Below are 57,541 nucleotides of genomic sequence, written 5' to 3'. Positions count from 1 at the left end.
GATCAAGAAGAAAAGAAGCACCAGGCAGTCTGCCTGGCACTTCCCATTATCACACAATATACCGTTCGGCTTCAATGAGCGCGGCAGCCGCTTCGCGTTTTTTCGCGATCACGTTGATCGGCGTATGGCGCGTCAGCCGGCGGAGCGCGGCGAGCATCATCCGCAGCGTGTCGCCTTGTTCCACGGCGACGAGCGTCTCTTTCGCATGGGCTTCAATTTCATTGAACGCCTCTTGGCAGAAAATTTGCGTGTACAGCACTTTTTGCTTGTTTTTCTCCTCACCGCTCGCTTGAATCGCTTTTTCCGTGCGCAAGAGCGCCGATTCCATCGCGTAAATGTTCGAGACGATGTCGGCGATGTTGACGAGCACTTCTTGCTCTTCTTCAATGCGCTGGCCGTATTTTTGCGCCGCTAAGCCGGCGACCATCAAGGCGATTTTTTTCGCGTTGCGCACCAAGTATTTCTCTTGTTCCAGCGCGCCCGTCCCTGGCTCTTCTGCGGTCATCATCATGAGTTCTTCCTGAAGCTGCTGCGCTTTTTGGAAAAGCGGCAGCTCGCCTTTTAACGCTTTTTTCAAGTACATGCCCGGCACGAGCAGGCGGTTGATTTCGTTCGTTCCCTCAAAAATGCGGTTGATGCGCGAATCGCGGTAGGCGCGCTCGATTTCGTATTCTTGCATAAAGCCGTAGCCGCCATGGATTTGCACGCCTTCATCGACGATGTAATCGAGCACTTCCGTCGCAAAAAACTTGTTCAGTGAGCACTCGATCGCATATTCGGCGATCGACTTCGCCACTTCCTTGCCATCTTTCGCTTTTTCTGCATCAAGCAGGCCCATTCGTTCATCGAACAAGCCGACCGTGCGGTACACCGAGCTTTCGGCGGCATACAGACGCGACGCCATCGTCGCCAATTTTTCCTGCGTCAGCGTAAACTGCGAAATCGGACGTTTGAATTGTTGGCGCTGATTGGCGTATTTGACCGTGATCTCAAACGCCCGTTTCGCGCCCCCAACCGCCCCCAACCCGAGCTTGTAGCGGCCGATGTTCAAAATATTGAAGGCGATGACATGGCCTTTGCCGATTTCACCGAGCACGTTTTCTTTCGGCACCGGCACGTCTTGCAAAATGAGCGTCCGCGTCGATGAGCTTTTGATCCCCATTTTCTTCTCTTCCGGACCGGTTGAAACGCCCGGGAAATCGCGCTCAACGATAAAGGCTGTGAAATGCTGGCCGTCGACTTTCGCATAGACGACAAACACATCGGCGAATCCGGAGTTCGTGATCCATTGTTTTTCGCCGTTTAAAATGTAATGCGTGCCTTCCGCATTGAGCTTCGCTGTCGTTTTCGCGCCGAGGGCGTCCGAACCCGAGCCCGGCTCCGTCAAGGCATAAGCGGCGATTTTTTCGCCGGTCGCCAAATACGGCAAGTATTTTTGTTTTTGTTCTTCCGTGCCAAACAACACGATTGGCAGCGAACCAATCCCGACGTGCGCCCCGTGCGAAATCGCAAAGCCGCCGGCCGGCGCCATTTTTTCAGCAATGATGGCCGAGCTGACCTTATCTAAGCCCAAGCCGCCGTACTCTTCCGGAATGTCCGCGCTCAACAAGCCGAGTTCGCCCGCTTTGCGGAGCAGCTTCACCGAGCGGTCAAACTCGTGATTTTCCAAATGTTCAAGCTGCGGAAGCACCTCGTTGTTGACATACTCTTCCGTCGTTTTGGCGATCATGTGATGTTCGTCGGTGAAATCTTCGGGCGTAAACACGCGCTCCGCCGGAATGTCTTCGATTAGAAAGCTGCCGCCTTTGATCGCTTCTTCGATTGTTTTGGCCATCGTTCATTTCCTCCCCCAAAAGATGATTGATGATCCGGGCGGCAACGCCGCCCGGGAAATGGACGTTCCCTGCAGCCGGGCCAATGCGGATGCATGCCTCGCGCGAGCTGATGGAGCCCGCTCGCTTTCGGCTGCCGCTACAGCAGTTCAAACACGCCGGCTGCGCCCATGCCGCCGCCGATGCACATCGTGACGATGCCGAACTGCACGTTGCGGCGCCGCATTTCGTAAAGCAAAGACAACGTCAGCTTCGCGCCCGTGCAGCCGAGCGGGTGGCCGAGCGCAATCGCCCCGCCGTTGACGTTGACGATGTCCTCATCCAACCCAAGTTCGCGGATGACTTGAATCGATTGCGAGGCGAACGCTTCGTTCAGCTCGATCAAGCCGATGTCGGACAGTTCCAAGCCGGCGAGCTTCAACGCTTTCGGCACCGCGGCGACCGGGCCGATGCCCATCACTTCCGGCGGCACGCCGGCGACCGCAAAGGACCGGAACTTGCCGAGCGGCTTCAAGCCGAGCGACTCCGCTTTTTCGCGGTCCATCACCATGACCGCCGCCGCCCCGTCGCTCATTTGCGACGCGTTGCCGGCCGTGACCGTGCCGTTGACCGCAAACGCCGGGCGCAGTTTCGCGAGCGTCTCCATGTTCGTGTCCGGACGCACGCCCTCATCTTGCGCAAAGACGATGGTTTCTTCAACGAGTTTGTTGTTTTCGACTTTGCGCACCACCACTTCCACCGGCACGATTTCCTCGTTGAACTTGCCTTCCGCAATCGCCTTGGCGGCGCGCTGATGGCTGCGCACCGCGAACGCGTCTTGATCCTCACGGCTCACGCCGTATTTTTTCGCCACTTGCTCAGCCGTGTGCCCCATCGACATGTAATATTCCGGCGCTTCTTCCGCCAGGCGGGCATTGGGACGGACGACATGGCCCATCATCGGCACCATGCTCATCGATTCGACCCCGCCGGCGATGACCGTGTCGGAATGGCCGAGCATGACCCGTTCCGCCGCGTAGGCGATCGCCTGCAAGCCGGACGAGCAATACCGGTTGATCGTGATCGCCGGCACCGTATACGGCAGCCCGGCGAGCGCGCCGATGTTGCGGGCGATGTTCAGCCCTTGCTCCGCCTCCGGCATGGCGCAGCCGATAATGAGGTCATCAATGTTTCCTTCATAATTTCCTGCCCGTTTCAACGTCTCTTTGACGACGAGCGCCCCTAAATCGTCCGGCCGCACATGGGCGAGCGTTCCTTTTTTCGCTTTGCCGACCGGTGTGCGTGCGCCTGCGACAATGACCGCTTCTCTCACGCCGATCCCCCCTTGATCTTCCCCGCGTTAGTTGCGGAGCGGTTTTCCTTTCACAAGCATATGCTGCATGCGCGCTTGCGTCTTTGGTTCGCCGATGAGGCTCAAAAACGCCTCGCGCTCCAAATCGAGCAAATATTGCTCGTCGACTTCCGTCCCGTACGGCACTTTGCCGCCCGCTAGGACGTACGCCAACTTTTTCGCGATTTTCAAATCGTGCTCGCTGATGTAGCCGGAATGGAACATCGACTGCGCGCCCAGCAGCATGGCCGCATAGCCGCTTTCGCCGGCCACCGGCACTTTCTTCCTTACAGGCGGCTGGTATCCTTCCTCATACAGCGAGAGCACGGCCTGTTTCGCTTCATGCAGGAGATGGTCGCCGTTCATCGTAATGCCGTCGCGGTGATTCAAGAAGCCGAGCTCGCGCGCTTCCGCCGCCGATGTCGACACTTTCGCCATGGCGATCGTTTCAAATACGCCGGCCGCGATTTTGACGTAGTCGACGTCCACGCCGCGCGGCAGGCTGTTCAACCGTTTGATGTACAGCTCCTTGTTGCCGCCGCCGCCCGGAATCAAGCCGACGCCGACTTCGACGAGCCCGATGTACGTCTCCGCCGCCGCTTGGATGCGCGAAGCCGCCAAGCTCACTTCCGCCCCGCCGCCGAGCGTCATGGCAAACGGCGCGACGACGACCGGTTTCGGATTGTATTTCATGCGAAGAAGCGCTTGCTGGAACTGGCGAACGGCAAGTTCCAATTCAAAAAAGTTTTCGTCTTGCGCTTCCATGAGCATCATCGCCAAGTTCGCGCCGACGCAGAAGTTTTTCCCTTGGTTGCCGATGACCAATCCTTTGTAATTGCGGTTCACTTCCTCAAGCGCCTCGTTGATCATGAAAACGATGTCCGCGCCGATCGCGTTGTTCGGCGAATGGAACTCCAAAAGCGCCACGTCATCGCCGAGGTCGATGAGGCTTGCGCCGGCGTTTTTCTTGATAACCCCGCGCGTTTCTTTCAGCCGGCGGATGTGGATGACTTTTTCGCTTTCTTCTACTGTTTTATATCCGCCGGTCGCATAATAGAACAGCTGGCCGTTTTTCGTTTGATAGAACGATGTCGCTCCGTCGGCGAGCATGTCCGTAATCCACGCCGGGATGTCGCGCCCTTCCGCCTGCATTTTGCGCACCGATTTCTCGAGGCCGATCGCATCCCATAGCTCAAACGGACCTTGCTCCCAGCCGAACCCCCACTTCATCGCCCGGTCGATCGCCACGATGTCGTCGGCGATCTCCCCGACAAGGTGGGCGGCATATAGCAATGTTGGCGCCATGATGTTCCAAAGGAGCGTGCCGGCGCGGTCGCCGTCGGCATAGACGAGCGCTTGCAGCTTGGCGGCCGTTCCTTTCGCCTGCTTCGCCATCTCCACCGCCGGGGTGACCAGCTTTTTGCGCGGCTCGTACTGCATCGTGATGTAGTTCAGCTCGAGAATGTCTTTTCCTTGCTTGAGGAAAAAGCCCTGTCCGGATTTGCTGCCGAGCCAGCCGTTGTCAAGCATCGTTTTCATAAACTCCGGCACGCGGAACGCCTCTTTTTCTTCCCCTTCGACGTTTTCATATACGTTGTTGGCGACATGCACAAACGTATCGAGCCCGACGACGTCAAGCGTGCGGAACGTCGCGCTTTTCGGCCGGCCGATGAGCGGCCCCGTCACCGAATCGACCTCGCCGACGCTGTAGCCCCCTTGCATCATCTCGCGGACGGTGACGAGCAAGCCATACGTGCCGATCCGGTTGGCGATGAAGTTCGGCGTATCTTTCGCCAGCACGACGCCTTTGCCGAGCACGTCTTCGCCGAACGATTTCATATAGGCGACCACATCCGGATCGGTATGCTCCGTCGGGATGATCTCCAGCAGCTTCAAATAGCGCGGCGGATTGAAGAAATGCGTGCCTAAAAAGTGTTTTTGGAAGTCTTCCGACCGCCCTTCGGCCATCGCGGCGATCGAGATGCCGGAGGTGTTCGAGCTGACGATCGTCCCCGGCGTCCGCACCTCGTCCACACGGGCGAAGACTTCTTTTTTCACTTCCAGCTTTTCCACGACCGCTTCAATGATCCAATCGACTTCCGCGAGCCGGTGGAAGTCATCCTCGAAGTTGCCCGTTTCAATCAAAGCGATGTTGTCTTTGGACATGAGCGGCGCCGGTTTTTGCTTGAGCAGCCGCTCGAGCGCCTGGTTGGCAAGGCGGTTGCGCACTTGTTTATGCTCGAGCGTCCAACCTTTTGCTTCTTCCTCTTTCGTCAATTCCCGCGGCACGATGTCCAACAGCAGCGTTGGAATGCCGACGTTCGCCAAATGGGCGGCAATGCCGGATCCCATGACGCCGGACCCCAGCACCGCGGCGCGCCGAATGCGTTTTGTCATTTCGGTTCCCCCTCACACCATTGAATGAATGATCATTCATTTTCTGGCGAAAAAAATATCGTTGAAAACGTTCTCTATACCTAAATATATAGTATGTTGGTAATTTTCGCAATATATTTGCGCACATTTTTTCCCGACTCACTGCTCGATTTTGGCCCATAATACAAACAGGAGGTGAAGATCATGGCCCGGTTGAAAAAAAATCCGTCTGAACGCGGTGTCAGCGCCGCGAGCGTCAAAGGAAACGCCGGCCCGACGGTCGAAGCCGACGGCGGCGGCAAGCGAACAAGCCAAAACCAGCAATACAAAAAGCACAACATGCAAGGGGACTGACGCCCAACGGCGCCTGTCCCCTGTTTGCCGGACTTGTCCGCCTATCGGCCGGGCTTTCGACGCAGTTCTCTCGTTGCCGGGCGGGCGTCACTTGCGGAACATGCCTTTGATGACAAACGCCACGTTGGCCGGCCGTTCGGCAAGCCGGCGCATAAAGTAGCCGTACCAGTCCGTTCCGTACGGAACGTACACGCGCATCGTATATCCTTCGCGCGCCAGCTGCACTTGGCGCTCCGGGCGGATGCCGTACAGCATTTGGAATTCAAACTGGCTGTTGGGAATGTTGTATTCTTTGACGAGCTGCTTCGTATATTCGATGATGGCGTCGTCATGCGTCGCCACAGCTGTATAGTTGCCGTTTAACAAATGCATTTTGATGATCTTCTTAAAATTCTCATCGACATCTTTTTTATCCGGAAACGCCACTTCGGGCGGTTCTTTGTAGGCTCCTTTGACAAGCCGCAAGTTCGGGCGGTACGGCTTTAAATCTTCAATGTCTTGTTCCGTCCGGTACAAATACGCCTGCAGCACCGTACCGACGTTGTCGTATTCTTTTTTCAACGTTTTAAAAATGTCCAGCGTCTTCTGGCAGCGCGAATAATCTTCCATGTCAATCGTCACAAACACGCCGCGCTCTTTCGCCGCGTCCAAAATGCGGCGCATGTTGCGCATCACCAGTTCATCGGAAATATCCAGCCCCATCGATGTCATTTTCAGCGACAGCTGCGAATTCAGCTTTTCCCGGCTGATCGCCTCAATCGCTTCCAAGCAATGGCGCGCCATCTCATTCGCTTCCTGCTCATTGTCGACAAACTCACCCAAATAGTCGACCGTGACCGCCAACCCTTTTTCGTTCAGCTGGCGGATGACGCGCACCGCTTCCTCGATCGTCTCACCGGCGACAAATCTTGAAGCGCCGAAGCGGAGGCCGTATCGCTTCGCCAACTGGGTCAACGTTTTATTTTTGGACAAGAACAAAAAAAAGTCGCGCATCAGCTGTTCCACTGTTGCAAGCCTCCTTGTATGGAAACGCATTCATCATCTCTTATTGTACCATGTTTCTGCCCTCATTGAATATGTTTTTTCCTGGCGTTTTATTTTTTATTTATGTATAACTTTCCACTCGCTGGACAATCTACAAGCGAACAACCAACGAAAGGAGCGAACAGCCATGCAACAGCAACCTCAAATGAACCCGCAGGCGGTGATGTCTGAGCCGCCGCAAATGGTGTCCACAAAAGACGCCCTGTATTTTTCCGACATGATGTCATGGAACTTGCTGGCGGCGAAAAAAGCGCACTTTTTCGCCTCGCAATGCCGCGATCCTGAAGTGGTGCAGGCGATCGAGCGCGCTGGACAGATGCATCAGCGCCATTACGAAATGATTTTGCGCCATTTGCAAAACCCGCCGCAGCCGCCGGTGATGTGAAAGGAGGAACATCCGATGAACACGAAACAAGTGCAAAATCCGGAGACGCAAGTGCCGAAAACACCGCAAATGAACGAGCGCGATTTTCTCAACGACATGTTGACGACGGAAAAATACATGACGTTGTCGTACAGCGTCTTTTTGCATGAAGCGAGCAACCAACCGTTATATCAAGATATAATGAATATTTTCACGGAAACGCAAAACTGTCAGCGCGACTTGTACCATTTGATGTTCAAAAAAGGATGGTATCAACTTGAAGCCGCCGATCCGCAAAAGCTTCAGCAAACGTACCAGCAGTTCCAAGGGTATACGAATCAGCTTCCTTATCAACGGAATGCGATGCAATAACAAAACGAGGGGATGTCCGAACGGCAGGCGGACATCCTCTTTCTCAATCGGGTGAACTACCCGCCACCTACGCTTCGCTTAGAGGTGGAGGCTTCAAGCGACTTGTGCGTGTTCGCCGAACGGTAAGCCACACACAAGAACCCTTTACGCTTTCCTTCGCTCCGAAGGCGTCCGTTCTAACAAGAGATTACCACATCCGTCGGCGATCGCCAACCGACATTCATCTCCCACCTACTCATTGGGCTTTGCCCTGCACATTCTTTGAGGTGGGAGACTTCTGTCGGAAATTACGTTAAAAAAACCAGGCGCAGAAAGGGGAGAAGGAAATGGCGGCCCCAACCGAATCGGTATGGAGCATGCTGCAAACATTGGGGCGTTCCGTTGATTTTCAAACGAAAGTGTACCGAAATCAGCCAACTGGGCAACGAATATGGGTATCCTACATGGAACCGATGATCGATCTTGAAATGGCTGTTAAGAATATTTTTCCTTATATGATCCATTATCCCTTTTCATCCTTGCAAGATCTATGTGATGCCCTGCCATTGGACGAAGTGCATCTTTCCTCTGACCCGAATGGCATGAAACAGCAGTTGCTCGAAGGCTATTTGCTCATTCGGCTGAACGAAACCGATGAAACCGGATTGCTGGTCAAAGCGCAAAAGACGCTCGAGCGGACGCTGACCATTCCAGAAGTAGAATTTAGCGTCGTCGGTCCGAAAGAGTCATTTATTGAATCATTGGAAACGAATTTATATTTGTTGCGCAAGCGCATTCCCTCGGATCACTTGACTGTCAACATGTTTCGGGTGGGAACATTATCGCAAACGAAATTGGCCGTGGTGTATATCGATGGCATTGCGGGTCGAGAGAACGTGCAAACGGTCTTGCAGCGCATTCAGGCGATTGAATTTGATGAGATCATTGACAGTTCTTATATCGTCCAAATCATTTCTGACAACCGGCATTCCCTGTTTCCACAATTGCTTGACACGGAACGGCCCGACCGAGTAGCCGCGGTGTTAGCGGAAGGAAAAGTGGCGATTTTGGTGGACGGTTCGCCGCATGCGCTCATCGGTCCGACCACTCTCGTCGAGTTTTTTTCATCTTTTGAAGACTATTTTCTAAACTGGACCATTGCTTCTTTTTTTCGTCTCATTCGTCTTTTTTCTGTCGCCTTTTCCATTTTGATTACACCTATTTATGTCGCGACGTTGAATTACCATTATGAGCTCATACCGAAAGATTTGTTGGGGACGCTCATTACTTCGAGGAAGGAAATTCCGTTTCCGCCCATTTTGGAAGTGTTGTTTCTCGAGTTGACCATCGAGCTTTTGCGTGAAGCCGGGGCGCGGCTGCCAACGAAAGTCGGGCAAACAATCGGCATCGTCGGCGGGATTGTCATTGGAACGGCTTCCGTTGAGGCCGGGTTGACAAGCAATGTCCTGTTGATCTTGGTGGCGCTTGCCGCGTTGGCTTCCTTTACTACCCCTGTCTACAAAATGGGCAATACGATTCGCTTGATGCGTTTCCCCTTTTTGCTGTTTGCCGAAGTGTGGGGGCTGCTCGGGGTGGCGTTTTGTTTTTGCATTGTGATGACCCATCTGCTTTCGTTAACCTCACTGGGACGGCCATTTCTTGTGCCGCTGTATCCGCCGCGTTGGAAGGATTGGAAGGACGCGCTCATCCGTCTTCCGTTTACAAGCCAAGCGAAGCGGCCAAGCTCACTCAGAACGCAGCAACCGATTCGATTCGACGGCAAAAAAGCAAAGGAAAAGCGAGATATTGATGAATAGACGATCATTTTGCAGGAGGACGAAGATGGCTTCTGTCGCGGAACGGTCTCAAGTTTCTGCCTTCATGGCCTTTTTTATCATTATGTCCATGCAAATCGGCATCGGTGTCCTTGGCTTCCAACGCATCATCTCCAAATCAGCCGGTCATGACGCGTGGATTTCCGTCCTGTTGGCTGGCGCGGCAGGACACCTTGTACTAGCTTTAATGTATTGGCTTTTGCAGCAAGCGGATGGCGACTTCATCCGCTTGCACCAGCAATTGTTCGGCCGCTGGCTCGGCAACGTTCTTTCTTTGGCGATAGCCGCCTACTTTGCCTCCATGTCATTTGTGGTGCTCCGTACGTATATCGAAGTCATTCAAGTATGGATGTTTCCCGATTTGCGCACATGGGAGTTTTCGCTCGCCTTTTTGCTTCTTTGCTTGTACATCACATTGGGCGGCTTTCGGATTGTCGTCGGCATTTGCTTTTTTTGCTTAATTATTCCTAGTTATCTGCTGTTTACGTTTTGGTTTGTCTTCGATTATACCGACTTTTACCGGCTGCTCCCAATTTTGGACCATCCGCTCTCCGGAATTGTCAAAGCAGCGAAAGAAATGACCTTAACCATGCTCGGATATGAAACAGTTTTGCTCTTTTACCCTTTCCTGAAAAACGGAAAACAATCGGCCAAATGGGCGCACATCGCTTTATTGACCACCACCTTGTTTTACACACTGCTTACCGTCTTGACATTGGCCTATTTTAGCGAAAAACAGTTGCAGCGCCAAATTTGGGCGACGTTGACGATGTGGAAAATGGTCGAGATGCCTTTCATTGAACGATTTGAGTATATTGGCATCGCCAATTGGCTGTTTGTCATTCTGCCGAACGTATGCTTAGGGCTCTGGTGCTCTTCGCGCATATGCAAGAAGGTGCTTCCGGTTCGGCAAAAAACGGCTTTGCTCCTCCTCGCCATCGGATGCTTTCTCGCGACACTTGCCGTTCATGACCGAACCGGCGTCAATATGATCAATTCGGTCTTAAACCGAATCGGCTTTTATTTTCTTTATGTATGGCTGCCATGTTTAGCGGCGTTCACGTATATTCGGACGAAAGTGAGAGGGAAGTTATGAACGGAAAGACGTTTCTTTTTGTTCTCGTGGCCGTATCGCTGCTCTCCGGCTGCCTGCGCAAGGAAATTTTAGACGACATCAGCATTGAAAGCGCTGTAGGGTTTGATTATGTGAATAAAAATAAAGTCAAGGGCACCGTGCTCATTCCCATCTATAAGAGGGAGGAGACCGCCAATAAAACATTAACTGCCGTTTCCGTCAGCACAAAGGATATTCTCGAAGAGCTGCAGCACAAAACGTCCGAACCGCTTGTCAACGGAAGCATTGAAGTGGCGTTGTATGGAAAGCGGTTGGCGGAACAGGGCATTTTCCCATTTGTCGATAACTTCCATCGCGATTCCAGCATCGGAACCAGGCTTTGTTTAGCGGTTGTCGACGGAACGGCCGAAGAGTTATTAAAAGGGCATTACGGCCGGCAAGGAAACGGCATTTATCTTTCCAATCTGCTCAAACATAATATTGAACAGCGGGACGTGCCTAAAACGAATTTGCATCTGTTTTTGAAAATGTACTATGCCGATGGCCAAGACCCCTTTTTGCCGTATCTCCGACGGGTCGGCCAAGATGTGCAAGTCGAGGGAATCGCCTTATTTCGCGGCGACCGGGTCGTCGATTATATTGAGCGAAACGACATGTTCTTCTTTAAAATCCTGACCGACTCCTATACAGAAGGGACTCATACGGTTCGACTGCAAAAAGGCAATTACGCGTCTGTTAAAAACATTTCAACCAAGCGGTCCATTTCCTTTTCCGGACCGAAAACGCACCCGCATCTGCACATTCACCTTTCCCTTGAAGGGGTGATAAGGGAACATAAACAAGGACCGTTTACCCCGTCGGCCCAACAGGCTGTCCAACAACAGTTTGAAAAGGAAATCAAAACAAAAGCGAGCGAGCTCCTCCGCCGCTTTCAGGAACGGAACATCGATCCCATCGGCCTCGGCGATTGGGCCAAAAGCCAGTACCGTCATTTCAGCTACCGCGACTTTTATCGTCGCTACCGCCATCTGCCGTTTCGCATTACGGCAGACGTTCGCATCCGCGACACTGGAATCATTGAATAAGCATCCCTTCCTGTTCCAAAGGGATGCTTATTCTTTCATGAATCGTTGATTAATACCACCAGCCTGGATACGGAGGATACGGCGGATAAGGCGGGTACGGGTAAAACGGACGCGGAGCCAACGCGCCGCCGAGCAGCCCCCCCAAGAAGCCGCCGACAAACGGGGCGCCAAACAACAATCCTGGAAACGGCATCGTTTCTTCCCCTTTCGTTTTTGATATAGAATGGCTTTACTCTATTCATATGCGCAAATCCAAAAAGAGGGTGGGCCGTCCGCCCACCCCTTGCCAGTTTCTCACCACCAAATCGGGCCATACCACCACGGATAGAAAAACGGCGGGACCAATGCGCTGCCGAGCAAACCGCCTAAAAAGCCGCCGAAAAATGGAGCGCCGAAAAACGGAGCGCCGAAGAAAAACGGGCGCGGCCGCCAAAACCACCAGCCCCATGGCCGCCAAATGCGTTCATCCGCTACTTGGAGATGGCTCATATTGCTTCCCCCCTTCCGCTTGCTTTAGTCCCACTGTATGCAGGAAAAACGCCCTCTGCTTAGGCCAGTACCTAGAAGGCTGGTGAAAAAGAGCGATTTCTCCTCAATATTGATGGGCGAATGCCAAGGAAGCTTCTTTCTTCAAGGTCTTTGCATTCAAAAAAATCTTTTTCCCCGCTTTCCCATCTGCACAAAACCAAAAACAGGCGGCTGTCCGCCGCCCCCGCTTATAGATGCTCCGCGCGCACCTGATCATACAAGCAGACAATCGAATCGAACAAAATACGAACCGCCTCAGCCATTTCGTCTTCGCTCATCGAAAGAACTGGAATGAACGTCAACACCGGGCCGAGCGGACGGATGACAAGTCCTCTCCGGCGCGCCTCAAGGATGATCCGGTGCTCCACCATCGCCGCGCGCGGAAACACTTCTTTTGTTCTTCGGTCTTTCACGATTTCAATGCCGCACATCAATCCTTTTTGCCGGATGTCGCCGACAATTGGAATTTCATACAACCGCTCAAGCCATTCGACCAGTCGGCGCGCCTTCCGTTGAACACTGTCAATCAGGCCGCGTTTTTCGATGAGCTCAATATTTTTCAGCGCAACGGAACAAGTGAGCTGATTCCCCGTGTACGTATGGCCGTGGTAAAACGTCTTGTCTTCGTCCACATCGCCGAGAAATGCTGCATAAATCTCTTCCGTGACCAGTGTGGCCGCGAGCGGCAAATACCCTCCGGTGATCCCTTTCCCAAGGCAGACGAGATCCGGCTTCACCTCTTCCTGCTCGCAGGCGAACATCGTGCCAGTGCGGCCAAAGCCGACGGCGACCTCGTCGCAAATGAAGAGCACCCCGTACCGGCGGCAAAGCGTTTCGACTCCTTTTAAAAACCCGCGTGGATGGACGATGATCCCTGCCGCTCCTTGCACAAGCGGCTCGATGACCACTGCGGCGATTTGATCGTGCTGCTCCTCAAGCACCCGTTCAAGCTCGCGCAAACAATAGCCGACGATCTCCTGCTCGCTTCCGTATTCGTCCATACGGTACACGTACGGCGACGGCACTTCGATCCGCTCGAACAAAAGCGGCGCAAAAATGCGGTGGAACGTTTCCATGCCGCCAACACTCACCGCCCCGACCGTATCGCCGTGGTACGCTTCCTTCAACGAGACAAACTTGTTCTTCTTCGCATATTGGACCGGATCGATGTTTTTCCAATACTGATAGGCGATCTTGAGCGCGATTTCCACCGCCGCCGCTCCGGTATCGGAATAAAACACTTTTGACATGTGCGGCCAATATTCAAGCAGCCGTTTGGCCAACAAAATCGACGGCACATTCGCCGAACCAAGCAATGTCGAATGGGCAATTTTCTCCAATTGCTCGCGAAGCGCCGCATTCAGCTCCGGATCGTTATGCCCGTGGACATTGACCCATAGCGACGCATAACCGTCCAGATACCGATTGCCGTCGACATCGTACAAATAGCTTCCTTGCCCGCGTTCAATGATCAGCGGACGTTCTTTCGCATACTGCTTCATTTGCGTAAATGGATGCCAGACGTACTGCTTGTCCCACTGTTCCAATTGTTCGTAGCTATACGCCAACGCCCAACACCTCCAGCAATTGTTTCGCCTTTCCTTGTTCGAGCCAACGCTGAGCTAGGGTTTCCAGTTCCCGCCTTGAGACTGCCGGAAGGAGCGGCACGACCGCCAGCACCGGGAGCTGCAGCAAGGCGGCGATCGTTTCGACATTGTTTTGGTGGATGATCTCTTGCTCTTGAAACTGATTGAACATCAGGCCAAGCAAACGAATGCCTTGTGCGTTCGCATACGCCGCCGTCGTCACCGCGTGGTGAATCGCGCCAAGACTTGAGAGCGACACGAGAATCGCCGGCAGCTCATAGTCGCGGACAAAATCGCTCGTCATATACCATCGTCCGTCGTGCTCGCACCACGGAACAGCCAACCCTCCCGCTCCTTCGACGAGCACCACATCATAGCGCTGCTTCAACCATTCCAACCGCTCGGCCACCCTCTCTGGTTCGATGGATGTGCCGGTCAGCTTCGCCGCCAAATGCGGCGACATCGCCGGCTCCATATAGTACATGCCTTCTGATGCGGAAAGCTTCGCCACTCGTTCGTACCAATATTGTTCAGCAAACGACACCCCATCTTCGGCCAGTCCAGTCTGAACCGGTTTAAACACGCTTACACTCATGCCAAGCCGCTCCAACGCCAACGCCACAATGGACGTCACCACCGTCTTGCCGATTTCCGTTCCTGTTCCCGTCATGAAAATGGCGCTTCCCATTCTGATCCCCCCATCCCTTCTCTCCAAATATTTGTTTCTATTGTGCCCGATGTGGTTTTATTTGTCAACTTTATTTTTATATAGGTTTACATTTAGACAAAAAATATGGAGCCCCCTAACACAGCAGGACTCCTTTTTTGGCGTGGCTCATTTCTCAAACAGACGGCGGAAGCAGCGGCCAACGCTCATCCTTCATCCTCCCACAAGCGGAACGGATCCATCCGTTCACCGTCCATTTTCGGCACCACTGACGATCCGCTCTGCCCTTCTTGTTTTTCCAACAAAAACGCCAATAAGCGCACCGCCTCTGCAATATGCCTTCCTTTGTTCAACATGATGCACTGCGCCTGCCTTCCAAGTGAGACATCCGAGATTTCCGCACGCGACGGAATTCCCTTTTTCGCCATTTGTTCAAGCACTTGCGTCGCCCAAATGACCGGGATGTGGGCCGCCCGGCATAGCGCTAAAATGTCATCCTGTGCGGCAGCAAGATGTTCAAATCCGATCTCCAGGGCCAAATCACCGCGCGCAACCATCACGCCAAATGCCGGAAACTTCAATCCCTCAAGCAAAATGCGAACGAAGTTATGAAGCGCCGTCCGCGTTTCAATTTTCGCAATCACCGGGAGAGAGCCAGCTCCTTGTTCAGCAAGCAAATGATAAAGCTTTCGCAGGTCATGAGGGGCCTGAACAAACGACAGGCCGACGATATCCGCCCATCTCGCGACGAACGGAATCCATTCAAGGTCGCGGTCGGTGAGCGGCGGAACTGTCAAATGGAGAAACGAATCGGGAAGATGAATGCCCGTTCCTTGCTTAATCGCTTTTCGCTTTCCGCCATCGGCAACGACTTTGGCCTCTACATGCCGCTCGTGCACTTTCACGACCCGTGCTGCAATTTGGCCGTCGTTCAAATAAAGGCGGTCTCCCGCCCGCACATTGCGCCACGCTTTCGCCAACGTCGTCGTCATTTTCACACCGCAACCATTCTGCGCCTGTGCAAACGCAGCGTCATCGAAATAAATATACAGCGGTGTACCGACAGTGACAAACGCTTTCATTGGAATGAACAACACAGAAGAAAGGGTGAAAGAAGCCGACCCACACCGCAGTTTCATCCCTTTTTGCACATAGGCCGTCCGCGAAAGAAAAACTTTAAAACAAGACGGGGCGATTTGTTCAGTGACCCGCAATTTTCGTTTTTTTCCGCGCACATCGGTAAACAGCAGTTCATCCCCTTCTTCAACAGTCGCTCCGTCCTCAGCCGTCAACTGCCACCAGAATGAAACATCGCGCGGAAGCGGAGACGGCGGCGGGGAAGAAGAGAAGGAAATGATGCCGAAGAGCGGCTCCATTGGCTCTCCATATAGATTTTTCTTCACAGAGAGCTTCATCGGCCCCGTGTTGACCGCCAAGCGGTCGACACGGATTTTGGGCCCCGGCAGATCCATGTAAATGCGGCATCGCCTCCCCTGCAGCTGTTGCTCCAACTGCTTCTCGGCTTGACGAATGATGGCCACGAGCGCCTCCCACGTTTCCGGTGAACCGTACGCGCAGTTGATGCGGGCAATGTCCATGCCATAAAGAAGCAGCCGCTCGATCAGCCCCGGCTCATCCACCCATGCCTCGTCCATCGTCACCATGATGCGTGTCGGCCGAACAGAACTCGGGCTTCCAAACACTTCCTCCGCCCGTTTATGAAGCAACTGGTTTGCTTCCTTTCTTGTCATCTTTCGAAGCTCCCATCCGCCATCAACCGGCGTGCGCAAATATGCCAAAACTTGTTCGATCGCGTCGATGAGATGAGCCTCTTGCCCCTCGAACCGCCATCCGCTTTCTTCGAGCGCTTCAAGCAAATCCGACGGCATATGCTCCCTCATGTATAAGTAGGCAAGCAACTGATCCCGGCTCTCTTCATTGGATGGAAGAGGAAAATACTTCTGCTTTTGTCCCACCCACTCCGCCATCCCTCGGTAAAAAGCGGCCAAGCGGGCGCCCAAATCTCGTTTGTCGTGCATCAGCGGCACCAACCCTTGTGAAAAATGCGGTTTTACTTTTATATATTCGCTGCCATCCCAAATGAGGACAGAAAAAAACCGGCGCCATTCGCCGGTTGAATACGACAGAAACAGGAAATCGTTTTTAGCGATATGATTTTTGAACCACAATTTTCGTCCCGCATTGGCAAAGCAGTGAGTGTTTCAGCCGCCGCAACGGCTGGCCGCATTGTTGGCAAATGATCGTCTTGTTCAATCGCTCTTCTCCCCTTTTCCATCGCGTTGCTTTGATTATAGCCCATAGATAATTTAAATTCAATATAAAATAATAATTAGTATAAAATATAAGCAGATCGTTTGGACTTCATTTCCATCTATGCTACAGTAAGGATAGTCCCAATATTCAAACAAAGGAGGAGGCAGCCATGTACGATATCGCCATTATCGGCGCTGGACCGGCGGGAGCGAGCGCCGCGATCTTCGCCGCCAAAGCCGGAAAGAAAACGGTGTTGTTTGACAACGACAAAGGCATGACAAAGCGCGCTTGGGTGGAAAACCATTACGGTGTTCCGGAAATCAGCGGACCGGACTTGGTCGAAACGGGAAAACGGCAAGCAGCCAAATTCGGTGCCGAATTGGTGGAAACGCAAGTGACGGACGTGCAAAAAACAGACGACGGCTTCCGCCTCGAAACGGACAACGGCTCCTATGAGGCGAAACACGTCATTTTCGCCACTGGCGTCGCCACCGACCTCGCGGAAAAAATCGGCCTGCGCATCAAACCGGGCACGGAGCCGCGCATTAAAACGGTGATTGACGTCGACGCCAACGGCAAAACGAACATCGACGGCATTTGGGCGGCAGGGACGGTGGCTGGCGTCAGCGTCCATACGATCATCACAGCGGGCGACGGGGCAAAAGTCGCCATCAACGTCATCAGCGAGTTGAACGGCGAGCGGTACGTCGATCACGATGTATTGAAAAAATAACAACAAAGGGGCTGACCCAAAAGATCGTCTGCCTTTAAGATAGGCACAACATATAGTGCGACAGAAGCAGTCAGTACGTATATATAGCGACGAAAGAGGGTGTCCCGATCCTTTTGGGACACCCTCTTTTCTGATAGTCATAGAAACAGCGGGCCGAACCGTCTTTTCGCCATCCTTGCCCCGAACGCGCCGGCTTTCCCGCCCATCCAAGGACGCCTACTGTCCAATGCTCCGGTACTTCCCTTCAAAAAACAAGAGCGGATCGCCCGGTTCGTCTTTCATCAAAATATCGGTCACTTCTCCAAAGTAAAGCGTATGATCGCCAGCCACGTGCGAGCTGTGGACGTTGCATAAAATATTCGCCAACGCCTCCGGCAAAATCGGATGGCCGTTCACCCACTCAAACGAAACGGAGCGCTCTTCTTTCAACTGGCCGGCAAACAAGCGCGACAGGTCTTCCTGATCGCGGCGCAAAATGTTGACGGCAAATTTTCCTGTTTGCTTGACAATGTCATGCATTCGTGCTTTATGACCAATCGAGACGACGACCAGCTTCGGGTCAAGTGAAACGGACATAAACGCATTCGCCGTCATCCCTTTCACTTCCCCTTGAAAGTCGGTCGTCACGACCGTCACGCCGGTTGCAAATTTCCCCATCGCATTGCGAAAGGTACGATCATCCATCCGTTCTCCCATCCTTCCCTTTTCATGATCAGCCACCCTGCGCCTTCCGCTGGCGTGTAGGCGGCTTTTCCTTCTTGATGTTTCCACAGTCCGGCCGCTTCGTCCGGCATTTTGCTCCTATTCATGCCAGGATGCGGGCAAATCTACCCCCATCATAGCAGAAACAAAGGAAAGAAACAACGACGATATACAGCTGTCATCGGCGGCCTGCCGCTCCAAGGTACGCTTCGGCCACCCGCTCATCGGCAAGCAGCTCGGCGGCCTTTCCGTGCATCACGATGTTTCCCCGTTCCAACACATACGCCTCATCCGCGGTCTGCAGCGCGGCCCGCACGTTTTGCTCGACAAGAATCATGGACGTCTGAAATTGATCGCAGAGCTGCGTCAGCATCCCCATCACTTCCTTGACCACAAGCGGAGCCAGCCCTAACGACGGTTCGTCAAGCAAAAGCAACTTCGGTCTTGCCATCAGCCCGCGGGCGATCGCCAGCATTTGCTGCTCGCCGCCGCTTAATAGTCCTCCCGGACGGTCGAGCATCGTTTGCAGTTTCGGGAACAGTTCAAGCACCCGCTCATAGTCCCGCTTCACTTCCTGTCCGTCGCGGCGGTGGCGGCGGTACGCCCCCAGCAGCAAGTTATCCCTCACGGACAAGCTGTCAAAAATTTGCCGCCTCTCCGGCACAAGGCAAATGCCCTGGTCAACGATTTTCTCCGCCTTTCCATAGGGAAGCGGTTTCTGTTCAAAAAGAATCTCCCCTTCGGTTGGAGCGTAGACGCCGGCAATCGTGCCGAGCAGCGTGCTTTTGCCCGCCCCGTTGGCGCCGACAATCGCCACGATTTCTCCTTGGCCGACGTGCAAATCGATTCCTTTCAATACGTGCAAATGACCGTGGTAGACATGAACGTTGCGAAGCGTCAGCATCAAACCGCCTCCTCTCCCAAATACGCCTTGATGACATCAGGGTGCCGCGCAATCTCTTCCGGCGCTCCTTCGGCGATTTTTTTGCCGTAATCGAGGACGACGATCCGGTCGGCGATCGCCATCACCGTTTCCATATCATGTTCCACGAACAAAAAACTAAAGCCTTGTTCCCTCATCATCAGCAACACATCAACGAGCTGCTTCGATTCTTGCGGGTTCAAGCCGGCCATCGGCTCGTCAAGCAAAATGAGCGAAGGACGGGATACAGCCGCGCGGGCGATTTCCACAAGCCGCTGCATCCCATATGGCAGCGTGCCTGCTCGCTCCCAGGCGAGATGGGCCAAGCCGACCTGCTCGAGACAGAAAAACGCCTGTTCCTGCGCTTGCTTTTCTTCTTTCACCGTACGCGGCAGCCGAAAGCCGGCGCTCAGGATTCCGCTCTTCAACCGTGAATGAAGTCCGACCATCACGTTTTCCAACACCGTCATATCGGAAAACAGCTGCAAGTTTTGAAACGTCCTTGTCATTCCCAACATCGCCAGTTCGTGCGGTTGTTTGCCGCTGACTATGGCTCCTTGAAAACGAACGAGACCACTTGTCGGCGGAACAATGCCGCTGATCATATTGAACAAGGTCGTTTTGCCTGCCCCGTTCGGCCCGATCACCGCGACGATGTCTTCTTTTTTTACGTAAAAAGACACGTTCTGCACCGCCTGAATGCCGCCAAATGACTTGGACAATTGCTCCACTTCGAGCAACATGGCGCTCATCCCTGCTCCCCTCCGATCGAACGGGCCTTATGGCTGTCGACGGCCGTCGCCCGCTCGGATTGACGCCAACTTGTTTTCCAAAACCGCCTCAATCCTTTGGGCGCGACACCTGTCAACCCGTTCGGCATGTAAATCAACATGATGACGAGCAACAAGCCAAAAAAGACAATTTCAAACTCTCCACCGGCATTCGGCAACAACAACGGAACAACCGCTTTGAGCCATTCTCCTAAGCAGACATATACGGCAGCGCCGACGAGTCCTCCCCATACACTGGCTGTCCCGCCAATGATCACCATGATTAAAAAGTAAATCGAAGGAATGATGCCGAATAAGTCCGGATTGATAAACGTAACGTAATGGGCGTATAAGCTCCCCGCAACCGAAGCGTAAACAGCGCTGAGCATAAAAATTTGCAGCTTGTATTTCGTAATGTTCACCCCAAGCGAGCTTGCCGCCACTTCGCTTCCATGAATCGCCCGCAGCGCCCTTCCGACCCGGGAGCGGACAACATTGCGGGCAAACCATCCCCCGGCCAGAACAAACGACGAAACGAGGTAGTAAAACTGGAAATCGCTTTGCAGCGGAATCCCGGCGATACGGATCGGCGGGATGCCAAAAAAGCCATTCAGCCCTCCTGTGATCCCTTTCCATTCTTTAAAGAATGTAAACATAATGACGCCAAAGCCTAACGTCGCCAACGCCAAATAATGTTCACGCAGCCGGAAAACCGGTATGCCGACGACGAGCGCCACCAAAGCGGCCAATGCGGCACCGGCAACCAACGCCAACCAAGCCGGCCATCCTGCGTGCGCCGTCAAATAGGCGGACGTGTAAGCCCCCATGCCGTAAAACGCCGCCTGGCCGAGCGAAATTTGGCCCGCATACCCCATCAACAGCGTCATCCCTGTGCCTACGAGCGCATACAGCCCGATGAGAACAAGGGTGCTTAGCACGTAGTTATTGCCGAAAACGAGCCAAGGGAGACCGAGCCAAACGGCTGCGCCGGCAAGCCAAAGCCATCGTTTTCGTCCACCCGCCATTCGTTGACCGTGCTCCATCCATCCGTCCCCCTTATACCCGCTTTCCTGTCATCTTGGCAAACAGCCCGTTCGGCATGAAAAACAGCACAAGCAGCAACAGCCCAAAGCTGATCGCTTCTTTGTATCCCGAGGACAAGTATCCTTCCGCAAATGATTCAAGCAGCCCGACGAGAAACGCGCCGGCAATCGCAGCCGGGGCGTTCGTCAATCCCCCGACAACAGCGGCAATAAACGCCTTCAGCCCAATCATCATCCCCATATCATAAGAAGCGCCGGAAATCGGGGCGATGACGATTCCCGCGAGCGCCCCCAGACCAGCGCTGGCGGCAATCGCGCCAAGCGACATTTTGCGGATGTCAATCCCCATCAACCGAGCGGCAAACGGGTTGATGACGCAGGCGGCCACCGCCTTGCCGATGTACGTTCGGTGAAAGAACAAATGCAAGGCGGCAAAACTCGCGAGCGAAATGATGATCGCCCAGACGCTTTGCCATTGGATGACCGCTCCAAACACCTCAAGCGCCCCATGGCCCGTAAAAGGGCGCAGCGCGTACGGATTCGTCCCCCAAACGAGCAGGGCAATCCCGCGGAATACAAACGACGCCCCGATCGTAATGATAATGAGCACCGCGACAGGCGATCGACGCGCCGGTTGAATCGCCAGCCGCTCAAACAGCGCGCCGATTGCCATCACCGCCACAATGCTGAGCCCAATCGCGAGCACAAACGGCACGCCGTTGTTGACGAGCGTAACGCAAAACAGCGCCCCTAACATGGCGAAATCGCCTTGAGCCAAATTTAAAATGCCGGTCACGCTGTACGTAATGACAAATCCGAGCGCCACCAACGCGTAAATGCTGCCGACCGTGAGCCCAGAAAACAACAGCTGCACAAACTGGCTCCACGCTTCCATGCCCCGTCCCTCCTTCAACGGTTAGGTGGAACAAAAGGGAATTAGCGACCTCATTCCCTGTTTACTGCTCCGCGAGCACAAACTTTCCATCCTGAATTTGCACCATCACTAAACTGTCGGCGTCAAGCCCTGTATGGTCGTCTTTTGACATATGGAAGACGCCTGAAATGCCGATAAATTTTCTTGTATTCTCCAGAGCCGACCGTATTTTCTCTTTCTCAGTGCCTCCCTCTTTGATCGCGTTGGCCAACAAGTGAAACGCATCCCACGCATGTCCGCCAAAGGTGGTCGGCCCATAGCCGTACGCTTTTTCAAAATCTTGTTTGTATTTTAGCAGCGTTTCTTTTTGCGGATCGCTGTCCGGAAGCTGGTCTGCCACTAAAATGCGCCCGGCGGGGAACCATACGTCGTTGGCCGCCTCACCGGCCAAGTCGATAAAGCTTTTCGTGCCGATGCCGTGGCTTTCCACAATCGGCGCCGCAATGCCCAACTGGCGGATGTTTTTCGTGACGACCGCCGATTCCTGCGCCGTTCCCCATACGATAATGGCTTGCGGATTCGCTTTTTTCACCTTTGTCAACATCGCTTTCGCGTCATCGACCGTCGCCTCAAACTCCTCTTCGATGACAGCTTTCACCCCATATTCCGGGGCATAATGCACAAACTCTTCATGCCCGCTCGTTCCGTATGCATTGGCGACGTTCAGCCAGGCGACGTTCAGCCAGCCTTTCTCTTTTAAAAAACCAAGCAGCTTCTGGATGACGATATTGTCCCCTTGAGCGGTTTTAAATGTCCAATGACGTGAGGATCCATCGCTTGGATTGACGATTTGTTTGCTTGCTGCGAGGGAAATGTACGGAATGCCTGCCTTTTCGATTTGTGGGATCATGGCTAAGGAGTTCCCGCTGGTCGTGCCGCCGATGATGGCCGTCACGTTGTCTTGCTCGATGAGTTTTTTCGCGGATAATACGGCCTCGTTTTGGTCGGACTTGTCATCATAGGCGATCAGCTTGATTTTCTTTCCATCTATGCCGCCTTGCTCGTTCCATTGCTCAACAAGCATTTTGACCGTCTCCATCTCCGGCTTGCCGAGCGGCGCCGCTCCACCTGAGGCCGAGAAAATGGCGCCGATTTTGATTTCGTCCCCTCCATTTCCAGATGTCGTTGTCTTCCCGCAAGCGACAAGGAAAAGGAACAACAAGGCTGTCATGAAAAGAGACATTCTCCTTTTCATGTTGATTTCCCCCTTTCTTATTGATAACGCTTTCAAAATCCTTCTGGAAGGTGCCCCAAAAGAATGGGGACACCTTCTTTACCTCCCTATAGGAGAACAGCATCACCTCTCTCGAGTGTCTGCCGAAAACCATCCATTGGGTCAGAATCGTGGTCAGCGCCGCCGCTTGAACGCCTCCGCGGTGTTTAGTTTATGCTGGCGGACGTATTGCTCGATTTCATGCGCCGGCGCCTGTTCCCGTAGCAGGCGGATGATCTCTCGATGCTCTTCGATCGATGCTTTCGCCCGCTGCGGAACAAATGTGAATCCGTACACACGGATGCGTTTCATCCGCTGCCAAATTTGCTTGATTTGCTCTTCAAGGTAGGCGTTGCCGCAATGGGCGTAAATCAAAGAATGAAATTCATAGTTCAGCTCGCTGAACCGTTCCAGCTCCAGCTCTTCAAGCGCCCGCTCCATCCGTTCGTTCAACCGCTCAAGCTCGTTGATCGCCTCCTTCGTCAAATTGGCGGAGCCAAGCGCGGTCGCATAGCCTTCCAAAACCGCCAGCACGGACAACGTCTCCACATATTCGTTTTCGTTAATGGTGCTGACCACAGCACCTGCATACGGCTTGAACTCGACAAGCCCTTCCGCCTCGAGCTGGCGGATCGCCTCGCGCACCGGAATGCTGCTTAACCCGAGCTCGCGGGCGATTTGATCGATGACGACGCGGTATCCCGGGCCATAGACGCCGCTTTCAATGCGGGACAATATATACTCATACGCCAACTGTGTTTTGTTTTTCGCCTTCGTTCCCATACGTCTATCATATACTAGATCATATAGGTTGACTAGTCGTCATGCCTGTTCGGCAGACAAGGCGGTCCGTTTCTCCCCCTTGCCGAACGCGGGAATCGGCGGGTCGCCGACCGCGACGTGGACGACCTGCACTTCCGTATAGAAATCAAAGCTGTAATGCCCGCCTTCGCGGCCAATGCCGCTGTATTTCGTCCCGCCAAACGGGATGCGCAAATCGCGGACGTTCGGCGAGTTGACCCATGCCATCCCGCTTTCGATCGCTTGGGCGACGCGGTGGCCGCGCTTTAGATCGTTCGTCCAGACGTATGCCGCCAATCCGTATTTCACAGCGTTCGCCAGCCGGATCGCCTCTTCTTCATCCGCAAAGGACATGACCGCCATCACCGGTCCGAAAATCTCTTCCTGCGCCACCTTCATGCCGTTATGGCAGTTCAGCAGCAGCGTCGGCGGCACAAAATTGCCGTTTTCCAACCCGTTCGGAACACTGGGGGCATAGACGTCCGCCCCTTCTTGCTTGGCGATGTCTATATAGCGGTTCACCCGCTCCCAATGATCGCGGTGAATAAGCGGCCCCAGTTCGGTCGCTGGGTTCATCGGGTCGCCGATGACGATGCGGTCGACGCGCTCTTTCAGCCGGGCGACAAATTCGTCGTAAATCGACTGCTCGAGCAAAAGCCGCGAGTTGGCCGTGCACCGCTCGCCATTGAGCGAAAATACACCCCAAACGGCCGCATCAAGCGCCCGTTCGAGATCCGCATCGGCGAACACGATGAGCGGCGACTTGCCGCCAAGCTCCATCGATGTTTTTTTCAACGTCGCGGCGCTGTTGCGGATGATGTCCATGCCGGTCGTCGTCTCGCCGGTAAATGAGATGAGGCGCACGTCCGGATGGGCGACCAACGCGGCGCCCGCCGTTTCGCCAAACCCGTGCACGACGTTGAACACCCCGCGAGGCAGCCCGGCTTCATCGATGATTTCCGCCAGTTTATTCGCCGTCAATGGCGACCATTCGGCCGGCTTCAAGACGACCGTGTTGCCAGTCGCCAGCGCTGGAGCGACTTTCCATGTCTCGAGCATAAACGGCGTATTCCACGGCGTGATGAGCCCCGCCACGCCGACCGGCTTGTGGACGGTGTAGTTTACAAACTGACCATGGACGTGGTACGCTTCGCCGACAAGGCGCGTTTTCACCATTTCCGCGTAAAAGCGGAAGTTTTCCGCCGCGCGGGCGGCCTGTTTTTTCGCCTGGCTGATCGGAATGCCGGTATCCAGCGCCTCTAAATAGGCGATGTCGTCCGCCTGCTGTTCGATCAACTCCGCGATGCGAAACAGATAACGAAGCCGCCGCTCCACCGGCATCGTCCGCCACGGCCCGTGATCAAACGCCTCTTTCGCCGCCCGGACCGCCGCGTCGATGTCTTCCTTTCGTCCTTCGGCCACTTCGTTGATCGGTTCGTTCGTAAACGGATTGATATTGGTGAAATACAGACCGGCTGCCCCTTCCACAAACTGCCCATTGATATAATGAAGCACTTTTGGTTGCACTGCCATTCGTTTCCCCCCATCACTGCTGCGCCCGATAACGCGCATGAATGTTGTTGTGTTTATACGTCCCCGCCTCGCTGAATTCATACAGCTCAAGCGACAGCGCCAAATAGCGTTTGGCAAACAGCGGGGCGAAATGGTCTTTCATCACGGCAAACAGCTCGTCGCCGACTTCTTTTTTTACCTGTTCCGGACGCCCGGCGCCAATTTTCAGCGTCCCGTGCACAAACGCATCGTCTTCGGCCCCGTCAGCCACATAGTACTCGTCAAGCCGAATGGCGCGCGAGCGGATGCCGCCGACGGGAAACCAATCGCTCCGCTTGATCAGCACACGGTGAACTTTTTCAAGCAAGCCGCGAATATCGGCCTCTTCGCCGAGATTGGCCGTGTATTCTAAGACAAAGTGCGGCACGATCCTCTCCCCTTTCGCTCTGAACGCCCGATACCACGCTTTCTGCCGGGCGCTGCCTGCTATTCAATGTAATTGACGAGCCGGCCGATGCGCTCGATTTCCGTCACCACTTCGTCGCCGGGCTGGACGTTCACCGCCCCTTTCGGCGTGCCGGTCAAAATCAGGTCGCCAGGCGCGAGCGTCATGAATTCGGTGATGTACTCGAGCAAATACGGGATCGAAAAGATCATATCGCCCGTATCCCCTTCCTGCACAACCGCCCCATTGACATACGTCCGCAAACGAAGCGCCATCGGATCGCCCACTTCCTCATGGCTGACGATCCATGGGCCGAGCGGCGTCGTTCGGTCACGGTTTTTGACGCGGAAATTCGGTCGGTAATAATTTTCCAAGTAGTCGCGAACAGCGTAATCGTTGGCAATCGTGTAACCGCAAATGTAGTCGTACGCCCGCTCTGCTTTTACCCGGCGGGCCGGACGGCCGATGACGACCGCGAGCTCGCATTCATAATGCATCACGTTGACGCCGTTGGGGCGAACGGTTCGGCCGCGATGGCCGATGAGCGTGTTTTTCCCTTTGAAAAATAAAAGCGGCTCTTTCGGCGCGGCAAACGACAGTTCCCCCGCATGATCGGCGTAATTCAATCCAAGCGCCACGATCGTGCGCGGCTCGACCGGGGGAAGCCAGATGACGTCGCTCTCAGCGGCAATCGTCCCATCCGGCAGCAGAAGGCGGCCGTCGTCAAGCGGCACCGCGTCGGTCACCGTTCCGTTCCACGCTACGCGCGCCCGCTTCATGCCCCTCCTCCCCCTTCTTCGGCAACGATCCTATTTTCCAACACACCGATTCCATCCATTTCGATGCGCACCACATCTCCTGCCGCCACGAGCGGCGCGTCAGCCGGCCAGCTAAAAAACAGCACATCGCCCGGGTAAAGGGTCATAAATTCGGTCACCTCGGCCAGCCATTGTTCAGGCGGGCGCCGGAACCGGCGGAGATCAGCGCACTGAACGAGCTGACCATTGACATATACGCGCGCCATTAACGATGACAGCGGCACCGTTTCCTCTTTCGGCACCACCCAAGGGCCGACCGGAGTGAACCCGTCGCGCGCCTGCTCCTTCACCGCCGGTCGGTACCGCTGTTCGTGCGGAATCGACAGGTCATTGACGATCGTGTAACCGAATACAAAATCGAGCGCCTGCTCGCGCTGCACGCGCGCGGCGGTTCGCCCGATAACCAGACCGATCGCCGGGGCGGCGCGAAGCCGTTGGACACCGGGCGGGAGAACGACCGGCCGGCGATGGGCGTTGATAGTGTTCGCCGGCTTCATATACAGCACAGGCCCTTTTGGTGGTTGCTCGTACGGCGGAGCGGTCATGGCCTCGGCCATCCCCTCCCATTCCCATCGGTCATTAAGCGCCACCCCATACATAGCGCCAACGTCCGGCGCCTCCCACTCCCATTCGTCAATGGGCGCTGTCCGTCCCTCCAGCGTCATCGTTCTGCTCCGCCAATCCACTTTCGCCTCGAACAGATGCCGTCGGCCAGACAAGCGCAACCGCACGTTCATGATCGCCCTCCCCCTTTCATATCGATGACCAACGCCGACGCTTCCCTACATCCCAGCCGGCAAGGATCACTCCACCCACCCTCCTCAGCAAGCGCGCTCATTGCGGCGTCTCGGCCAGCAACCCGTATTTGACGAGCGTGCGGCGGATTTTCCGCTGGTTCTCTTCGCTTGGCAAATCGAGCGGCAGCCGGAGCTTCGGAGTGATTTTCCCCATCATGCCGAGCGCCGCTTTCACCGGGCCCGGGTTCGTTTCGATAAACAGCACATCATTGAGTTCCATCAATTCAAAATGAAGATCTTGCGCCCGCTTGACATCGCCGGCAAACCAAGCGTCGTGCAGCTCGGCCACTTTCTGCGGCACGACGTTCGCCGTCGCGCTGATCGACCCGGCGCCGCCAATCGCCAGCATCGGATAGCACAACAGCTCGATGCCGGAAAACAGCAGAAAATCGCGCCCGCAATGCCATAGCACCCGGTTGACGTGCTCAAAGTCTTTGTTCGACTCTTTCACGCCGATAATGTTCGGACAATCTTCGGCCAGCCGCGCCAATGTTTGGACCTCCAAATTGACCGCCGTCCGGCCAGGGATATTGTAGACGATGATCGGGATGTCGACCGCCTCGGCCACCGCCTTAAAATGCTTGTACAGCGCCTGTTGGGATGGACGGTTGTAATAGGGGACGATGACCATCGCCGCATCAGCCCCGATTTCTTGGGCGAATTTCGTCAGCTCGATCGTCTCCGCATGGTTCGTCGACCCCGTCCCCGGCACGAACGGCACGCGCCCGGCGACCGCCTTCTTCGCCGCTTCCATCACCTGCTTTCGTTCTTCCAGCGTCAGCGAGCTCGGTTCTCCTGATGTTCCCGTCACCGAAATGCCGTGTGTGCCGCTTTCGATATGCCAGTCAATGAGCGCCGTCAACGCTGCCACATCAACGTTTCCCTCTTCATCAAACGGCGTGACGACCGGCGCGATCGAGCCGCGCAGCCGTTCTTTCACTTCGCGGTATGCCATCCCCTTGCCCCCTATCGCCTTCATTTTTCTGAATCTTGTTTATATTTTACATATGATCATATACCAAATCAACTATAAAATCATATATTATTTTATCATAGAGAAACCGCCTGAAATGCTATGTTTTGGTCAAGAACGAACGATGGATGAAATCAGCTTTCTAAATCAGGAAGGTCGGTTTCCGCTTCGCCAATGTTGGTTCGTTCGGCTCGACCGGTTGGCCGCTGTGAACGTCAAGGACGATGGACGCCTCTTCAAACCAGCTGTCCGGCGCCGCATGGCCCCAGAACGTTTGCCGTCGCGGATCATCCAAATCCCAGCGGATCGGCGGAAAATCGGGGTCGCTCGTCAAATAATCGCCGTTGTACAGCTCGATTCGATGGCCATCCGGATCGCGCAAATAGACAAAGAAGGCATTCGACAATCCGTGACGGCCCGGCCCGCGTTCAATGTTCGCTGCATATCCGGCCGCTGCCAGCACATCGCACGCATGGATCAGGCTGAGCGGATCCGGCAGCCAAAACCCAATATGGTGAAGGCGCGGCCCTTTTCCGTTCATCAGCGCCAAATCGTGGACGTTTTGCTTCCGGTGCAGCCATGCCGCCCAAAGCTTCCCATCCTCTGTTTCCGTATACTCTGAGCAGGCAAAGCCCAGACCACGGACATAAAAGTCATATGCGCTCTTTACATCCGTCACCGCGCAGTTGAAATGATCGATGCGCTGCACGCGGGCCCCGCGATACAAGTCATACCGCTGCAACAACCGCTCGGTTTTCTCCATATGGGCAAAAAACTCAAGCGGCAGTCCGGACGGATCTTGCACGCGAAACGCCCTGCCGACGGCGCGCTGGCTTCCCGCTTCGAGCCACTTCGGCTGCAGCGTTTGCGCCGCAAACCATTCATAAAGCGCTTCCAATTCCTGCTCGGAACCGACTTTGTAGCCAAGCGCTTCGACCGCAGGGCGGGGCGCCTTCTTCAATAGAAGGCTATGATGATGATATTCTTCAAGTCCCCGCAAATACAGATGATCTTCATCCGCTTCCGTCACGACAAACCCAAGCACCCGTTCGTAAAAATCGCGGGCGGCGGCCAAATCGGTCACATGCAACACCGCGCGGGCGCAGCGAATAATGGAAAATGCCATCGCTCTCTTCCCCCTTTCGCAACATTCCTTCATCCAGAGTTGGGCGGCCGACAGAAAGAAGCCGTCTTTTCCGCTGGCGAACATGAAACAACTCCTTCCTTGTTGCTGGCCAAATCCTTTCACTTCAAACATCTCGCAGCACGCCCAAATCCGCCCGGCTTGCGCGCCACTGAACGCCTGTTTTCGAGCGGCGGCAACCTTAGGAAGCGCCGCAGCCGCGCATCCTCCGCTGTTCCCCCAACCGTGTTTGCGAACGTTCGAATGAACGGTCAATGCTTGTTGTCAGCCGGAATGAACACGCTTTTGGCGCCGCGCAAAAATTCGCGCACGAACTGTTTATACGGCTCTTTTTCGTAGCCATCGAAATACGCCATCCCCATCCGAACGGGGTCGCCGAAAAAGTAATATTCGTAATGCGTCTGCCGGGCGCCGAACGCGCTCATCGTGAGATCCCAAGCGAGCCGGAACAGCTGGACGCGTTCATAGCCGTCCACCGTCGCCCCTTGCATCGCCCGGCGGACGATGTCGCCAATTTCCTCGTGCTGAAAATCCGCCTCCGTCGGAATCGCCATCAACCCCGATGCCCCTAAAATGCGGATGATCTCCGCCAAGCGCGGATAAATGCGCGGATACCAGTTGCGCGCGGCATCGAGCGCGGCAAAATCGGGCGTCATCGTTCCCCAACGGTCCCGCTTCGCATTGTGCTCGGCCCGGTACAAATGGCTTTTCATCGTCTCGAGGACGAGCATGATTTCCGCCCCTTTGTCTTTCACATGCTGGAACTCGCCGATGCCGATCGCTTCGATGAGGCAAAGGGTGACGCCAAGCAAAAACTCCGTTTTGACGATGTTTTTCGCCACGACTTGATGGGACATATGAACAACTGCGTTCGTTTCCCGGAACGTCCGGTTGCAAATCGATGAATTGCCGCACACAAACACGCGCTCCCACGGCACAAACACGTTTTCAAACGAAACGATCGCATCGCCTTCCTCAAAACGCGATGCCAGCGGATGATCCCACGCGCTCCGCCCGTAGTCAAACGCCTCGCGGCAAATGAACTTCACGCCTGGCGTATTATTCGGAATGGCAAAGGCAAGCGCATATGGGTCTTCGCCGGATGTCGCTTTTTTCACGGTCGAGGGAAACACTAAAATTTCATCGGTGATCCCGCCTTGTGTCGCCAACAGGCGGATGCCGCTGACGATGATCCCGTCTTTGCGCCGTTCCACCAAGTGAAGCGGCACATCGGCATCGTTTTGTTCGTGTAGCGCCTTGGCGCGGTTCATTTGCGGATGGATGAGCGTATGCGTCAAGCTGATGTCGTTTTCCCGCGCGTACTCATAATAGTTTTTCGCATTTTCGGCAAACATCGGATCGTCTTCGGCAAACAAATCGTTGGCGATGCCCATCGCCATGACTTCGGCATTCAGATAATCAGGCGAGCGCCCCATCATTCCGGCCGACATCCGCGCCCACTCTTGCGTCGCCTCGCGGCGGGCGATGAGCTCGTCAATCGTAGTCGGCTGAATGAACGTCATCCCGACCGGCTGCCCGGTTGTCGGCGACCGGTACAACATCTTCTCCGGCTTTTCGTATTGCCGGTCGTAAAGCGCCGCCATCGAGCGGACGACGTTGCGGAACGCGGGATGAACGGTGACATCCTCCACTTTTTCCCCGTGGATGTACACGCTGCTTTTCGCCTGCTTGAGCCGCTCCATATACTCCTTTCCTGTTTTGGCCGGCATTTTCATCCCCTCCGTTTTCGGGTATAATAGTTAAGGAAGCGCTTTCATTCAGAATGTTCAAAATTAATATAACATATGATTTCATATATGAAAAATACAAAAACAATAAACGAACCTATATGAAAAATGTATACAAGCGGACGCGGCAGGCATTCCCCTTTCTCCACCAGCGCCATTTCCCAAAAACCGAAAGAGAGTCCGCGAACGAAAGGAGACAAACGCATGATCGATGTGAAACAGCTGAAATACTTCGTCACGATTGCCGAAGAGGGACAAATCACCAAAGCGGCGCAAAAGCTTCACATCGCCCAGCCGCCGCTCAGCCAGCAGCTGAAGCAGCTCGAAGAAGAGCTCGGTGTTCTTTTATTTGACCGGAAGGCGAAAAAAATGGAGCTCACCCCACCGGGCAAGGCGTTTTACGAAAAGGCGAAACAACTGCTGCGCCAGCTTGATGACGCCGTGGCGGAAGTGAAAGAAATCGAAGAGGGAACGGCGGGAACGCTGTCGATCGGCTGCGTCAAATCGTGTTTTTCCTATTTGGCCCAAGCGATCCGTCACTTCCACGAACAAGTTCCGAACGTGACCTTTCATCTCCGCGAAGGGGATACGTTTTCCATTTGCCAGCTGCTTCAAGAGCGGCACATTGACATCGGCATCGTCCGCCTGCCGATGGATGCAGCTCATTACGACGTCATCCATCTGGCGAGCGAGCGTTATGTCGGCGTGTTGCCGGCGCAATGGAAAAACGGGCGAACCGCGCTATGCATGCGCGATTTTGCGGATTGGCCGCTTCTCCTTCTTCACCGGGTGCACGGCGCCGGACAGTACGAGCGAGTCATCGAGGAATGCCGCCGCCATGGCTTTGAACCGAACATCCTATGCGAATGCCCGGATGCGACGATCTTGCTTTCCCTTGTCGCCCAAGGCCTCGGAGCCACCATTGTGCCGCAATCCACCGTGGCCTTGTTTCGCCTCCCCGGCATCGACGTGCTCGAGATCATCGACTCGTCGATGACCGCGGAAGCCGCCGCCATCCTCGACCGACAACGGTATTTGCCGAAAAGCGCCCGCCGCTTCCTAGCTGTGCTCCAAACGATTGCCGCCAGCGGACAACCGAAAGAGAGCGGGCCGCTTCTTCGATCGTAGACTCGGGAGGACAAGGAGCCCATACGATCTGGTCAATGACCGGCTTTGCAAAAAATCAGGCGCCGTTGGGCGCCTAATTACAATCCGGCCGATCGCTGCAGCCGCTTGGCTATTTCGAAAAAGTCTTCCGCCGAAATCCCAGGGGCGAATTCTTCCGGCACTTCGTCCAAATCCGGGATCGTCCCCCCTTGGGGAGCTCCTTCCACCACCTCGAGCGGCTTTCCATCGCTCGGATGCGTGCCCTGCCAAATGCGGGCGATTTCTCGGTAATAGCGATCGCTGAACGTATAAAGCCGGCGGTGGACGCCTTGGTCCTCATACTTTCTCGCCTCGTCGAACACACGGTTATCCAAGTTCGGGATCGGCAGCATCTTCGTCACATCCACACCGGTCGCCACTTCCAACGCTTTCGCATACGCTAAAATATGGACGCCCCCGCGCACGAGCAAGTAGCCGATCATCTCGCGGGCCGTCGGGTGATCGGTCATTTCATAGACGCGCATTTTATGCGTGCGCGCTCCGCACTCAAGGAAAAAGTTATGAAGCAAATCCAAAATCAAGTTGCCGCTGTTGAACACGTACTCCCCCGTCCACGCCTTCCCCATCGAATCGCCGGGAAACGCCGTCTGCGCCGTGGCGATGAAATGATACGTATTGCGCTTGTCTTTCGCGTCCTTCATCGGCGCTGTATCCGGGTCACCTGGGTGGGTGGAGCCGGTCAAACAAAGGTTGATCGCGTTGGACACGAGCTCGACATGGCCGAACTCTTCGGCAGTAATGCTTGCCACCAGCTCGTAAAACGGGCGAAGCTTGTTTTTTTGCCGAAAATTGAATGACTGAAACAAATAATTGTTCAACGTCGACATTTCGCCAAAGCGCCCGCCAAGCAGTTCCTGCACGGCCGCCGCCGCATTGGGGTCTGCGTACTTCGGCTTCGGCAACTCAATCGCCAACCGGTCGATTCGCTGAAAGACCACCGCCTTTCCCTCCTCTTTCAGTTATGGCCGAGGCGAACGGAAACGACTTGCGCCAAGCGGACATAATAAACCGCCTGATGCGCGGCAATGACGAGATGATCCGGCTTCACATCCCTCACGATCCCTTGGATCGAGCCGCGGACGGTTTCTACCACCACCTCTTGGCCGCGCACGCCTTGCAAGGTATGGTATACATACGGGTCGATGAGCGCGAACAGCTGCGGGGAGGCATACGGTTGGTTCACGCGTGGTTCCTCCTTTGCGCAAAATCAAAATGGCTCCTTTATGATACGTATGACACCGGCGCCCAAACATGACAACAAAATCAAGCGGCGAAGGCCAAAATCTTCCTTCGCCGCCAGAGAGTCTAGAGGGATGGTGATTTAATCGTGCATGCCGCTTCCCAGCCTCGCTTCTCAAATAGAAAAACCCTGTAGCATTCGGTACTACTTTTCTTTCACACGGTCACCCATCGATTAGGGAAAACAGCGGTTTTGCACCGTCCTTCTCGGAAGCTATGCTTTCCAACGCTCGAGAGGATCACGCAGTAAACAACGGACGCGCGGCGTCAGGGGCAACGGCCGTCGTATCGTTCGATTTCGCTGCCGGCAACCAACCGTCGCGCCCCCGTCACGCCGCCAAAAACTCGCGCAGTTTCGGTACACGCGGAACGATCAGGCGGTCAAACAGCCAGATGAACAAGAGAGACAACGCAAACAAAGGCATCACAATGGCGGCGGCGATCATCCCGCCCCAGACGGTTTTCACCGTTTGTGAGTCCCGCACCCGCGCCGGTGCTCCTAATCCCTTTGGCTTCCGCTGGCGCCACATGACCCAACCGCTTACGGCCAAAACGATGAGCCCAAGGCAAAAAACGAGATTAATCAGCTGGTTCGCCAGGCCAAACAACCGTCCTTCATGAAACGCAATGCCAATCGTGATCGCTTTGGCCAATGCGCCATAGTCGGAAAAGCGAACATCGCTCAGCACCCGGCCTGAATATTGGTCAATGTGCAAGGTGGCGTTATCCCACGGCTTGGTTTTCGACGTCGCCACCGTAAACACCCCTTTTGGGCCTTGCGGCAGCGAAATCGTGAACGGCTTTTTCACCTTTTTCTCCTCGGCAATCGCATACACGTCATCGAGCGACAACGAGGTCGTGTTGCGCGCGTGAACAGAAGGCACCGGCAGTCGCTCGGTCGCCCACGGCACATCTTGCGCCACCTCTTTGGTGACCACCTTCGATTCCGGCTTCGGCCCGAAGCTGAATGCAAACGGCGGATAACCAGTGTTCGTCGCCGTCGCCACGCGGTTAATGACCTCCCCCATGACACCCGTCCACGGCATGCCCGTCACAATGAGCAACAAAATCCCGCCGCTCATCCATATGCCTGTCACTGCATGCCAGTCGCGCCAGGCCAAACGTTTTTTCGCCCGCCAGCGCGGCCAAAACGTTCCGAAAACCGAGAATGATTGCCGCGGCCACCACAAATACAGCCCGGTCACTAACAAAACGAACCCCCAACAAGCCGCCAGCTCCACAAAGCGGTTGGCCAACGTCCCGCCAACGAGCAGCTCGCTGTGAATTTTTTTCGCGATTTCCGTCCAATTCTCATCCGCGCGCAAGGTCCCTTGAATCTCCCCGGTATACGGGTTGACAAAGACAAACACCATTTCTCCTTTGTCCATCATTCCTACTTTCACGGTCCGATTCGCTTCTTTCTCGAGCGTCACAGAGACGATGGGGTGATGCGGATATTGCTCTTTGACCCGCTCCGTCAATTCAACCAAAGGCAGCCGCTTTTCACCGATCCTGTCCACCTCATACAAATGGCCATACAGCGCTGATTCGATCTGCGGCTTAAACAAATAGACGGCCCCGCTCAGCGCCAAAATGATCAAAAAAGGCGCAAAGAAAAGGCCGGCATAAAAATGCCACCTCCAGACCGCCATGTACATCGACCGCTGTCTGTCCACCGGTTTCGCTGCTTGTTCCACGGTTTTCCCTCCTGCTTTGTTTTTCAGCAAGGAGTATAGAACAAAAGAATGTCCAACCGGTGAGCAATCGGTGAAAATCTTGTGAAATCAGATGGAGCGGGCCCATCGATCCCGCTCGTCATCCGATCAGCCCAAGACGCAGCGCCTTCGCCACCGCTTCCGTCCGATTTTTCGCGTTGAGTTTCCTTAAGGCGCTCGAAATGTAATCACGCACTGTAAATTCGCTCAAATAAAGCTGGCAGGCTGCTTCCAATGTCGAGGCTCCGTCCGCAAGCAACTTCAAAATCTCCATTTCTCTTGGCGACAAGGATTCCGTCATTCCTTCCCATTCTTTTTTTGGCGCCTCGATCCATTTCAGCAGCAACTCCCCCGCGCTTTGGCCAAATTTCATCAGCGCGGGAAACAGGCGGCGGTCAACCTCAAAGAAACAGCCTGGTCCACGATCGAGAACGACGCCCCCAATCATTCGCCCCTCTGTCGGCACATACACCGGAACGATCACCAGCGAGGCCAAATCGAATGACTCGACATATGCCTTTGGAAACTGTTCGGCTGCCCTCGGCACGTAAATGGGACGAAAATGGCGAAATTCATGCACTTCCGCTTTCAATTTTCCCACGCTTTCTTTCAACATCGGAATATTGTCCAATTCCACGCGCAAACGCTGAATTTGCTCATGGTCCACCCCATGTCCGGACAGACCGATGGCTGTGCTCTCCTGATTGACAAATTGAAACAGCGCGCAGCGGTTGAAAGGAAGAAAATAGGAGAAACCAAAACAAATATGCATGGCCGATTCCGCCAACGTCTGCGCCCGCAAAATCCATTCGTTGAACAAAATGACGGCATCTTTCCACAATGATTCTGTTTTCCAAGCAGAATCGCGGCTGATTTTGAATGATTGTTCATTCACTTCATACAACAGCCATTCATTCCATTTGAAAAACAAATACCGCACGGCCGGGTGCAAGGCGGATGCCCCTGGCGCATGTGCCTTCAGCACTTGATGAACCGTATTTTCCATTACATTCAAAGAAAAGATGATCATCTCCGGATGAAACGCTCCGATGCGTTCGAGATACTCATCCGTTGGATGCTCGCCCCCGTACGGGAGCAATCTTGCTTGAACGAATTCGCAAAGCGCGGAAAACACCCCTTGAACCCGCGCATTCCGCTTGCCAAGCGCTTCACCGATCCGCTCCCATTCCCGGTTCAATTCCCCCTCATACCTATGCAAGATGTCGGCCGCTTCATGCAGCAAACGAAGCAAATGATCGTTTAATTCCTTCGACATCCCCATCCTCCCCCGCATCCCCACTAGTGATCGACTACTTTGATCATCTACTTTCTTAATTCGATCGGTCAATTCCTTCTTTTGCCCGTCACGTTTGTCCAAGAACACTTAAAAAATCCGACAAACATAGGGATTTAATGGAATGGATAATTGTCATAAAATTTAAACAGATTGACTAAAGCGCTTACAGCGCTGATCATTCAAAAAAGGGGGAGGAGAAACGCCATGGAAATGGCAACAAAACCGGTCATCATTGGGGGGCGCACAGCGAAAAAGCCGCTGATCGCCGCGCTGTTAGGGGGGTTCCTGCTTCTCGGAGCCTTGCTGTCGATCTTCGGGCTGACAGGCGTCGCCTATGCGCTGCCGCTCGGCGGGGTGGGGGAATTCACCGTCCAATTTGACAAACTGAACGGCAGCGGATTTAAAATGTACGGCGGGATCGCGGAATCGGGAGAATCGAAGCAAACGCCGGTGTTTGTCAACGAGATTGCGAACGCCAGCATTCAAGGGCTGAAAATTTCCAAAGACTTTGACAAACTTGGCATCCGCGTCGTCATTGAAGCGGGAGGCACGGTCACGATCGATGGGCTCGTGCAAAAAGCGACGCAAATTAACGGCAACATCTCCTTCGGCAGCCTGACGATGAAAGAAAACTACGTCGGCGATGTACAAGACCCGGTCCAAAAAGCAGCGCAAGAGTTCACCCAAGGGGCCGACAATATTACGATCGACAACGGAAACTTGAAAACCGTCTATTTGTTCCAACAAAAAGTGGCGCTGCCGGGCATGAAAGTATATTTTGAAAAACTCAATTAATTTCAGTAAGGATGAGAGGCATTGAGCACAATTCGTTCCGGTTGGCAGGCGCTTCAGCGCTGGCGCAGACGGCGGCCGTTTTGGGGGGCGACGCTGCTGTTGCTGTCGGGCTTGATCATTTTGTGGATTCCAGCGCACTTATATGAAATTTCGCTCGTCCCTGGCAGCACCGTCTTCGTCGGCTTTTTCCTCGGCGGGATGGTATTGTTGATGGCCATCTTGTCGTATGCAATGCCGCGGCTGGCCACCTTATTCGGCATCATCGGCATGTTCAGCGCGATTTTATCGATTATGGGCGCCTTGGGCGGCTTCTTAGTCGGCACGATTCTCGGCATCATCGGCGGGGCGCTTTGCATCGCCTGGCGGCCGCAATGGGCCGACTCCGCCGCCCCGCTGGCGCATAGCGAAGCGGCTGCGGACAAGGAGGCCACCAACGTCACCCACTGAAAGCCATGAAGCAAAACCGAACGCGGATCGGCCGTCCCGTTCGGTTTTGTTTTGTCATCGCCGCCAATAAAGGCACATATAGATGAATGAGATCATCTACTTTCCAGAACAGAAGGAGGACCGCCATGAAACACCTTTCTCCCGAGCGACTGCACGTCACCCAGACCGCTGGAATCACCCAGCTGTCACCGGTGAACGGCCGTCTGTACACCTTAACCCACTCGGACACGACTGGCGCCTTATTCCTCACGGTCTCCCGCACATTTGTCACTGATCAGCTCACTTCTCAACGCGATGAAGTGCTCGGTGAATGGAAACAAGCCGGGCAACAGCTGATGTTGTTTCTCTATGTGTTCGTTGGCAACCGTCAAATGGGCCGGCAAGAAAATGCGCGCCGAGCGAACGTATTCAAGAAAGAATTGCCGTTGGCGCTCGAAGCTATTCGCTACGGCGACCGCGATTTTTTTCGCACGTACCCGTTTTGTGATTGGTGCCCGATTTTCATTCATTTCACTTCCGAATACCCGGAGCTCAACCGGACGGAATATTATGGCACTCCGTATTTGTATAGCTGAAAACAACTCCGGCGATGTTCCGCCATTCGCCATCATTGAATCGCTGCGTTTTTTCTGTTTAGGGGGCACGAGCTGGATGCGAATCCCTCTTTCTCAATCCCCCTTGGCCACGGCCCCCTTCCCGCGATGATAGTGCACCATGTGTTCAAATTCCTCAAAAATAAAAAACGGCTGCCACTGCAGCCGTCATTGCGTGATTTGAAATTGAACAAACCAAAAATGGAGACGGTGGGAGTCGAACCCACGTCCAGAGGCATCGCCACTTAAGCATCTACGAGCGTAGTCGGTATATTTCGCTTCGCCGTCCGTTCCGCCTACCGACAGGCCTCCCGGCGGCTAGCCTGGTTCGTCTCTTCCCTCATCCTCAGGCGGCGGATTTGGGCGTAGCCCGCTTCATATGAGCCCCTCGAACGCCACGCGGGCGATGGCGGGAGGAGCTAGCTGCAGCAATTAAGCAGCTAAAGCGTAGTTTTGTTTGCCAGTTATCTTTAGGTGACGTTTTTACGAGGACGTCCCCCTCGGCTCGCCGCTTAAGCTCGACCTACCCCTGTCGAATCCGGATCGTCCCCGCGGTGCGAAGAGATCGGAACAGCTTAAGCCATGGATAACTGGCTGTTGCACTTTTTATTATACCATGGTTTTGCGCATTTTCAATGGGAATGTTTTCAATGTCGGTGAAAACCAACGATTTTTTCCAAAAGGATGGAATTCGCTAGGGAAGAAGAGCCGATGTTTCAAGGCTTCCCCACTTGAGAAACATCGGTTTTGACTTTTTCACACGCCGCTTGCTCCCTACAGCTTTTGCCGCTCGCGGAAGGCGCGTTCGATTTCGCGCTGCGCTTCTTTCCGTTTCATGTCTTCGCGCTTGTCGTATTTTTTCTTCCCTTTGGCGACGCCAAGCTCCACTTTGGCGAAGCCGTTTTTGATGTACAATTTCAGCGGCACGAGCGTATACCCTTGCTCTTTTGTGTAGCCGATCAGCTTGTTGATTTCGCGGCGGTTGAGCAAGAGCTTTCTCGTCCGCAGCGGATCATGGTTGTAGCGGTTGCCTTGTTCGTACGGGCTGATATGCATGTTATGGAGAAACACTTCCCCTTTTTCCACTTTGGCGAATGAATCTTTCAAATTCACCCGGCCGTTGCGGATCGATTTGATTTCCGTTCCTTGCAGCACAAGGCCGGCTTCATACGTCTCTTCGATGAAATAATCATGGTACGCTTTTTTGTTTTGGGCGATTACTTTTCCTTCGCCTTTGGGCATCCGTTTTCTCCCTCCTCATCGTAGCGTTTCTTATTTTATCAAAAACGAAAAAGAAGGAAAAGCCGCCTGTTCGGCTTTTCCTCACCGTTTTTTCTTTTTCTTCTTTTTCGCTTTCGCGCTGCGGTTTGGGCCGCTTTGCGCTTTCGGCTCCGCCTTTTTCTTTTGTTTTTTCCCTTCGATGACGACCGGAGCGGCTTTCGCTTTCGACGGGCGGCGTCCTTTCATGCCGACGACTTCAAAGTCGACGATCCGCTCGTCTTTGTTGACGTTGATGACGCGGACGGTGATTTCATCGCCGATGCGGTACATTTTCCCGGTCCGCTCGCCGATCATCGCATAGCTGCGCTCGTCGTAGCGGTAATAATCGTCCGTTAAATAACTGACGTGCACCAATCCTTCGATCGTGTTCGGGAGCTCGACAAACAGGCCGAAGTTCGTCACCGAGCTGATAATGCCGTCAAATTCCATCCCGATTTTGTCTTCCATAAACTCCGTTTTCTTCAAATCGTCCGTCTCGCGCTCGGCCTCGACGGCGCGCCGCTCCATATCGGAAGCGTGTTCGGCAATGTCCGGCAGCTTTTCCGCCCATTTTTGCTGGGTGTCAAGATCCATCTGGCCGTTGATGAGATACGTACGGATCAGCCGGTGAACGATCAAATCCGGATAGCGGCGGATCGGCGACGTAAAATGGGTGTAAAACTCGGTCGACAGCCCATAATGGCCGAGGCTTTCCGCGTCATAGCGCGCCTGCTTCATCGACCGAAGCATGACGGTGGAAATGACCATCTCTTCCGGTTCGCCGCGCACCGCTTCGAGAATTTGCTGGAGGGCGCGCGGATGGATTTGGTTGCCCGTTCCTTTCACGACATAGCCGAAGTTCGTGATGAACTCCAAAAAGCGCTGCAGTTTTTCCGGTTTCGGGTCTTCGTGAACGCGGTAAATAAACGGCACGTTCAGCCAATGGAAATGCTCAGCGACCGTCTCGTTCGCCGCCAGCATGAACTCTTCAATCAACCGCTCAGCGACCGACCGCTCGCGCAAGACGACATCGTACGGTTTGCCGTTTTCATCAACAAGCACTTTCGCTTCTTTAAAATCGAAATCGATTGCTCCGCGCTTCATCCGCTTGGTGCGCAAAATATCAGCGAGCTCGGCCATCAGCTCAAACATCGGCACGAGCGGCGCGTATGTTTCCCGCAAGGCTTCATCTTTGTCCACCAAAATTTTATTCACATCGGAATACGTCATCCGTTCCACCGTGCGAATGACGCTTGGGAAAATTTCATGGCGGACGACTTCGCCTTGCGGGGTGATTTCCATTTCGCACGACAGCGTCAACCGATCGACTTTCGGGTTGAGCGAGCAAATGCCGTTCGACAGCCGATGGGGAATCATTGGAATGACGCGGTCGACCAAATAAACGCTCGTGCCGCGCTCATACGCCTCGCGGTCGATCGGCGAGCCTTCCTCAACATAGTAGCTGACATCAGCGATATGGACGCCGAGCTTATAGTTGCCGTTCTCAAGCTTCGTCACCGTCACGGCATCATCCAAGTCTTTCGCATCTTCCCCGTCGATCGTCACGATCATCTCGCCGCGCAAATCGCGGCGCCCTTCCAAATCTTTCTCCGTAATGACATCTGGCACCTGGTTGGCTTGCTGAATCACGTCTTCTGGAAATTGAAGGGGAAGGCCGTATTTATAGATGATCGCTAAAATGTCGACGCCCGGGTCGTTTTTATGGCCGAGAATTTGAATGACTTCTCCTTCGGCGCTCATCCGCCCTTCTGGATACGACGTCAGGCGGACGACGACTTTATGCCCTTCGACCGCTCCGTTCGCCGCATGTTTTGGAATGAAAATGTCGTTGACAATCCGTTTGTCGTCTGGAATGACAAAGCCGAAATATTTGCTTTCCGTGTACGTGCCGACGACTTCCTTCACCCCGCGCTCCAAAATGCGGACGATCGTCCCTTCGCGGCGCGCTCCGGATGAGTCGGCCTGGATGCGCACCAGCACCGTGTCGCCATGCATGGCGTTTTTCAATTCGGACGGCGGGATGAAAATATCATCCATTCCCGGCTCCTCCGGTGTGACGAAGGCAAATCCCTTCGGATGGCCCGTCACTTTGCCGCGCACGAGATTCATCCGCTCAGGCACGCCGTAGCGGTTGCTTCGCGTCCGGACGACAAGACCTTCCTCTTCCATGGCGACAAGCGTTTTGACAAATTCCTTGAACCCGTCGGCATCCTCGATGCCAAACGCTTCTTCCAGTTCTTCGACCGTGAGAGGTTTATACGCCTCATCGCGCATAAACGTTAAAATTCGCTCCGCCAGTGTTTCATTCATCATCTGTTCCCTCCTTTCTGACGTTTACCAATCCAACGACTCCAAAAAGGCATAAATGTCTTCATGCAATTCATCCCGTTCCTCATCGAGCGTAATGACATGGCCGGATCGTTCATACCATTTGATCCGTTTGACCGGCGATTCAATTTCGTTATAAATGATGTTCGCGCTGTCCGGGTTGATCATCTCATCGTTCCGCGCTTGGACGACGAACGTCGGTGCATAAACCAAATCAAGATGGGCGCGCACATCGGCAATGAGTTCTTGCAAGGCTTTCAACGTCTTCATCGGTGTTTGCTTGAACCGTTCCATTTCCTGTTCGATTTGTTCCTCTGATTTTCCTTCCCGCTTTTTATACTCGCGCGCATACTCAAGCACACCTTTGTACATCGTTTCTTCGCTTTTGATGTACATCGGCGCGCACATCGTCACAATGCCTTCTATAGGTACAGTGTAGCCTAATTTCAAAGAAAATACGCCTCCAAGAGACAATCCGGCGACCGCAATTTTTTCGTAGCCTTTGTTTTTCAAAAACTCATAGCCGTTCATGACGTCTTGCCACCAATCATCCGGTCCGGTGTGAACGAGCTCTTCCGGCGGCACGCCGTGTCCTTTGTAAATCGGCGCGTGGCACGTATAGCCTTTCGATTCCAAGAATCGCCCAAGCATCCGGACATCAGCGGAGTTGCCGGTAAACCCATGCAAAAGCAACACGGCCCGCTCCCCAGCCTCAAAGAAAAACGGTTTCGGTGGAACCACTTTCATCATGCGTTCTCCATCCTTTCACGTTGAAATAGAAAAGGCAGCCCGTTTCTTGTAAGGACCGCCCCCGCTTTTCGTTTATGATGGTTGGACATATGTGACGAGAATCGTCAATACGAAAAACAAAATGGCCAATACAACCGTTACGCGCTGAAACACCGCATCGAGCCCGCGCGCTTTCTGCTTCCCAAACAATTGCTCGGCGCCGCCGGTGATCGCCCCCGACAGCCCGGCGCTGCGGCCCGATTGCAGCAGCACTACAACGATCAGCGCAACCGACACAATGACAAGCAGCGTCACAAGCAAGGCATGCATGCCTGACACCTCCAACGACCGACGTTGCAATGATTTTACTATACCACAGATTGCCGTTGGCGGCAACTGGCGAGCCTGTCTCAACACACCGAAAGGCATAGATTCACTTTTTTTAAAAAAACATAATCCGGAAGATGCTCAAATGGAGGAAATCGATGAAATCATTGACGAATGCTTGGCAAAAATCGCAACGCATCTGACTTGATCAGCCTGGAGGAAACGGAAGAATGGAACGGTGTCGAAGGAAAGACTGCGTTTCCTGTCTTTTCTAGGAGGCCGGTGATTTAGTGCAAAATACTACTGATTCCACCCATTTCTCAATTAGAGAAACCATGTAGAATCAGCTTTCTTTTCTGAATGAAAATGCCTCCTATTGGTGTGTGACAGCGGTTTTTCACCAGCCTACTAGACAGCCGAATCGAAGGGCGGGGGCCAAAAAAATTCTCCGCTCCTACCCTTTTGCATAGATGGAGGAACGTTTCATCCTCCACTGTTTGACCCTCCATGCCTTGGGCGCGGTATGATCATTGTCGTCCGCAGCCGAAATGAGTTACAATGAAAGCAAATCGGCAACGACGGGAGGGACTCCAATGGCAAGACCAGACGAACGAGTCGTCATCGCGATTGACGGCTACCAATTCAAACGGGCGCGGGAGGCGAAGGAAGGGAAAATTTTCGTCACGTCGCCGATCGGGGCGAACTTTACGTTTGACGTCAACGTCATGCGGAAGCTGCTTGAGGCGATCGACCGCGACCCGGCGCTGGCGGAACAGTTCGGGCTTCCTTCACCGGGAGCAAACGAATAACAAAGGAACGGCGGTTGGCCGTTCCTTTTTCCTTATGCGCGCGTCATCCACGCTTCCCGCTCGCGGCCAAACGGATCGTCTTCAACATGGCTCGCAGCCGAAAAGACAAACGCCGGTTTGCGCTCGTTCGTATAGATCGGCCACTTCTCTGGCAAATGCGCGCCGTTCGGGTCGCCGGTGCGGGCGAACGAAAGCCAAGCGTAATGCATTTGATTGGCGATCGCCTCGCGCTCCGGCCGGCTGCCGACAAAATTGGCGACGCCGGGCTGATGGAGGTTGTGAAACACAAACGGCAGCTCAAGCGCATGGCATGCTTTCAGCTGTCCGCCGAACACCGGCGTTTCATAATCAAACCGATACATGTACACCTCGGCCCCCTGCGCCGCCTGGGCATCCGCCGTCCGCAGCATCCCCTCGACAAAAACGCGGTACGTCATGATGCGCAGCCACGTTTGCCACGCGGGCGCTGACGCATCCGCCGTTTCCTTGTAATAGCGGATTGCCGCGTCCGGAATCGGCCCGACTTCACGGTTGATCCGGTCAAGCAGTTCTTTTTCGCCAAGCTTTGTCCAAGACGGATCGGTCAACGTAAACAAATGGTACTCGTCTTTCGTCACGCCAATCAAAATCGGAACACCGCTGGCCGCCCCATCGCGGAGCGCTTTGATCGGATGGCGGCGCAGCACATGTCCGTCAATCACCGGGCCGTACGTGATTCCTGGGCCAAGCGACATCGCCGCCTGCAACAGTTCATTGGCTGGAATCGACAACAGCCGATCACGGTCGCCTAGACGGACGCCGGCGCGCTCGAGAATACGCTCGGTCATGGCCATCGCCGTCTCCGATGAACGAAGAAGAAGCGAACCCGACCCGCTTTGCAAAATGGCGCGCCGAAACAGCCCGCGGGCCTCCGGAAGCGACAACAGCACGCCAACGCTCGCCGCTCCGGCCGATTCACCGAAAATCGTGATGTTGTCCGGATCGCCGCCAAACGCCTCAATGTTCTCCTTCACCCAGCGCAATGCCGCCACTTGATCCAAAATGCCGAGATTGCCCGCTTGGGCGTACGCTTCGCCAAATGCATCACCGAGATGCAAAAAGCCGAACACATTCATCCGGTAGTTGATCGTCACGACAACGGCATCACCGTGTTTCGCAAACGCCGCGCCATCATACCACGGCGACGAGCCCGAACCAAACAAAAAGGCGCCGCCGTGAATCCAAAACAACACCGGGCGCTTCTTCCCATCGGCCGCGGGCGACCAAATGTTCAGGTACAGCCCATCCTCGCTCGGCGGCTCGCTCATCCTCCCGAGCAATCCGCTGAAAATCGGATCCGACGGCTGCATGACAACCGGCCCGAACGATGTCGCCTCCCGCACCCCATCCCATGCCTCAGGCGGCTCCGGCGGCAAAAACCGGCGCTCACCGACCGGCGCTTTCGCGTATGGAATTCCTTTCCAAACGGAAACGCCTTCATTCGTTTCCCCGCGCAACCGGCCGTACCTTGTTTCAACAACGGTTCGCTCCATCCCTCTACCTCCTGAATATTCAAACGATTCAAAAATAGTATAAACCACCACCCCTCCCACGTCCATCGTTTTGCGCCCGCATGAGAGGTGCTCATGCCGCTTCGAAAAGAGAGGTCCCATACCGAAAAGCAAAGATCACCGCGCCCGAAACCGTCAGCACCATTACAGTTTCTCTTGGCGCACCTTTTCTCTCATTAATTAATAAAGAAGATAAACTAGTAACTATCCCCAAAGCACCTGCAATGAAGAAAAGATATTTTATATTGAAATAATCAACACTGACCCCAAAAATAAACTGGGCTACTGGCGTTGATAGCATTGAAATTGCCATCATAATACTATTCACTCTTCCTAATAAATGAATAGGCACAGAATGTTGAACAAAAGTAGGTATAAGGACTCCTATAAAACCAGTAATTAAACCAATTACGAAAACGAAAATTAGAGTAATGAAAAAGTTTTGGGTGAAACATAGTGCGGCAATACCAGCAGCTTGTAAAAGAAAAGAGAAATATATAACCTTCAATTCAACCTTGTGAATGCTTTTAACTGAAAAGATTAAACCAGTTAACAAACTTCCCATTGACATCGATGAATATATATATCCTAAATACTTAGCATCATCACTAACATTTTTAGCCAAAAAAGGGAACAATACATTAACCCCGTTTGCTCCAATATTTACAAAAAACATAGTTATCACCAAATAAAAAATCATTTTTTGTCTATTCAAAAAACTAAAACCGAGTCGTAAATCCGAAAAGTAAGAAGTGTTGTCATTATTGTCGTTCATATTTTCAAGATGACTATTTTTACAATCAACAAACAAAATGGAAAAAGTTGAAAATACATATAAGATAGACATGGCGATCAAGGAACGTTCTATTGAGATTGATTCAACCATCCAAGCGGCGATTAAAGGACCCAAAATGATCGTTGTTCTTACAACAGTGAAGTATTGACTATTGAGACGACTTAAATATTCAGTAGCGACTAATCTTGGCTTTATTGATTCTGAGGCTGACCAATAAAAAGCATCAATCGCTCCAAACAAAACGGAGACCATTATGAGAATGACAAAAGAGATCGTATGATCCCATAACAGAATAGCTAAAACTAACACAATGATTGCCCTTATTATGTCTGACAACCACAGAAACAACTTTGCCCCTATTCGATCAATAACCGGTCCGCAAAGAAGCCCAGCAATAAATCTCGACAAACCTAGAGAAAATAAAACTGCTCCCATCAAAAAACCTGATTGTAAAACGTCAGCAATATACCAAGCTATAACAACACTGTATATGATGTCCCCCAAGTTGGAAAGAAACGTTGCTATGCAAAATTTTGTAGCGTTCAAAATGATCCCCCTTAAAAAGATTGAGACTAGGCATGTCATGCACTTGTGAAACAGAACAAAAATTCGTTGAAGCGCTTCCTGTGCTTCGGCAAATCCTCGTAACGTTCGCCCTGCCCATTTCTCGTTAAAATCTTGGATCGTCAAATACACGACTTTTTCCGCGGCTTCTAAACTGCTCAAACGGTTCATCCAATTCTATTCTAAAAATAAAAAACAACAAAAACTATTCCTGAAAATTAGACAATTTTCTACAAATTATGAGATGGAGAGGCGCAGTTTTCCTGAATGCGTCAAGACGTCTTGATCACCGCCAGCCATTCAGCGCCCTTTTGCCTCCATCAAAACAACAGGCGCCCCCTCCGTTAGGGACGCCTATTCCCGCTATTTTTTCAAATTGTAAAACGAGCGGATGCCTTGGTATATCGCGGTGTGGCCGAGCTCGTCCTCAATGCGAAGCAATTGGTTGTATTTCGCGACGCGGTCTGTACGTGAAGGTGCACCTGTTTTAATTTGACCAGCGTTTGTCGCCACCGCGATATCGGCGATCGTGCTGTCTTCCGTTTCGCCGGAGCGGTGCGAGATGACTGCCGTGTAGCCGGCGCGTTTCGCCATTTCGATGGCATCGAACGTTTCGGTCAACGTGCCGATTTGGTTGACTTTAATCAAGATTGAGTTGCCGACGCCTTTTTCAATGCCTTCGGCCAATTTTTTCGTGTTCGTCACAAACAAATCGTCGCCGACGAGCTGCACTTTGTGGCCGAGCCGCTCGGTGAGCAGTTTATGGCCTTCCCAGTCATTTTCATCGAGCCCGTCTTCGATCGAGATGATCGGATATTTCGACACGAGCTCTTCATACCAAGCGACCATTTCTTCCGACGTTTTGACGACGCCTTCGCCTTCCAAATGGTACTTGCCGTCTTCTTTGTTATACAGCTCGGACGACGCGACGTCCATCGCGAGCATCACTTGTTCGCCCGGTTTGTAGCCGGCTTTTTCGATCGCTTCGATGATCGTTTGCAGCGCTTCTTCGTTCGATTTCAAGTTCGGGGCGAAGCCGCCTTCGTCACCGACTGCCGTGTTGTAGCCTTTCGCTTTTAGCACCGCTTTTAAGCTGTGGAAAATTTCCGCCCCCATGCGCAGCGCTTCGCGGAAGCTTTCCGCACCGACCGGCATGATCATGAATTCCTGAATGTCAACGTTGTTGTCCGCATGCGCGCCGCCGTTTAAAATGTTCATCATCGGCACCGGCAGCGTTTTGGCGTTAAAGCCGCCCAAGTATTGGTACAGCGGCAGACCCAGTTCGTCCGCTGCCGCGCGGGCGACGGCCAGCGACACGCCCAAAATGGCGTTGGCGCCGAGCTTGCTTTTGTTTTCCGTGCCGTCTAATTCAATCAGCTTCCGGTCGATCGCCACTTGGTCGGTGACTTCGAGGCCGATGATTTCCGGCGCGATCACTTCGTTGACGTTTTCGACTGCTTTTAGCACCCCTTTGCCGAGGTAGCGGTTTTTGTCGCCGTCGCGCAGTTCGACGGCTTCATATTCCCCGGTTGAGGCGCCGCTTGGCACCAGCGCGCGGCCGAAGCCGCCTTCTTCCGTATACACTTCCACTTCCACCGTTGGATTGCCGCGCGAATCGAGCACTTCACGCGCATACACATCGATAATCGCAGACATCTCGATACTCTCCTTTCAAGATTTATTCATGAACGATTAACGTTTTTCCGGTCATTTCTTTCGGCTGCGGCAAGCCGAGCAAATCGAGCATCGTCGGCGCCAAGTCGCCTAAAATGCCGCCGTCTCTGAGCTTGATGCCTTTTTTCGTTACGATAACCGGCACCGGATTCGTCGTATGGGCCGTTTGCGGCTTGCCGTCCGGCGTCAGCACTTCATCCGCATTGCCGTGGTCAGCGGTGATGATCGCGATGCCGCCTTTGGCCAAAATGGCATCGACCACTTTGCCGAGGCACTCATCAACCGCTTCCACCGCCTTGATCGTCGGTTCGAGCTTGCCCGAATGGCCAACCATATCCGGGTTCGCGTAGTTCAAGATGATCGCATCGTACTTATCAGCCGCAATCTCTTTCAGCAGCGCGTCCGTCACTTCATACGCGCTCATTTCCGGCTTCAAGTCGTACGTCGCCACTTTCGGCGAGTTGATCAAAATCCGATCTTCGCCCGGAAACTTCTCTTCGCGGCCGCCGCTGATGAAAAATGTCACGTGCGGATATTTTTCCGTCTCGGCGATGCGCAATTGGCGCAAGCCGTGCTGCGACAACACTTCGCCAAGCGTGTTGTCAAGGTTCGTCGGCTTGAACGCCACGTACCCTTTCACCGTTTCGCTGAAATGCGTCAAGCAGACAAAGAACAAATGCTTCGGATGCTTCGGCCCGCGGTCAAACTCGCGGAAATCTTCGTTCGTGAACGTGTTTGAAATTTGGATCGCCCGGTCGGGGCGGAAATTATAGAAGATGATCGCGTCGTTGTCTTGAATCGTCGCCACCGGACGGCCGTCTTCGCGGACGATGACCGACGGTAGGACGAATTCGTCGTAAATGCCATGCTTATAGGAGTCTTCAATGCATTCAAGCGGATCCCGGTACGTCGGGCCTTCGCCGTACACCATGGCCCGATACGCCTTCTCGACGCGGTCCCACCGCTTGTCGCGGTCCATCGAGTAGTAGCGGCCCGATAACGTCGCGATTTCACCGACGCCGTATTCCTTGATTTTTTCCTGCAGTTCTTTGATGTATTGCGGCGCCGTTTGCGGGCCGACGTCGCGGCCGTCCAAAAAGCCGTGGATGTACACGCGCTTCACGCCTTCTTTCGCCGCCAGGCGCAAAAGGGCGTACAAATGGTGAATATGGCTGTGCACCCCACCGTCCGAAAGCAAGCCGAACAAATGCAAGCTCGTCCCATGCTGCTTCACATGGTTCATCGCCGCCAAAAACGTTTCATTGCGGTCAAACTCGCCTTCGCGAATGGCGATATTCACCCGCGTCAAGCTTTGGTAGACGATGCGGCCGGCGCCGATGTTTAAGTGCCCGACCTCCGAGTTGCCCATTTGCCCTTCCGGAAGCCCGACCGCCTCGCCGCACGCCTTGAGCGTTGTATGCGGGTATTCGTTCCAATAGCGGTCAAAGTTCGGCTTCTTCGCTTGGGCGACCGCATTGCCGTATGTTTCCTCGCGCAGCGCAAACCCGTCCAAAATGATGAGAGCCACCGGTTTTTTACTCATGGCGGCCCGCCTCCACCAATTGCAAGAATGAAGCCGGCTCGAGGCTCGCCCCGCCGACTAAGGCGCCGTCAATCTGTTCTTGCGCCAAGAAGTCGCGGATGTTGTCCGGTTTGACGCTGCCGCCGTATTGAATGCGGATCGCTTCCGCCGCTTCCGGGCCAAACAAGCGCGAGACGACCGAACGAATATGGCCGCAAACTTCATTCGCATCTTCGGCGGTTGACGATTTGCCCGTGCCGATCGCCCAAATCGGCTCGTATGCGATAACCGCTTCCTTCACTTGGTCCGGCGTCAATCCCGCGAGCGCTTTTTCCACTTGTGAAGCGACGACGGCGTTCGTCTGCCCCGCTTCCCGTTCCTCAAGCGATTCGCCGCAGCAAATAATCGGTATAAGCCCACGGGTGAAGGCCGCCAACACTTTTTTGTTCACGGTCTCATCCGTTTCCGCAAACATTTGCCGGCGCTCCGAATGGCCGAGGATGACATACGTAACGCCGATGTCTTTCAGCATGACCGGGCTCACTTCGCCCGTGTACGCCCCTTGGTCGGCAAAGTGCATGTTTTGCGCCCCGATGTTTAAATCGGTGCCCTCTGCCGCTTGCACTAACCGATCCAAAAAGAGAAACGGCGCGCAAACGATGGAATCGACTTCGTCCGCCGGCGGCACGAGCCCTTTTACTTCCTCGACAAATTGAACAGCTTCCGCCAGCGTTTTATGCATTTTCCAGTTGCCTGCAATGATGCGTTTTCTCATCGTTCACCCTTCCTTTCGATGGGCGGTGTCCGCCGCCATGCGCCCAATCTGGCGCCGTGGGTCATTTGTCTTGCAACGCAACGACACCCGGCAGCTCTTTTCCTTCCATGAATTCGAGCGAAGCGCCGCCGCCGGTGGAAATATGATCCATTTTGTCGGCCAAGCCGAATTTTTCAACCGCCGCCGCTGAGTCCCCGCCGCCGATGACCGAATACGTGTCGGTCGCTTCCGCCAATGCTTGGGCAACCGCTTTTGTCCCATGGGCGAACGCCTCCATTTCAAAGACGCCCATCGGGCCGTTCCAGACGACGAGCTTTGATTGACGAATGACATCGCGGTACAATTCGCGCGTTTTTGGACCGATGTCAAGCGCCTCCCAATCGCTTGGGATGGCGTCAATCGGCACGACTTTCGTATTGGCGTCGTTGGCGAACCGGTCGGCGATGACGACGTCCACCGGCATATAAAAACGGACGCCTCTTTCTTTCGCCTTTTCCATAAATGATTTGGCTAGGTCGATTTTGTCCTCCTCCAGCAACGACTTGCCGACGTCATGGCCGAGCGCTTTGACGAACGTATACGCCAGCCCGCCGCCGATGATCAAGTTGTCGACTTTCTCAAGCAAATTGTCGATGACGCCGATTTTGTCTTTCACTTTTGCGCCGCCGATGATCGCTGTAAACGGGCGGTCCGGATTCGAGAGTGCCTTGCCGAGCACTTCGAGTTCTTTTTCCATCAAAAAGCCAGCGACCGCCGGCAAGTAATGAGCGATGCCTTCCGTCGACGCATGGGCGCGGTGGGCGGCGCCGAACGCATCGTTGACATACAGATCCGCCAGCTCCGCAAACGCTTTGGCCAGCTCGGGATCGTTTTTCTCTTCGCCGGGGTAAAAACGGACGTTTTCCAGCAAGAGCACATCGCCTTCGTTCAAGTTCGCGACCGCCGCTTTCACCTCATCGCCGACCGCTTCATTCGTTTTGGCGACCGGCCGCCCAAGCAGTTCGCCGAGCCGCTTCGCAACGGCATCCAAACGCAATTCTTCGACCACTTTCCCTTTCGGGCGGCCGAGGTGGCTCGCTAAAATGACTTTCGCTCCGTTTTCGATCAAATAGCGGATCGTCGGGAGTGCGGCGCGAATGCGCGTGTCATCGGTGATGGCGCCTTCTTCCATCGGCACGTTAAAATCGACGCGGCAAAAGACGCGTTTTCCTCTCACCTCAACATCGCGAATCGTCTTCTTGTTCATCGTTCGGGCCCCCTTTTGGCTGCAGTTTCGACAAAGGAAAAGGAGTGGGGATCATTTCCCCGCTCCCCTCCATTTCCCTATTATAGACTTGAACGGATGGAAAACTCAACGCCGAGCCGACATTACAGCCCTTTGGAGGCGATGTAGGCGGCCAGGTCAACGACGCGGTGCGAATAGCCCGTTTCGTTGTCATACCACGAAACGACTTTCACCATTTTGCCTTCAATGACCATCGTCGACAGCGCATCGATTGTCGACGAAGCGGTGCTGCCGTTGTAGTCGCGCGACACGAGCGGTTCTTCACTGTAGGCCAAAATGCCTTTCAGTTCGCCTTCCGCCGCTGCTTTCAACGCCGCGTTCACTTCTTCGACCGTCACTTCTTTTTCCAGCTCCGCCACCAAGTCGACGACCGATACGTTCGGCGTCGGCACGCGCATCGCCATGCCGTTCAATTTGCCTTTCAATTCCGGCAGAACGAGCGCCACAGCTTTCGCCGCCCCGGTCGTCGTCGGGATGATCGATTCCGCTGCCGCACGGGCCCGGCGCAAATCTTTATGCGGCAAGTCCAAAATTTGTTGGTCGTTCGTGTACGAGTGAACGGTCGTCATCATGCCGCGGATGATGCCGAATTTCTCATGCAGCACTTTGGCAAACGGCGCCAAGCAGTTCGTCGTGCACGAGGCGTTCGAGATGACATGATGGGCTTTCGGGTCGTATTTGTCTTGGTTGACGCCCATGACGATCGTAATGTCCTCGCCTTTCGCCGGCGCGGAAATGATCACTTTTTTCGCGCCCGCTTCCAAATGCTTCGCGGCGTCTTCGCGTTTCGTGAAGCGGCCGGTCGATTCGACGACAATGTCAACGCCGATCTCGCCCCACGCCAAGTTCGCCGGATCGCGTTCCGCCTTGACGATGATTTCTTTGCCGTTGACGACCAAGTTGTTGCCGTTCACCGACACTTCGGCATCCAGACGGCCATGGACGGAGTCGTACTTCAACAAATGCGCCAGCGTATTGGCATCGGTTAAATCATTCACCGCCACCACTTCAATGTCCGGGTTTTTCAATGCCGCGCGGAACACGTTGCGCCCGATGCGGCCAAATCCGTTAATCCCAATTTTTACTGCCATCGTTGGTTCCTCCTTATGAATTAGATTGTATCGGCAAGGGACTTGACTCCCCTACTAACGCTTTCGCGGCACCTTCGTCCGTCACCAGGAGCGAACGCGGGGCCTGCTTCATGTAGGCGCGAATGGCCTTCGCTTTCGATGCCCCTCCGGCAACGGCAATGACATGCTCGACATGCGGGAGGTGTTCCAGTTGAATGCCGACCGTTTTCACTTTATGCACGACGTCGCCGCGCTCGTTGAAATAGTAGCCGAACGCTTCAGCGACCGCATGGCGGGCGATGATGTTTTCCATCTCCGCAGGCGGCGTTTTCCGCCGCTTGGCCATCGTCATCGCTTCGCCGATGCCGTGGACGACCATGCGGCACGATTGAATGAGTTCCAACACTTCTTTCACCGCCGGCTCTTCGACAAGCGACGCGTACGCTTCATCGCTCAAGTGGTCGGGCACGTGCAGCAACCGATAGCGGCCCGTCGCTTTTTCCGCCATTTTCGCACAAATCGTGTTCGCCTGATTCTCAACATCTTCACCAAGGCCGCCGCGCGCCGGCACGAACAACACATCGCGAAGCTTCGAATCCGGCGTCATCATCTCCGCGACCGCCGCCATCGTCGTCCCGCCGGCCACGGCGACGATGTCCCCGGGTTCCAGCAGCTCCTTCATGCAGGCGACACACGCTCTTCCCATTTCTTTTTTTACCCAAGGGGAACGGTCGCTATCCCCGGCGACAACAATCACGCGCGGAATGCCGAGCTGCCCCTGGAGCGCGGCTTCTAGCTCTTTGAGACCGAGCGCTTCCCGCATGAAATCATTGAGCGTATGAAGGAGCGCCTGGCCTTCCTCCGTCAATCGCATGCCCGACACATCGGCGAAAAGCAAGTTTTGCCCTTTCAAAAACTCCGTTTCCGATCGGAGCACCCGCTCGCTCATGCCAAGGCTCGCCGCCAGCGCCCGCCGCCCGATCGGCGCCATGAGCGAAATGGAGTGCAAAATTTGATATCGTTTTTGCATAACATCAAGCAAGTCAGGCAATAACTTTTTTTGCGCCTCTAATAACGATCGCATCGGCTCTTTCTCCTTGGTTTGACATAGGGACATTATTTGTCCCGGTGTGACATATTATGTCCCACCTCTTCATAAAAAATTCCTCCCGCGCCATGTCCATTATAACAGGAGGCGGCGGGGCGTTCAACTGTTTTGCGCCGCCCGCAACCGCTTTCTCACCGTTTCTTTTTCAATCATTCCATAGCCGATTTCTTCGCCGTTGAGTTCCACGACGGGAATCATCAGCTGGTATTTTTCAAGCAGCGCATCATCTTGATAAATATCCACTTCTTCGATCGTAAAGGCCATGTCCGCCTGCAGCTCCATCAACACCGCCTTGGCTTTTTCACAAAGCGGGCAGTTGGTTTTCGTATACAAACGGATGTGCATCAGTTTCTTCCTTTCTTCCATCTTATGCATGATTTACAGATTCGTGTATTGCTTCCGCTTCGCCGAGGACGGAATGCGCAGCTGCTCGCGGTATTTCGCCACCGTTCGCCGCGAGATGGCGATGCCGTGCCGGCCGTGAAGCAAATCGGCAAGCTGCTGGTCGGAAAGCGGCGCTTGCGGGTCTTCGGCGGCAATCAGCTCTTGGATGATCGCTTTCACTTGGGTCGACGAAGCGGCCTCATCTGTTGCCTCGGCGGTAGCGGCGCTCGAAAAAAAGCGGCGCAGCTCGACCGTGCCGAACGGCGTTTGCGCATATTTATGGCGCACCGCGCGGCTCACCGTCGATTCATGCACCCCCAGTTCCTCAGCCACCTCGCGCATTGTCATCGGTTTGAGCGCGGACAGCCCGAATTCGAAGCACGGGCGCTGCCGTTCCACGATGACCGCCATCAGCTGAAGCAGCGTCTGCTTGCGCTGTTCCAGACTTTTCGCGAGCCACGCAAACTGCCGATATTTTTCTTTGATAAACTGTTCGGCCTGCCGGTCGCCGGATGCGGCAATGCGCTGCTCGTACTCCCGGTTCCACCCGAGCTCCGGATGGATGTCGTCATTGTAGGCGACCACCCAGTCTCCATCCGCCCCCCTGGCGACGATCACATCCGGCACCACCAAAGGCGGTTTGTCGCTCGAATAGTGAATGCCCGGCCGCGGCTCGAGCGAGCGAATGAGCTCAAAGACGCGCTGCAGCTCGCCAAGACCGACGCCAAGCTGCTTGGCCAACGTTTTCCACGACTTTTCCGCAAAGGGGACAAAATGGCAGCGGACGATCGTTTCCGCCAGCTCGTCGCGCTCCGGAAGGCGTTCGAGCTGCAAACGAAGGCACTCGGCCAAATCACGCGCCCCGACTCCCGGCGGGTCGAGCGACTGAACGAGGCGCAGTCCCCGCTCCATCTCTTGTTCTGACGCAGAAAATTGCGCCGCCAGCTCAACGAGCGGGACACGCAAATAGCCGTCCTCATCAAGCGAAGCGATGAGACAACGAACGATGCGCTCATCCCGATCGGCCAGCTTGAGCGAAGGCAGCTGAGAAAGCAAATGGCCGACGAGCGTCTCCTGCCGGGCCCCGATGTTCTCCAGCCACTGCTTTTGGTCCCGTTCCGTCCGATGGACCCGCTGCCGCCCCCGGCTGCGGCGAATTTCCAAAAACGGGTTTTCCAGCGACCGCTCATATAAAAACGCTTCCAAATCCACCGCGGAATACTGAAGCAGTTCAATCGCCTGCACAAGTTCCTTCGTCAGCGCCAACTGCAGCCGCTGCTCCTGCCTTAACTCCGCCCTCATCGTCACGCCCCCTTTTCTTTTATTGTACACGACGGGAAGGGGAGGAGGTAGAAGAAATTTTTGACGGCTGCCTGCAGGCAAACAGACGAAGGGAACCAAAAACGCCCCCTTCTTCTGACCCTATGTAGCGATCAAAACGAAAAACGACCGCAAACGCGGTCGCATCAAGGGATTTGGGAATCTCAATCCGAACTTGTCGGATAGTTGGAACGCCCCTCGGCAGGATAATAACCATATCCTAAAAGTATTGATATTTCAATATTTGAGCCACACGTTCTCTTGCATCGTGCAAAATTTGTGCAAAATTATTTTCGGCTGCTATCCCGTGCAAAAAAGGCGGAGCGATCCGCCTTCTTTTCGTTGCTCATATTCCATCCTTTTTAATCTTCCTCATCATCTTCTCGATGAAAGAAGGGATACTTCAGAAGCATTTTCTGAAACGATCCCTCATCCCTTATGGGAAGACGGCGATGCGGAAACTTGTAGTAGCATTTTTGATGCATGACAGTATTGACGATGTCGAGGAACCCTTTTTCGTCTGGCTGAATCGGCTCAGAACAAATCGGGCAACGCAGGCGGCCGATGATTGGAAACATGTTCATTTCTCCTTCCAAGATAATAACTCATCCAATAAATACTTCATCAAGTCATTTCTTTGGAACGACTACCATGAATTTCGTGGAGAAATGGGCGGTTGGAGGAGGAAGAGACCCGGACTGCAGCCTCGGCCAAGCCAGCTCGGATCGAACAGGACAAACGGAAGACAGGGCGGTTGTTGGCGGATGTGATGCGTCAAAACATCCCGTATCTTCAGCGGTCATCAGGGACGCCGATGTATCAAGCGCCGTCGGCACTTCAGGATGTTGGTTAGGTGTAAAAAATGGAATACAATATCACCGCCTCAAGATGAGGGATGAGAGTCCGAAAGCGTTTGCGATATTAATTCCTGAAAATTGTTCACTAACCGTCCATTTACAACGTCCGTAGTGAACCAAAAAAAGTTCCCACAAAGTCTTGACTGACTCCGCCAAAGTTGTTAAGTTTAAATTATGAAAATTCGGAAAATATAATGATAGGGGGGAGTTAAAAGTGGTGAAACGTCTATCATTATGTTTAGGAGCCTTTCTACTCGGACTAGGATTATTTATTTCGCCTAAAGGTGCTTCCGCCCATGATATGGAAGACAATTGGGCCAATAACGACACGATCGGCTATGGATACGAGACAGACGGTGGGTATGTTCTAGCCATTCAACGAATGCTAAAAGATACACCTTGGGGTTATAGTGCAGTCGACGGATATTGGGGTTCTAAAACCTATAATGGAGTGGTTAATTTTCAAAGAAACGAAGGTATAGCGGCCGATGGTATTGTTGGACCTGTTACATGGGAAGAGTTTGAGTGTAAATTATCACTTTATTTCCGCACAAAAAAGACTCTTTTTTGCACATTCCTTCGGAATATCCCTCTCCCCCTTTCCGAAAGAATGTGCTAAATTTTTTGTGAATTATTTCGGAATGGGACATGGG

The 57,541-nt window shown here is 53.9% G+C and carries 55 protein-coding genes, 1 other RNA gene and 1 pseudogene; 14 read left to right on the top strand and 43 right to left on the bottom strand.

Annotated elements, in window-relative coordinates; translation table 11 throughout:
• Window positions 1-49 precede the first annotated feature (49 nt).
• The 3 genes from ETC05_RS10710 to ETC05_RS10700 form a co-directional block, all read right to left on the bottom strand.
• Complete coding sequence (locus tag ETC05_RS10710) at window positions 50-1,834, bottom strand: acyl-CoA dehydrogenase family protein (protein ID WP_171660975.1); 1,785 nt, start codon at window positions 1,832-1,834, stop codon at window positions 50-52.
• A 137-nt stretch (window positions 1,835-1,971) separates the two neighbouring features.
• A complete protein-coding gene (locus ETC05_RS10705; RefSeq protein ID WP_031407257.1) occupies window positions 1,972-3,144 on the bottom strand; it encodes an acetyl-CoA C-acetyltransferase in 1,173 nt (390 codons plus the stop codon).
• A 27-nt stretch (window positions 3,145-3,171) separates the two neighbouring features.
• The gene (locus ETC05_RS10700) at window positions 3,172-5,559 is read right to left on the bottom strand and encodes a 3-hydroxyacyl-CoA dehydrogenase/enoyl-CoA hydratase family protein (RefSeq protein ID WP_031407255.1); all 2,388 of its coding nucleotides are present in this window, start codon (window positions 5,557-5,559) and stop codon (window positions 3,172-3,174) included.
• A 183-nt stretch (window positions 5,560-5,742) separates the two neighbouring features.
• On the opposite strand from ETC05_RS10700, the gene ETC05_RS10695 reads away from it, so the two are divergent.
• The gene (locus ETC05_RS10695) at window positions 5,743-5,892 is read left to right on the top strand and encodes a YuzL family protein (RefSeq protein WP_011232479.1); all 150 of its coding nucleotides are present in this window, start codon (window positions 5,743-5,745) and stop codon (window positions 5,890-5,892) included.
• Window positions 5,893-5,979: 87 nt separating this feature from the next.
• Here the strand turns inward: ETC05_RS10695 and ETC05_RS10690 are convergent, their stop codons facing one another.
• The gene (locus ETC05_RS10690; protein ID WP_031407253.1) at window positions 5,980-6,897 is read right to left on the bottom strand and encodes a proline dehydrogenase family protein; all 918 of its coding nucleotides are present in this window, start codon (window positions 6,895-6,897) and stop codon (window positions 5,980-5,982) included.
• Between the two features lie 166 nt (window positions 6,898-7,063).
• Here ETC05_RS10690 and ETC05_RS10685 point away from each other — a divergent pair, with 166 nt between their 5' ends.
• The 5 genes from ETC05_RS10685 to ETC05_RS10665 all read left to right on the top strand — a co-directional run bounded on the left by ETC05_RS10685 (window position 7,064) and on the right by ETC05_RS10665 (window position 11,646).
• A complete protein-coding gene (locus ETC05_RS10685; RefSeq protein WP_031407250.1) occupies window positions 7,064-7,321 on the top strand; it encodes a hypothetical protein in 258 nt (85 codons plus the stop codon).
• Between the two features lie 15 nt (window positions 7,322-7,336).
• Entirely contained in the window at window positions 7,337-7,672 is a 336-nt protein-coding gene (locus ETC05_RS10680; protein ID WP_031407248.1) for a spore coat protein, read from the top strand.
• Between the two features lie 326 nt (window positions 7,673-7,998).
• The gene (locus tag ETC05_RS10675) at window positions 7,999-9,468 is read left to right on the top strand and encodes a spore germination protein (protein WP_171660974.1); all 1,470 of its coding nucleotides are present in this window, start codon (window positions 7,999-8,001) and stop codon (window positions 9,466-9,468) included.
• A 25-nt stretch (window positions 9,469-9,493) separates the two neighbouring features.
• Complete coding sequence (locus tag ETC05_RS10670) at window positions 9,494-10,582, top strand: GerAB/ArcD/ProY family transporter (RefSeq protein WP_031407244.1); 1,089 nt, start codon at window positions 9,494-9,496, stop codon at window positions 10,580-10,582.
• The gene (locus ETC05_RS10665; protein WP_171660973.1) at window positions 10,579-11,646 is read left to right on the top strand and encodes a Ger(x)C family spore germination protein; all 1,068 of its coding nucleotides are present in this window, start codon (window positions 10,579-10,581) and stop codon (window positions 11,644-11,646) included. The genes ETC05_RS10670 and ETC05_RS10665 overlap by 4 nt, the downstream gene beginning before the upstream one ends.
• 49 nt (window positions 11,647-11,695) lie before the next feature.
• Here ETC05_RS10665 and ETC05_RS10660 read toward each other — a convergent pair whose 3' ends face one another.
• The 5 genes from ETC05_RS10660 to ETC05_RS10640 form a co-directional block, all read right to left on the bottom strand.
• Window positions 11,696-11,839, bottom strand: a complete 144-nt coding sequence (locus ETC05_RS10660; protein WP_167332995.1) for a hypothetical protein — start codon at window positions 11,837-11,839, stop codon at window positions 11,696-11,698.
• A gap of 101 nt (window positions 11,840-11,940) precedes the next feature.
• Complete coding sequence (locus tag ETC05_RS10655) at window positions 11,941-12,135, bottom strand: hypothetical protein (protein WP_011232484.1); 195 nt, start codon at window positions 12,133-12,135, stop codon at window positions 11,941-11,943.
• Window positions 12,136-12,362: 227 nt separating this feature from the next.
• Window positions 12,363-13,742, bottom strand: coding sequence for an adenosylmethionine--8-amino-7-oxononanoate transaminase (gene bioA, locus ETC05_RS10650; protein WP_171660972.1), 1,380 nt, complete (start codon window positions 13,740-13,742; stop codon window positions 12,363-12,365).
• Window positions 13,732-14,448 (bottom strand): dethiobiotin synthase, encoded by a 717-nt coding sequence (gene bioD, locus ETC05_RS10645; protein WP_031407237.1) that lies wholly within the window; start codon window positions 14,446-14,448, stop codon window positions 13,732-13,734. The genes bioA and bioD overlap by 11 nt, the downstream gene beginning before the upstream one ends.
• 185 nt (window positions 14,449-14,633) lie before the next feature.
• Complete coding sequence (locus tag ETC05_RS10640) at window positions 14,634-16,466, bottom strand: pyruvate kinase (RefSeq protein ID WP_237746885.1); 1,833 nt, start codon at window positions 16,464-16,466, stop codon at window positions 14,634-14,636.
• Window positions 16,467-16,870: 404 nt separating this feature from the next.
• Here ETC05_RS10640 and ETC05_RS10635 point away from each other — a divergent pair, with 404 nt between their 5' ends.
• Window positions 16,871-17,434: an FAD-dependent oxidoreductase gene (locus ETC05_RS10635; protein ID WP_031407234.1), complete on the top strand. Its 564-nt coding sequence runs from the start codon at window positions 16,871-16,873 to the stop codon at window positions 17,432-17,434.
• Between the two features lie 216 nt (window positions 17,435-17,650).
• Here the strand turns inward: ETC05_RS10635 and ETC05_RS10630 are convergent, their stop codons facing one another.
• The 14 genes from ETC05_RS10630 to hpaB form a co-directional block, all read right to left on the bottom strand.
• On the bottom strand, window positions 17,651-18,118 hold the full coding sequence (locus tag ETC05_RS10630; RefSeq protein WP_031407232.1) for a flavin reductase family protein: 468 nt from the start codon (window positions 18,116-18,118) through the stop codon (window positions 17,651-17,653).
• A 196-nt stretch (window positions 18,119-18,314) separates the two neighbouring features.
• Complete coding sequence (locus tag ETC05_RS10625; protein WP_171660971.1) at window positions 18,315-19,040, bottom strand: ABC transporter ATP-binding protein; 726 nt, start codon at window positions 19,038-19,040, stop codon at window positions 18,315-18,317.
• Window positions 19,040-19,810 (bottom strand): ABC transporter ATP-binding protein, encoded by a 771-nt coding sequence (locus ETC05_RS10620; RefSeq protein ID WP_171660970.1) that lies wholly within the window; start codon window positions 19,808-19,810, stop codon window positions 19,040-19,042. Before ETC05_RS10620 ends, ETC05_RS10625 begins: the two co-directional genes overlap by 1 nt.
• Window positions 19,807-20,871: a branched-chain amino acid ABC transporter permease gene (locus ETC05_RS10615; protein ID WP_171660969.1), complete on the bottom strand. Its 1,065-nt coding sequence runs from the start codon at window positions 20,869-20,871 to the stop codon at window positions 19,807-19,809. The genes ETC05_RS10620 and ETC05_RS10615 overlap by 4 nt, the downstream gene beginning before the upstream one ends.
• A 13-nt stretch (window positions 20,872-20,884) precedes the next feature.
• Window positions 20,885-21,766 (bottom strand): branched-chain amino acid ABC transporter permease, encoded by an 882-nt coding sequence (locus ETC05_RS10610; protein WP_031407226.1) that lies wholly within the window; start codon window positions 21,764-21,766, stop codon window positions 20,885-20,887.
• 61 nt (window positions 21,767-21,827) lie between these two features.
• Window positions 21,828-23,000 (bottom strand): ABC transporter substrate-binding protein, encoded by a 1,173-nt coding sequence (locus ETC05_RS10605; protein ID WP_031407224.1) that lies wholly within the window; start codon window positions 22,998-23,000, stop codon window positions 21,828-21,830.
• A 153-nt stretch (window positions 23,001-23,153) separates the two neighbouring features.
• The gene (locus ETC05_RS10600) at window positions 23,154-23,801 is read right to left on the bottom strand and encodes a GntR family transcriptional regulator (protein WP_031407222.1); all 648 of its coding nucleotides are present in this window, start codon (window positions 23,799-23,801) and stop codon (window positions 23,154-23,156) included.
• A 39-nt stretch (window positions 23,802-23,840) separates the two neighbouring features.
• Window positions 23,841-25,352, bottom strand: coding sequence for a 5-carboxymethyl-2-hydroxymuconate semialdehyde dehydrogenase (gene hpaE / locus ETC05_RS10595; protein ID WP_031407219.1), 1,512 nt, complete (start codon window positions 25,350-25,352; stop codon window positions 23,841-23,843).
• Between the two features lie 13 nt (window positions 25,353-25,365).
• On the bottom strand, window positions 25,366-25,758 hold the full coding sequence (locus ETC05_RS10590) for a 5-carboxymethyl-2-hydroxymuconate Delta-isomerase (protein ID WP_031407217.1): 393 nt from the start codon (window positions 25,756-25,758) through the stop codon (window positions 25,366-25,368).
• 59 nt (window positions 25,759-25,817) lie between these two features.
• Window positions 25,818-26,555 carry a fumarylacetoacetate hydrolase family protein gene (locus tag ETC05_RS10585; RefSeq protein WP_031407215.1) on the bottom strand — a complete coding sequence of 246 codons (738 nt, stop codon included), beginning with the start codon at window positions 26,553-26,555 and terminating at the stop codon, window positions 25,818-25,820.
• The gene (locus ETC05_RS10580; RefSeq protein ID WP_031407213.1) at window positions 26,552-27,331 is read right to left on the bottom strand and encodes a fumarylacetoacetate hydrolase family protein; all 780 of its coding nucleotides are present in this window, start codon (window positions 27,329-27,331) and stop codon (window positions 26,552-26,554) included. Before ETC05_RS10580 ends, ETC05_RS10585 begins: the two co-directional genes overlap by 4 nt.
• A 97-nt stretch (window positions 27,332-27,428) precedes the next feature.
• Window positions 27,429-28,346, bottom strand: a complete 918-nt coding sequence (gene hpaI / locus ETC05_RS10575; protein ID WP_171660968.1) for a 2,4-dihydroxyhept-2-ene-1,7-dioic acid aldolase — start codon at window positions 28,344-28,346, stop codon at window positions 27,429-27,431.
• Window positions 28,347-28,506: 160 nt separating this feature from the next.
• Window positions 28,507-29,490: a 3,4-dihydroxyphenylacetate 2,3-dioxygenase gene (gene hpaD / locus ETC05_RS10570; RefSeq protein WP_171660967.1), complete on the bottom strand. Its 984-nt coding sequence runs from the start codon at window positions 29,488-29,490 to the stop codon at window positions 28,507-28,509.
• Window positions 29,491-29,759: 269 nt separating this feature from the next.
• Window positions 29,760-31,238, bottom strand: coding sequence for a 4-hydroxyphenylacetate 3-monooxygenase, oxygenase component (gene hpaB / locus ETC05_RS10565; RefSeq protein WP_171660966.1), 1,479 nt, complete (start codon window positions 31,236-31,238; stop codon window positions 29,760-29,762).
• Window positions 31,239-31,460: 222 nt separating this feature from the next.
• On the opposite strand from hpaB, the gene ETC05_RS10560 reads away from it, so the two are divergent.
• Window positions 31,461-32,384 (top strand): LysR family transcriptional regulator, encoded by a 924-nt coding sequence (locus ETC05_RS10560; protein WP_171660965.1) that lies wholly within the window; start codon window positions 31,461-31,463, stop codon window positions 32,382-32,384.
• 77 nt (window positions 32,385-32,461) lie between these two features.
• Here ETC05_RS10560 and ETC05_RS10555 read toward each other — a convergent pair whose 3' ends face one another.
• The 4 genes from ETC05_RS10555 to ETC05_RS10540 all read right to left on the bottom strand — a co-directional run bounded on the left by ETC05_RS10555 (window position 32,462) and on the right by ETC05_RS10540 (window position 36,653).
• A complete protein-coding gene (locus ETC05_RS10555) occupies window positions 32,462-33,361 on the bottom strand; it encodes a manganese catalase family protein (RefSeq protein WP_171660964.1) in 900 nt (299 codons plus the stop codon).
• Between the two features lie 17 nt (window positions 33,362-33,378).
• Window positions 33,379-33,606 carry a YuzF family protein gene (locus ETC05_RS10550; RefSeq protein ID WP_031407201.1) on the bottom strand — a complete coding sequence of 76 codons (228 nt, stop codon included), beginning with the start codon at window positions 33,604-33,606 and terminating at the stop codon, window positions 33,379-33,381.
• Between the two features lie 385 nt (window positions 33,607-33,991).
• Window positions 33,992-35,359: a PepSY-associated TM helix domain-containing protein gene (locus tag ETC05_RS10545; protein WP_171660963.1), complete on the bottom strand. Its 1,368-nt coding sequence runs from the start codon at window positions 35,357-35,359 to the stop codon at window positions 33,992-33,994.
• Between the two features lie 118 nt (window positions 35,360-35,477).
• The gene (locus ETC05_RS10540) at window positions 35,478-36,653 is read right to left on the bottom strand and encodes a helix-turn-helix domain-containing protein (protein WP_171660962.1); all 1,176 of its coding nucleotides are present in this window, start codon (window positions 36,651-36,653) and stop codon (window positions 35,478-35,480) included.
• Between the two features lie 225 nt (window positions 36,654-36,878).
• Here ETC05_RS10540 and ETC05_RS10535 point away from each other — a divergent pair, with 225 nt between their 5' ends.
• From ETC05_RS10535 to ETC05_RS10525, 3 genes are all read left to right on the top strand, one after another.
• Window positions 36,879-37,469 (top strand): DUF6230 family protein, encoded by a 591-nt coding sequence (locus tag ETC05_RS10535; RefSeq protein ID WP_042381706.1) that lies wholly within the window; start codon window positions 36,879-36,881, stop codon window positions 37,467-37,469.
• Between the two features lie 21 nt (window positions 37,470-37,490).
• A complete protein-coding gene (locus tag ETC05_RS10530) occupies window positions 37,491-37,916 on the top strand; it encodes a DUF6114 domain-containing protein (RefSeq protein WP_031407193.1) in 426 nt (141 codons plus the stop codon).
• Between the two features lie 125 nt (window positions 37,917-38,041).
• Window positions 38,042-38,491, top strand: coding sequence for a staygreen family protein (locus ETC05_RS10525; protein WP_171660961.1), 450 nt, complete (start codon window positions 38,042-38,044; stop codon window positions 38,489-38,491).
• Between the two features lie 217 nt (window positions 38,492-38,708).
• Here the strand turns inward: ETC05_RS10525 and ssrA are convergent.
• From ssrA to secG, 5 genes are all read right to left on the bottom strand, one after another.
• Window positions 38,709-39,060, bottom strand: a transfer-messenger RNA (tmRNA) gene (ssrA, locus tag ETC05_RS10520).
• Window positions 39,061-39,283: 223 nt separating this feature from the next.
• Window positions 39,284-39,751: an SsrA-binding protein SmpB gene (smpB, locus tag ETC05_RS10515; RefSeq protein WP_031407179.1), complete on the bottom strand. Its 468-nt coding sequence runs from the start codon at window positions 39,749-39,751 to the stop codon at window positions 39,284-39,286.
• 81 nt (window positions 39,752-39,832) lie between these two features.
• Complete coding sequence (gene rnr, locus ETC05_RS10510) at window positions 39,833-42,100, bottom strand: ribonuclease R (RefSeq protein WP_171661007.1); 2,268 nt, start codon at window positions 42,098-42,100, stop codon at window positions 39,833-39,835.
• Between the two features lie 24 nt (window positions 42,101-42,124).
• Window positions 42,125-42,865: a carboxylesterase gene (gene estA / locus ETC05_RS10505; RefSeq protein ID WP_031407175.1), complete on the bottom strand. Its 741-nt coding sequence runs from the start codon at window positions 42,863-42,865 to the stop codon at window positions 42,125-42,127.
• Between the two features lie 75 nt (window positions 42,866-42,940).
• A complete protein-coding gene (secG, locus tag ETC05_RS10500) occupies window positions 42,941-43,177 on the bottom strand; it encodes a preprotein translocase subunit SecG (protein WP_171660960.1) in 237 nt (78 codons plus the stop codon).
• Window positions 43,178-43,767: 590 nt separating this feature from the next.
• Between secG and ETC05_RS10495 the strand changes: the two genes are divergently transcribed.
• On the top strand, window positions 43,768-43,983 hold the full coding sequence (locus ETC05_RS10495) for a hypothetical protein (protein ID WP_031407171.1): 216 nt from the start codon (window positions 43,768-43,770) through the stop codon (window positions 43,981-43,983).
• Window positions 43,984-44,015: 32 nt separating this feature from the next.
• On the opposite strand, the gene ETC05_RS10490 is transcribed toward ETC05_RS10495, so the two are convergent.
• The 11 genes from ETC05_RS10490 to ETC05_RS10435 all read right to left on the bottom strand — a co-directional run bounded on the left by ETC05_RS10490 (window position 44,016) and on the right by ETC05_RS10435 (window position 56,609).
• A complete protein-coding gene (locus tag ETC05_RS10490; RefSeq protein WP_031407169.1) occupies window positions 44,016-45,515 on the bottom strand; it encodes a carboxylesterase/lipase family protein in 1,500 nt (499 codons plus the stop codon).
• A 91-nt stretch (window positions 45,516-45,606) separates the two neighbouring features.
• Complete coding sequence (locus ETC05_RS10485) at window positions 45,607-47,064, bottom strand: MFS transporter (RefSeq protein ID WP_407059685.1); 1,458 nt, start codon at window positions 47,062-47,064, stop codon at window positions 45,607-45,609.
• Between the two features lie 192 nt (window positions 47,065-47,256).
• On the bottom strand, window positions 47,257-48,549 hold the full coding sequence (gene eno / locus ETC05_RS10475) for a phosphopyruvate hydratase (RefSeq protein WP_031407166.1): 1,293 nt from the start codon (window positions 48,547-48,549) through the stop codon (window positions 47,257-47,259).
• A 22-nt stretch (window positions 48,550-48,571) separates the two neighbouring features.
• Window positions 48,572-50,110: a 2,3-bisphosphoglycerate-independent phosphoglycerate mutase gene (gpmI, locus tag ETC05_RS10470; protein WP_031407164.1), complete on the bottom strand. Its 1,539-nt coding sequence runs from the start codon at window positions 50,108-50,110 to the stop codon at window positions 48,572-48,574.
• A complete protein-coding gene (gene tpiA, locus ETC05_RS10465) occupies window positions 50,103-50,864 on the bottom strand; it encodes a triose-phosphate isomerase (RefSeq protein ID WP_031407162.1) in 762 nt (253 codons plus the stop codon). The genes gpmI and tpiA overlap by 8 nt, the downstream gene beginning before the upstream one ends.
• Before the next feature lie 61 nt (window positions 50,865-50,925).
• Complete coding sequence (locus ETC05_RS10460; protein WP_031407160.1) at window positions 50,926-52,110, bottom strand: phosphoglycerate kinase; 1,185 nt, start codon at window positions 52,108-52,110, stop codon at window positions 50,926-50,928.
• A 122-nt stretch (window positions 52,111-52,232) separates the two neighbouring features.
• Window positions 52,233-53,240, bottom strand: coding sequence for a type I glyceraldehyde-3-phosphate dehydrogenase (gene gap / locus ETC05_RS10455; protein WP_031407159.1), 1,008 nt, complete (start codon window positions 53,238-53,240; stop codon window positions 52,233-52,235).
• Between the two features lie 13 nt (window positions 53,241-53,253).
• Window positions 53,254-54,303 carry a sugar-binding transcriptional regulator gene (locus tag ETC05_RS10450; protein ID WP_031407157.1) on the bottom strand — a complete coding sequence of 350 codons (1,050 nt, stop codon included), beginning with the start codon at window positions 54,301-54,303 and terminating at the stop codon, window positions 53,254-53,256.
• Between the two features lie 123 nt (window positions 54,304-54,426).
• Window positions 54,427-54,672 (bottom strand): glutaredoxin family protein, encoded by a 246-nt coding sequence (locus tag ETC05_RS10445; RefSeq protein ID WP_031407155.1) that lies wholly within the window; start codon window positions 54,670-54,672, stop codon window positions 54,427-54,429.
• 33 nt (window positions 54,673-54,705) lie between these two features.
• A complete protein-coding gene (gene rpoN / locus ETC05_RS10440) occupies window positions 54,706-56,013 on the bottom strand; it encodes an RNA polymerase factor sigma-54 (RefSeq protein ID WP_031407153.1) in 1,308 nt (435 codons plus the stop codon).
• A gap of 380 nt (window positions 56,014-56,393) precedes the next feature.
• A complete protein-coding gene (locus ETC05_RS10435) occupies window positions 56,394-56,609 on the bottom strand; it encodes a hypothetical protein (RefSeq protein WP_031407151.1) in 216 nt (71 codons plus the stop codon).
• Between the two features lie 86 nt (window positions 56,610-56,695).
• On the opposite strand from ETC05_RS10435, the pseudogene ETC05_RS10430 reads away from it, so the two are divergent.
• Window positions 56,696-56,884: pseudogene (locus tag ETC05_RS10430) on the top strand (ISLre2 family transposase); the annotation flags it as partial.
• Between the two features lie 218 nt (window positions 56,885-57,102).
• Window positions 57,103-57,507: a peptidoglycan-binding domain-containing protein gene (locus tag ETC05_RS17875; protein ID WP_368668036.1), complete on the top strand. Its 405-nt coding sequence runs from the start codon at window positions 57,103-57,105 to the stop codon at window positions 57,505-57,507.
• Window positions 57,508-57,541 lie beyond the last annotated feature (34 nt).

It is taken from the genome of Geobacillus sp. BMUD, assembly GCF_013096845.1.
Lineage (GTDB): Bacteria > Bacillota > Bacilli > Bacillales > Anoxybacillaceae > Geobacillus > Geobacillus vulcani.
Note: the sequence above shows the minus strand (reverse complement) of the source record. Positions and strands in the feature narration are given on the sequence as shown.

Bases quoted from the DNA above. Each gene is read 5' to 3' on its own strand.
- ETC05_RS10710 (WP_171660975.1), bottom strand. From the start codon at position 1,834: ATGGCCAAAACAATCGAAGAAGCGATCAAAGGCGGCAGCTTTCTAATC.
- ETC05_RS10700 (WP_031407255.1), bottom strand. From the start codon at position 5,559: ATGACAAAACGCATTCGGCGCGCCGCGGTGCTGGGGTCCGGCGTCATG.
- ETC05_RS10695 (WP_011232479.1), top strand. From the start codon at position 5,743: ATGGCCCGGTTGAAAAAAAATCCGTCTGAACGCGGTGTCAGCGCCGCG.
- ETC05_RS10685 (WP_031407250.1), top strand. From the start codon at position 7,064: ATGCAACAGCAACCTCAAATGAACCCGCAGGCGGTGATGTCTGAGCCG.
- ETC05_RS10680 (WP_031407248.1), top strand. From the start codon at position 7,337: ATGAACACGAAACAAGTGCAAAATCCGGAGACGCAAGTGCCGAAAACA.
- ETC05_RS10675 (WP_171660974.1), top strand. From the start codon at position 7,999: ATGGCGGCCCCAACCGAATCGGTATGGAGCATGCTGCAAACATTGGGG.
- ETC05_RS10670 (WP_031407244.1), top strand. From the start codon at position 9,494: ATGGCTTCTGTCGCGGAACGGTCTCAAGTTTCTGCCTTCATGGCCTTT.
- ETC05_RS10665 (WP_171660973.1), top strand. From the start codon at position 10,579: ATGAACGGAAAGACGTTTCTTTTTGTTCTCGTGGCCGTATCGCTGCTC.
- ETC05_RS10660 (WP_167332995.1), bottom strand. From the start codon at position 11,839: ATGCCGTTTCCAGGATTGTTGTTTGGCGCCCCGTTTGTCGGCGGCTTC.
- ETC05_RS10655 (WP_011232484.1), bottom strand. From the start codon at position 12,135: ATGAGCCATCTCCAAGTAGCGGATGAACGCATTTGGCGGCCATGGGGC.
- bioD (WP_031407237.1), bottom strand. From the start codon at position 14,448: ATGGGAAGCGCCATTTTCATGACGGGAACAGGAACGGAAATCGGCAAG.
- ETC05_RS10640 (WP_237746885.1), bottom strand. From the start codon at position 16,466: ATGCACGACAAACGAGATTTGGGCGCCCGCTTGGCCGCTTTTTACCGA.
- ETC05_RS10635 (WP_031407234.1), top strand. From the start codon at position 16,871: ATGTACGATATCGCCATTATCGGCGCTGGACCGGCGGGAGCGAGCGCC.
- ETC05_RS10630 (WP_031407232.1), bottom strand. From the start codon at position 18,118: ATGGATGATCGTACCTTTCGCAATGCGATGGGGAAATTTGCAACCGGC.
- ETC05_RS10625 (WP_171660971.1), bottom strand. From the start codon at position 19,040: ATGCTGACGCTTCGCAACGTTCATGTCTACCACGGTCATTTGCACGTA.
- ETC05_RS10620 (WP_171660970.1), bottom strand. From the start codon at position 19,810: ATGAGCGCCATGTTGCTCGAAGTGGAGCAATTGTCCAAGTCATTTGGC.
- ETC05_RS10615 (WP_171660969.1), bottom strand. From the start codon at position 20,871: ATGGAGCACGGTCAACGAATGGCGGGTGGACGAAAACGATGGCTTTGG.
- ETC05_RS10610 (WP_031407226.1), bottom strand. From the start codon at position 21,766: ATGGAAGCGTGGAGCCAGTTTGTGCAGCTGTTGTTTTCTGGGCTCACG.
- ETC05_RS10605 (WP_031407224.1), bottom strand. From the start codon at position 23,000: ATGAAAAGGAGAATGTCTCTTTTCATGACAGCCTTGTTGTTCCTTTTC.
- ETC05_RS10600 (WP_031407222.1), bottom strand. From the start codon at position 23,801: ATGGGAACGAAGGCGAAAAACAAAACACAGTTGGCGTATGAGTATATA.
- hpaE (WP_031407219.1), bottom strand. From the start codon at position 25,352: ATGGCAGTGCAACCAAAAGTGCTTCATTATATCAATGGGCAGTTTGTG.
- ETC05_RS10585 (WP_031407215.1), bottom strand. From the start codon at position 26,555: ATGAAGCGGGCGCGCGTAGCGTGGAACGGAACGGTGACCGACGCGGTG.
- ETC05_RS10580 (WP_031407213.1), bottom strand. From the start codon at position 27,331: ATGAACGTGCGGTTGCGCTTGTCTGGCCGACGGCATCTGTTCGAGGCG.
- hpaI (WP_171660968.1), bottom strand. From the start codon at position 28,346: ATGGCATACCGCGAAGTGAAAGAACGGCTGCGCGGCTCGATCGCGCCG.
- hpaD (WP_171660967.1), bottom strand. From the start codon at position 29,490: ATGGCATTTTCCATTATTCGCTGCGCCCGCGCGGTGTTGCATGTGACC.
- hpaB (WP_171660966.1), bottom strand. From the start codon at position 31,238: ATGCCGGCCAAAACAGGAAAGGAGTATATGGAGCGGCTCAAGCAGGCG.
- ETC05_RS10560 (WP_171660965.1), top strand. From the start codon at position 31,461: ATGATCGATGTGAAACAGCTGAAATACTTCGTCACGATTGCCGAAGAG.
- ETC05_RS10540 (WP_171660962.1), bottom strand. From the start codon at position 36,653: ATGTCGAAGGAATTAAACGATCATTTGCTTCGTTTGCTGCATGAAGCG.
- ETC05_RS10535 (WP_042381706.1), top strand. From the start codon at position 36,879: ATGGAAATGGCAACAAAACCGGTCATCATTGGGGGGCGCACAGCGAAA.
- ETC05_RS10525 (WP_171660961.1), top strand. From the start codon at position 38,042: ATGAAACACCTTTCTCCCGAGCGACTGCACGTCACCCAGACCGCTGGA.
- smpB (WP_031407179.1), bottom strand. From the start codon at position 39,751: ATGCCCAAAGGCGAAGGAAAAGTAATCGCCCAAAACAAAAAAGCGTAC.
- rnr (WP_171661007.1), bottom strand. From the start codon at position 42,100: ATGAATGAAACACTGGCGGAGCGAATTTTAACGTTTATGCGCGATGAG.
- estA (WP_031407175.1), bottom strand. From the start codon at position 42,865: ATGAAAGTGGTTCCACCGAAACCGTTTTTCTTTGAGGCTGGGGAGCGG.
- secG (WP_171660960.1), bottom strand. From the start codon at position 43,177: ATGCATGCCTTGCTTGTGACGCTGCTTGTCATTGTGTCGGTTGCGCTG.
- ETC05_RS10495 (WP_031407171.1), top strand. From the start codon at position 43,768: ATGGCAAGACCAGACGAACGAGTCGTCATCGCGATTGACGGCTACCAA.
- ETC05_RS10490 (WP_031407169.1), bottom strand. From the start codon at position 45,515: ATGGAGCGAACCGTTGTTGAAACAAGGTACGGCCGGTTGCGCGGGGAA.
- ETC05_RS10485 (WP_407059685.1), bottom strand. From the start codon at position 47,064: ATGAACCGTTTGAGCAGTTTAGAAGCCGCGGAAAAAGTCGTGTATTTG.
- eno (WP_031407166.1), bottom strand. From the start codon at position 48,549: ATGTCTGCGATTATCGATGTGTATGCGCGTGAAGTGCTCGATTCGCGC.
- gpmI (WP_031407164.1), bottom strand. From the start codon at position 50,110: ATGAGTAAAAAACCGGTGGCTCTCATCATTTTGGACGGGTTTGCGCTG.
- tpiA (WP_031407162.1), bottom strand. From the start codon at position 50,864: ATGAGAAAACGCATCATTGCAGGCAACTGGAAAATGCATAAAACGCTG.
- ETC05_RS10460 (WP_031407160.1), bottom strand. From the start codon at position 52,110: ATGAACAAGAAGACGATTCGCGATGTTGAGGTGAGAGGAAAACGCGTC.
- gap (WP_031407159.1), bottom strand. From the start codon at position 53,240: ATGGCAGTAAAAATTGGGATTAACGGATTTGGCCGCATCGGGCGCAAC.
- ETC05_RS10450 (WP_031407157.1), bottom strand. From the start codon at position 54,303: ATGCGATCGTTATTAGAGGCGCAAAAAAAGTTATTGCCTGACTTGCTT.
- ETC05_RS10445 (WP_031407155.1), bottom strand. From the start codon at position 54,672: ATGCACATCCGTTTGTATACGAAAACCAACTGCCCGCTTTGTGAAAAA.
- rpoN (WP_031407153.1), bottom strand. From the start codon at position 56,013: ATGAGGGCGGAGTTAAGGCAGGAGCAGCGGCTGCAGTTGGCGCTGACG.
- ETC05_RS10435 (WP_031407151.1), bottom strand. From the start codon at position 56,609: ATGTTTCCAATCATCGGCCGCCTGCGTTGCCCGATTTGTTCTGAGCCG.